At 64.9% G+C, this 56,034-nt stretch carries 50 protein-coding genes and 3 pseudogenes (1 of these 53 cut by a window edge); 33 read left to right on the plus strand and 20 right to left on the minus strand.

Annotation, left to right across the window (positions count from 1 at the left end):
• Positions 1–120: 120 nt before the first annotated feature.
• From ACSKB8_RS12345 to ACSKB8_RS12355, 3 genes and pseudogenes are all read left to right on the plus strand, one after another.
• A pseudogene (locus tag ACSKB8_RS12345) lies at positions 121–2,705 on the plus strand (ligase-associated DNA damage response DEXH box helicase).
• 53 nt (positions 2,706–2,758) lie between these two features.
• Positions 2,759–3,430: a ligase-associated DNA damage response endonuclease PdeM gene (gene pdeM / locus ACSKB8_RS12350; RefSeq protein WP_438104336.1), complete on the plus strand. Its 672-nt coding sequence runs from the start codon at positions 2,759–2,761 to the stop codon at positions 3,428–3,430.
• 10 nt (positions 3,431–3,440) lie between these two features.
• Entirely contained in the window at positions 3,441–3,854 is a 414-nt protein-coding gene (locus ACSKB8_RS12355) for a hypothetical protein (protein WP_438104337.1), read from the plus strand.
• A 4-nt stretch (positions 3,855–3,858) separates the two neighbouring features.
• Here the strand turns inward: ACSKB8_RS12355 and ACSKB8_RS12360 are convergent, their stop codons facing one another.
• Entirely contained in the window at positions 3,859–4,722 is an 864-nt protein-coding gene (locus ACSKB8_RS12360; RefSeq protein WP_438104338.1) for a LysR family transcriptional regulator, read from the minus strand.
• Between the two features lie 99 nt (positions 4,723–4,821).
• On the opposite strand from ACSKB8_RS12360, the gene ACSKB8_RS12365 reads away from it, so the two are divergent.
• Complete coding sequence (locus ACSKB8_RS12365; RefSeq protein WP_438104339.1) at positions 4,822–5,733, plus strand: DMT family transporter; 912 nt, start codon at positions 4,822–4,824, stop codon at positions 5,731–5,733.
• Between the two features lie 12 nt (positions 5,734–5,745).
• Positions 5,746–6,519 (plus strand): MBL fold metallo-hydrolase, encoded by a 774-nt coding sequence (locus ACSKB8_RS12370; RefSeq protein ID WP_438104341.1) that lies wholly within the window; start codon positions 5,746–5,748, stop codon positions 6,517–6,519.
• A 108-nt stretch (positions 6,520–6,627) separates the two neighbouring features.
• Here the strand turns inward: ACSKB8_RS12370 and ACSKB8_RS12375 are convergent, their stop codons facing one another.
• From ACSKB8_RS12375 to ACSKB8_RS12390, 4 genes are all read right to left on the minus strand, one after another.
• On the minus strand, positions 6,628–7,395 hold the full coding sequence (locus ACSKB8_RS12375; protein WP_438104342.1) for a TIGR02186 family protein: 768 nt from the start codon (positions 7,393–7,395) through the stop codon (positions 6,628–6,630).
• A complete protein-coding gene (locus tag ACSKB8_RS12380; RefSeq protein ID WP_370987800.1) occupies positions 7,395–8,312 on the minus strand; it encodes a sulfite exporter TauE/SafE family protein in 918 nt (305 codons plus the stop codon). The genes ACSKB8_RS12375 and ACSKB8_RS12380 overlap by 1 nt, the downstream gene beginning before the upstream one ends.
• 315 nt (positions 8,313–8,627) lie before the next feature.
• Positions 8,628–12,029, minus strand: a complete 3,402-nt coding sequence (locus ACSKB8_RS12385) for a hypothetical protein (RefSeq protein WP_438104344.1) — start codon at positions 12,027–12,029, stop codon at positions 8,628–8,630.
• Positions 12,030–12,386: 357 nt separating this feature from the next.
• Entirely contained in the window at positions 12,387–12,974 is a 588-nt protein-coding gene (locus ACSKB8_RS12390) for a PadR family transcriptional regulator (RefSeq protein WP_438104346.1), read from the minus strand.
• Between the two features lie 196 nt (positions 12,975–13,170).
• Here ACSKB8_RS12390 and ACSKB8_RS12395 point away from each other — a divergent pair, with 196 nt between their 5' ends.
• From ACSKB8_RS12395 to ACSKB8_RS12410, 4 genes are all read left to right on the plus strand, one after another.
• Entirely contained in the window at positions 13,171–13,554 is a 384-nt protein-coding gene (locus ACSKB8_RS12395) for a nuclear transport factor 2 family protein (RefSeq protein ID WP_438104348.1), read from the plus strand.
• A 101-nt stretch (positions 13,555–13,655) separates the two neighbouring features.
• A complete protein-coding gene (locus ACSKB8_RS12400; RefSeq protein WP_438104350.1) occupies positions 13,656–15,446 on the plus strand; it encodes an acyl-CoA dehydrogenase C-terminal domain-containing protein in 1,791 nt (596 codons plus the stop codon).
• A 57-nt stretch (positions 15,447–15,503) separates the two neighbouring features.
• A complete protein-coding gene (locus ACSKB8_RS12405) occupies positions 15,504–16,712 on the plus strand; it encodes an acetyl-CoA C-acetyltransferase (RefSeq protein WP_438104352.1) in 1,209 nt (402 codons plus the stop codon).
• A gap of 176 nt (positions 16,713–16,888) precedes the next feature.
• On the plus strand, positions 16,889–19,102 hold the full coding sequence (locus ACSKB8_RS12410; protein ID WP_438104354.1) for an FAD-dependent oxidoreductase: 2,214 nt from the start codon (positions 16,889–16,891) through the stop codon (positions 19,100–19,102).
• Positions 19,103–19,462: 360 nt separating this feature from the next.
• On the opposite strand, the gene ACSKB8_RS12415 is transcribed toward ACSKB8_RS12410, so the two are convergent.
• Both ACSKB8_RS12415 and gstA read right to left on the minus strand, forming a co-directional pair.
• Positions 19,463–19,771, minus strand: a complete 309-nt coding sequence (locus tag ACSKB8_RS12415) for a hypothetical protein (RefSeq protein ID WP_438104356.1) — start codon at positions 19,769–19,771, stop codon at positions 19,463–19,465.
• Between the two features lie 241 nt (positions 19,772–20,012).
• A complete protein-coding gene (gene gstA, locus ACSKB8_RS12420; protein ID WP_438104358.1) occupies positions 20,013–20,627 on the minus strand; it encodes a glutathione transferase GstA in 615 nt (204 codons plus the stop codon).
• Positions 20,628–20,753: 126 nt separating this feature from the next.
• Between gstA and ACSKB8_RS12425 the strand changes: the two genes are divergently transcribed.
• The 3 genes from ACSKB8_RS12425 (at position 20,754) to ACSKB8_RS12435 (ending at position 23,400) form a co-directional block, all read left to right on the plus strand.
• Positions 20,754–21,251, plus strand: coding sequence for a MarR family winged helix-turn-helix transcriptional regulator (locus ACSKB8_RS12425; protein WP_018644966.1), 498 nt, complete (start codon positions 20,754–20,756; stop codon positions 21,249–21,251).
• Between the two features lie 99 nt (positions 21,252–21,350).
• On the plus strand, positions 21,351–22,721 hold the full coding sequence (locus tag ACSKB8_RS12430; RefSeq protein ID WP_438104360.1) for a glutamate--cysteine ligase: 1,371 nt from the start codon (positions 21,351–21,353) through the stop codon (positions 22,719–22,721).
• 112 nt (positions 22,722–22,833) lie between these two features.
• A complete protein-coding gene (locus tag ACSKB8_RS12435) occupies positions 22,834–23,400 on the plus strand; it encodes a PAN domain-containing protein (RefSeq protein ID WP_128936825.1) in 567 nt (188 codons plus the stop codon).
• A 119-nt stretch (positions 23,401–23,519) separates the two neighbouring features.
• Here ACSKB8_RS12435 and ACSKB8_RS12440 read toward each other — a convergent pair whose 3' ends face one another.
• From ACSKB8_RS12440 to ACSKB8_RS12455, 4 genes and pseudogenes are all read right to left on the minus strand, one after another.
• Positions 23,520–24,086: a nucleotidyltransferase family protein gene (locus ACSKB8_RS12440; RefSeq protein ID WP_438104362.1), complete on the minus strand. Its 567-nt coding sequence runs from the start codon at positions 24,084–24,086 to the stop codon at positions 23,520–23,522.
• Between the two features lie 127 nt (positions 24,087–24,213).
• Positions 24,214–24,993 (minus strand): signal peptidase I, encoded by a 780-nt coding sequence (gene lepB / locus ACSKB8_RS12445; RefSeq protein WP_091885205.1) that lies wholly within the window; start codon positions 24,991–24,993, stop codon positions 24,214–24,216.
• Positions 24,990–26,416, minus strand: a pseudogene (gene tldD / locus ACSKB8_RS12450) (metalloprotease TldD). The gene lepB and the pseudogene tldD overlap by 4 nt, the downstream one beginning before the upstream one ends.
• Before the next feature lie 564 nt (positions 26,417–26,980).
• Positions 26,981–27,511 carry an invasion associated locus B family protein gene (locus ACSKB8_RS12455; RefSeq protein WP_438104363.1) on the minus strand — a complete coding sequence of 177 codons (531 nt, stop codon included), beginning with the start codon at positions 27,509–27,511 and terminating at the stop codon, positions 26,981–26,983.
• A 448-nt stretch (positions 27,512–27,959) separates the two neighbouring features.
• Between ACSKB8_RS12455 and coxB the strand changes: the two are divergent.
• From coxB to ACSKB8_RS12500, 9 genes and pseudogenes are all read left to right on the plus strand, one after another.
• Positions 27,960–28,800 (plus strand): annotated as a pseudogene (gene coxB, locus ACSKB8_RS12460) (cytochrome c oxidase subunit II).
• 87 nt (positions 28,801–28,887) lie between these two features.
• Positions 28,888–30,504 (plus strand): cytochrome c oxidase subunit I, encoded by a 1,617-nt coding sequence (gene ctaD / locus ACSKB8_RS12465; RefSeq protein WP_091885212.1) that lies wholly within the window; start codon positions 28,888–28,890, stop codon positions 30,502–30,504.
• A 60-nt stretch (positions 30,505–30,564) separates the two neighbouring features.
• Entirely contained in the window at positions 30,565–31,509 is a 945-nt protein-coding gene (locus ACSKB8_RS12470) for a heme o synthase (RefSeq protein WP_438104365.1), read from the plus strand.
• Between the two features lie 7 nt (positions 31,510–31,516).
• Positions 31,517–31,681: a hypothetical protein gene (locus ACSKB8_RS12475; protein WP_018644977.1), complete on the plus strand. Its 165-nt coding sequence runs from the start codon at positions 31,517–31,519 to the stop codon at positions 31,679–31,681.
• A gap of 4 nt (positions 31,682–31,685) precedes the next feature.
• Positions 31,686–32,324 (plus strand): cytochrome c oxidase assembly protein, encoded by a 639-nt coding sequence (locus tag ACSKB8_RS12480; protein ID WP_438104367.1) that lies wholly within the window; start codon positions 31,686–31,688, stop codon positions 32,322–32,324.
• Between the two features lie 79 nt (positions 32,325–32,403).
• A complete protein-coding gene (locus tag ACSKB8_RS12485; RefSeq protein ID WP_091885221.1) occupies positions 32,404–33,300 on the plus strand; it encodes a cytochrome c oxidase subunit 3 in 897 nt (298 codons plus the stop codon).
• A 99-nt stretch (positions 33,301–33,399) separates the two neighbouring features.
• Complete coding sequence (locus tag ACSKB8_RS12490) at positions 33,400–33,801, plus strand: DUF983 domain-containing protein (RefSeq protein ID WP_370987816.1); 402 nt, start codon at positions 33,400–33,402, stop codon at positions 33,799–33,801.
• The gene (locus ACSKB8_RS12495) at positions 33,798–34,550 is read left to right on the plus strand and encodes an SURF1 family protein (RefSeq protein ID WP_438104370.1); all 753 of its coding nucleotides are present in this window, start codon (positions 33,798–33,800) and stop codon (positions 34,548–34,550) included. The genes ACSKB8_RS12490 and ACSKB8_RS12495 overlap by 4 nt, the downstream gene beginning before the upstream one ends.
• Before the next feature lie 114 nt (positions 34,551–34,664).
• Positions 34,665–35,030 (plus strand): nuclear transport factor 2 family protein, encoded by a 366-nt coding sequence (locus ACSKB8_RS12500; RefSeq protein ID WP_091885231.1) that lies wholly within the window; start codon positions 34,665–34,667, stop codon positions 35,028–35,030.
• Here ACSKB8_RS12500 and ACSKB8_RS12505 read toward each other — a convergent pair.
• Positions 35,027–36,367: a histidine kinase gene (locus ACSKB8_RS12505; protein WP_438104372.1), complete on the minus strand. Its 1,341-nt coding sequence runs from the start codon at positions 36,365–36,367 to the stop codon at positions 35,027–35,029. The genes ACSKB8_RS12500 and ACSKB8_RS12505 overlap by 4 nt on opposite strands.
• Before the next feature lie 86 nt (positions 36,368–36,453).
• Between ACSKB8_RS12505 and ACSKB8_RS12510 the strand changes: the two genes are divergently transcribed.
• The 5 genes from ACSKB8_RS12510 (at position 36,454) to ACSKB8_RS12530 (ending at position 41,773) form a co-directional block, all read left to right on the plus strand.
• Positions 36,454–37,098: a response regulator transcription factor gene (locus ACSKB8_RS12510; protein ID WP_091885239.1), complete on the plus strand. Its 645-nt coding sequence runs from the start codon at positions 36,454–36,456 to the stop codon at positions 37,096–37,098.
• 606 nt (positions 37,099–37,704) lie between these two features.
• Positions 37,705–39,066 carry a threonine synthase gene (gene thrC / locus ACSKB8_RS12515; protein ID WP_438104374.1) on the plus strand — a complete coding sequence of 454 codons (1,362 nt, stop codon included), beginning with the start codon at positions 37,705–37,707 and terminating at the stop codon, positions 39,064–39,066.
• On the plus strand, positions 39,063–40,352 hold the full coding sequence (locus ACSKB8_RS12520) for a M16 family metallopeptidase (RefSeq protein WP_438104375.1): 1,290 nt from the start codon (positions 39,063–39,065) through the stop codon (positions 40,350–40,352). Before thrC ends, ACSKB8_RS12520 begins: the two co-directional genes overlap by 4 nt.
• A gap of 36 nt (positions 40,353–40,388) precedes the next feature.
• Positions 40,389–40,976, plus strand: a complete 588-nt coding sequence (locus ACSKB8_RS12525; RefSeq protein WP_438104377.1) for a GNAT family N-acetyltransferase — start codon at positions 40,389–40,391, stop codon at positions 40,974–40,976.
• Between the two features lie 146 nt (positions 40,977–41,122).
• Positions 41,123–41,773, plus strand: coding sequence for a hypothetical protein (locus ACSKB8_RS12530; protein WP_438110509.1), 651 nt, complete (start codon positions 41,123–41,125; stop codon positions 41,771–41,773).
• Positions 41,774–41,999: 226 nt separating this feature from the next.
• Here ACSKB8_RS12530 and ACSKB8_RS12535 read toward each other — a convergent pair whose 3' ends face one another.
• The 5 genes from ACSKB8_RS12535 to ACSKB8_RS12555 all read right to left on the minus strand — a co-directional run bounded on the left by ACSKB8_RS12535 (position 42,000) and on the right by ACSKB8_RS12555 (position 44,639).
• Complete coding sequence (locus tag ACSKB8_RS12535) at positions 42,000–42,485, minus strand: F0F1 ATP synthase subunit B family protein (RefSeq protein WP_091885253.1); 486 nt, start codon at positions 42,483–42,485, stop codon at positions 42,000–42,002.
• A gap of 5 nt (positions 42,486–42,490) precedes the next feature.
• A complete protein-coding gene (locus ACSKB8_RS12540; RefSeq protein WP_091885256.1) occupies positions 42,491–43,057 on the minus strand; it encodes a F0F1 ATP synthase subunit B family protein in 567 nt (188 codons plus the stop codon).
• 65 nt (positions 43,058–43,122) lie between these two features.
• Complete coding sequence (locus tag ACSKB8_RS12545; protein WP_007599451.1) at positions 43,123–43,353, minus strand: F0F1 ATP synthase subunit C; 231 nt, start codon at positions 43,351–43,353, stop codon at positions 43,123–43,125.
• 53 nt (positions 43,354–43,406) lie between these two features.
• A complete protein-coding gene (locus ACSKB8_RS12550) occupies positions 43,407–44,156 on the minus strand; it encodes a F0F1 ATP synthase subunit A (protein ID WP_091885258.1) in 750 nt (249 codons plus the stop codon).
• A gap of 108 nt (positions 44,157–44,264) precedes the next feature.
• The gene (locus tag ACSKB8_RS12555) at positions 44,265–44,639 is read right to left on the minus strand and encodes an AtpZ/AtpI family protein (RefSeq protein ID WP_370987822.1); all 375 of its coding nucleotides are present in this window, start codon (positions 44,637–44,639) and stop codon (positions 44,265–44,267) included.
• A gap of 75 nt (positions 44,640–44,714) precedes the next feature.
• Between ACSKB8_RS12555 and ACSKB8_RS12560 the strand changes: the two genes are divergently transcribed.
• From ACSKB8_RS12560 to ACSKB8_RS12570, 3 genes are all read left to right on the plus strand, one after another.
• Positions 44,715–44,957 (plus strand): hypothetical protein, encoded by a 243-nt coding sequence (locus ACSKB8_RS12560; RefSeq protein WP_438104384.1) that lies wholly within the window; start codon positions 44,715–44,717, stop codon positions 44,955–44,957.
• Positions 44,958–44,998: 41 nt separating this feature from the next.
• Entirely contained in the window at positions 44,999–45,520 is a 522-nt protein-coding gene (locus tag ACSKB8_RS12565; protein ID WP_438110510.1) for a hypothetical protein, read from the plus strand.
• A gap of 146 nt (positions 45,521–45,666) precedes the next feature.
• The gene (locus ACSKB8_RS12570) at positions 45,667–46,140 is read left to right on the plus strand and encodes a secondary thiamine-phosphate synthase enzyme YjbQ (RefSeq protein WP_438104386.1); all 474 of its coding nucleotides are present in this window, start codon (positions 45,667–45,669) and stop codon (positions 46,138–46,140) included.
• A gap of 69 nt (positions 46,141–46,209) precedes the next feature.
• Here ACSKB8_RS12570 and ACSKB8_RS12575 read toward each other — a convergent pair whose 3' ends face one another.
• Entirely contained in the window at positions 46,210–47,799 is a 1,590-nt protein-coding gene (locus ACSKB8_RS12575) for an MFS transporter (protein WP_438110512.1), read from the minus strand.
• A gap of 339 nt (positions 47,800–48,138) precedes the next feature.
• Here ACSKB8_RS12575 and ACSKB8_RS12580 point away from each other — a divergent pair, with 339 nt between their 5' ends.
• Positions 48,139–48,810 (plus strand): response regulator, encoded by a 672-nt coding sequence (locus tag ACSKB8_RS12580; protein WP_091885267.1) that lies wholly within the window; start codon positions 48,139–48,141, stop codon positions 48,808–48,810.
• A gap of 6 nt (positions 48,811–48,816) precedes the next feature.
• On the opposite strand, the gene ACSKB8_RS12585 is transcribed toward ACSKB8_RS12580, so the two are convergent.
• A complete protein-coding gene (locus ACSKB8_RS12585; protein ID WP_438104387.1) occupies positions 48,817–51,657 on the minus strand; it encodes an ATP-binding protein in 2,841 nt (946 codons plus the stop codon).
• A gap of 199 nt (positions 51,658–51,856) precedes the next feature.
• Here ACSKB8_RS12585 and ACSKB8_RS12590 point away from each other — a divergent pair, with 199 nt between their 5' ends.
• The 3 genes from ACSKB8_RS12590 to ACSKB8_RS12600 all read left to right on the plus strand — a co-directional run bounded on the left by ACSKB8_RS12590 (position 51,857) and on the right by ACSKB8_RS12600 (position 53,964).
• Entirely contained in the window at positions 51,857–52,276 is a 420-nt protein-coding gene (locus ACSKB8_RS12590) for an organic hydroperoxide resistance protein (protein WP_438104389.1), read from the plus strand.
• Positions 52,277–52,309: 33 nt separating this feature from the next.
• Positions 52,310–53,338 carry an alpha/beta fold hydrolase gene (locus tag ACSKB8_RS12595; protein ID WP_438104391.1) on the plus strand — a complete coding sequence of 343 codons (1,029 nt, stop codon included), beginning with the start codon at positions 52,310–52,312 and terminating at the stop codon, positions 53,336–53,338.
• A 71-nt stretch (positions 53,339–53,409) separates the two neighbouring features.
• The gene (locus tag ACSKB8_RS12600; RefSeq protein WP_438104393.1) at positions 53,410–53,964 is read left to right on the plus strand and encodes a cytochrome P460 family protein; all 555 of its coding nucleotides are present in this window, start codon (positions 53,410–53,412) and stop codon (positions 53,962–53,964) included.
• A gap of 36 nt (positions 53,965–54,000) precedes the next feature.
• On the opposite strand, the gene ACSKB8_RS12605 is transcribed toward ACSKB8_RS12600, so the two are convergent.
• Positions 54,001–56,034 carry the 3' portion of a PAS domain-containing hybrid sensor histidine kinase/response regulator gene (locus ACSKB8_RS12605; protein ID WP_438104394.1) on the minus strand. Its footprint extends 1,476 nt past the window's final position, so 2,034 of the gene's 3,510 nt are visible here — the last part of the coding sequence; its start codon lies off the right edge, out of view; it ends in the stop codon at positions 54,001–54,003.

Consider the following 56,034-nt stretch of genomic DNA (forward strand, 5'->3'; position numbering starts at 1 on the left):
CGCCGTGCCCACCACCTGCTCAGGCAGCTGGGCTTGGATGGTGGGCACGCTTCGCTTTGCCCACCCTACGGCCGCTTCAACCCCTCGACGAACCCACCGCCACGGCTTACCTCTTATGCCGTGCCGCCCCGCATCCTCAAATCCCCGGCCGAGACGCCTGCGCTGCTGCCCGACCGCTTCAATGCGTGGTTCGCGGCCCGCGGCTGGTCGCCGCGCGCGCATCAATTGGCGCTGCTGGAGAAGGCGCAAGAGGACCGCTCGGCGCTCTTGATCGCGCCCACCGGTGCCGGCAAGACGCTGGCGGGATTCTTGCCGACGCTGGTGGAGTTGTCTTCTGATGCAGCTCAGCGGGAGACTGGCGCGAAGAAAAGCCTCATCTCCACCGGCCGCAGCCTGCAGCGCACCGGCGGCCTCCACACGCTCTACATCTCGCCGCTGAAAGCGCTCGCCGTCGACATCGCGCGCAACCTGGAGCGGCCGGTCGCCGAGATGGCGCTGCCGATCAAGGTCGAGACCCGCACCGGCGATACGCCGGTGTCGCGCCGGCAGCGGCAGCGGCGCTATCCGCCGGACGTCCTGCTGACCACGCCCGAGCAGCTTGCGCTGCTGCTGTCCTCCGACGACGCGCCGTTCCTGTTCTCCTCGCTGAAGCGCATCGTGCTCGACGAGCTGCATGCGCTGGTGACGTCGAAGCGCGGCGATCTGCTCTCGCTCGGGCTGGCGCGGCTGTGGCGCCTCGCGCCGCAGCTGCGCGCGATCGGCCTGTCGGCGACGGTGGCCGAGCCGGACCAGCTCGCGCGCTTTCTTGTGCCGCAGCCCGAAGGCAAGCAAACTGCCGCGGACATCGTCATCGCGGGCGGCGCCGCGCCGCCTGAGGTCGAGATGCTCGACACCCGCGAAAGCCTGCCCTGGGCCGGCCACAGCGCGCGCCATGCGCTCCCTGAAATCTACGAGCTGATCAAGGCGAACAAGACCACGCTGGTTTTCGTCAACACCCGCAGCCAGGCCGAGATGCTGTTTCAGAATCTCTGGAGCATGAACGACGACGGCCTTGCCATTGCGCTACATCACGGCTCGCTCGACGTCGCGCAGCGCCGTAAGGTCGAGGACGCCATGTCTGCGGGACGCTTGCGCGGCGTGGTCTGCACCTCCTCGCTCGACCTCGGCGTCGACTGGGGCGATGTCGATCTCGTCGTCAATATCGGCGCGCCCAAGGGATCTTCGCGCCTGATGCAGCGCATCGGCCGCGCCAATCACCGTCTCGACGAGGCCTCGCGCGCGGTGCTGGTGCCGGCCAACCGTTTCGAGGTGCTGGAGTGCCGCGTCGCCATCGATGCCATCGCCGAGAATGCGCAGGACACGCCGCCGCTGCGCACGGGCGCACTCGACGTGCTGGCCCAGCACGTGCTCGGCTGCGCCTGCGGCGAGCCCTTTCTCTCGGACGAGCTCTACGAGGAGGTCCGCACCGCCGCGCCCTACGCAAACCTGTCGCGTCAGGACTTCGACGACGTCGTCGATTTCGTCGCCTCCGGCGGCTACGCGCTGAAGACCTATGAGCGCTTCGCCCGCATCAAGCAGGACAAGGAAGGGCGCTGGCGCGTCGCGAACCCGAAAGTGCGGCAGAGCTACCGCATGAATGTCGGCACCATCGTCGAGGACGACATGCTGAAGGTGCGCCTGGTGCGCTCCCGCGGCGGCCAAGGAAAAGCAGGCGGTTCGACCGGGGTGATCGCGCGCGGCGGCAGGCTGCTTGGCGAAATCGAGGAGGCCTTCATCGAGGGCTTGAGCCCCGGCGACACCTTCGTGTTCAGCGGCGAGGTGGTGCGCTACGAGACCCTGGTCGAGGATCAGGTCTATGTCTCGCGCGCCCATGACAGGGATCCGAAGGTGCCGTCTTACATGGGCGGCAAATTCCCGCTCTCGACCTATCTCGCCGAGCGCGTGCGCCGGCTGCTCGATGACGGGCACGCATGGGGCGGCTTGCCGGAGCAGGTGCGCGACTGGCTGTCGCTGCAAAAGGATGTCTCCCGCGTGCCGGCGGTGCGCGAGCTCCTGGTCGAGAGCTTTCCGCGCGCCAACAAACATTATCTCGTCTGTTATCCCTTCGAGGGCCGTCTCGCGCATCAGACGCTCGGCATGCTGCTGACGCGTCGCCTCGAGCGCGACCGCGCCCGGCCGCTCGGCTTCGTCGCCAACGAATATGCCGTGGCGATCTGGGGCTTGGCGATCTCTCCTTCATGATCCGCGACGGCCGGATCAATCTCGACGCGCTATTCGATCCCGATATGCTCGGCGACGATCTCGAAGCCTGGCTCGCCGAGTCCGCTCTCATGAAGCGCACCTTCCGCAATTGCGCGATCATCTCCGGCCTGATCGCGCGGCGGCATACCGGCGAAGAGAAAAGCCGCCGCCAGGTGCTGTTCTCGACCGATCTCGTCTACGACGTCTTGCGAAAACACCAGGCCGACCACGTGCTGCTGCGCGCCGCACGCGCCGATGCCGCCACCGGCCTGCTCGACCTGCGCCGCCTCAGCGACATGCTGATGCGCATCCAGGGCCGCATCACCCATCGGGAACTCGACCACGTCTCCCCGCTCGCCGTCCCCGTGATGCTGGAAATCGGCCGCGAGTCGGTTTATGGCGAAGCTGCAGACGAGCTGTTGGCGGAGGCCGCCAATGAGCTGGTCAAAGAGGCGATGGGATAAGAGCAGGTTTTGACGTGACGGCAGGCGCGCTGGTTTCAGGGGATGTCGAGGACATGCGCGTTTCCAGAGTCACCATCAGCGATGTGACCTTCGCAGCCGACCTCTCCGGCGCGCTGTTCTGGGAAGAGCAGCGCCTGCTCGTCGTCTCGGATCTGCATCTGGAAAAAGGGTCCAGCTTCGCCACGCGCGGCGTGCTGCTGCCGCCCTACGATACGCTGGCAACGCTGAGCCGTCTCGCTGCTGTCATCTCCCGCCATGATCCATGCATCGTCATCGCGCTCGGCGACAGTTTTCACGACCGCACCGCGCATGAGCGCCTCTCCGCAGAGGATCGCGACGCCGTCGCCGCACTCCAGGCCGGCCGCGACTGGATCTGGATCTCAGGCAATCACGATCCGATGCTGCCGCGCGATCTCGGCGGCACCGTCGCCGATGAAGTCGCGATCGGCCCGATCAACTTCCGCCACGAGCCGACCGGCGCAAGCGGCGAGATCGCCGGCCATCTGCATCCCAAGGCCCGCGTCTCCGCGCGCGGCCGCTCGATGGAGCGCCGCTGCTTCGCCAGTGACGGGATGCGCGCCGTGATGCCGGCCTTCGGCGCCTATGCCGGCGGCCTCAGCATCCGCGATGAAGCGTTCGCAAAAATCTTTCCGACCAACGGTTTTGTCGCCCATCTGCTCGGCGACCGCCGCGTCCACGCGATTGCCGCGTCGCGCTGTTGTTGAGGAAGTGACCATGCTGCCCTCGCTTCATGATGACTTCGTCGTTTCGTATGAGGTGAACTGCGAGAGCCGCCAGATCAAACTTCACACAAGGCCAGATCCCAGAGATGCCGCAAAGCGCGAACAGCGACCTCGCACCATCGTTTTCAATGGAGTTGAGGGATACCAATTCGAGGGCGACGCATTCGGAAACATCATCTACTCGCTGGCGGCCGTCTCCATTGAGCGGGTCTTTGCAGAATATGGCTCCAGAATAGCGGAGTCTTATCGAATGTCGGGTGCACCGGGGCCTTGGGCGAGTGATTTGGATGATGCGGCGCGGGTGCTCGCTGCAAAGGGAATTAAAGGTTTCGTTTTGACTTCGTCGTATGGCCTCTCCGGCTGGGTGCTTGCTAAAGAAGCTCTGGTTCAAAACACGCAGCCGTAGCTCGCTACGCCGCCTTCGCCTGCACATCATCGCAAAACTCGGCGAGCCGATCGGCCAGCCGCAGCGTCGCGGGGCTGGCGCCCGGTGCGGCCATCAATGCCACTTCGGTGCGGTTGATCGGCGCAAAGCCGTCCTTGGCGGTCAGCACGCGGTGGTCGGACTGGATGGCCATCTCCGACAGGATGCTCAGCCCCATGCCGGCGGCGACCGCGGCCTGGATGCCGGCGAGACTGGATGACGTGTAGGCGGTGTGCCAGGCGCGGCCTGCGCTTTCCAGCGCATGGATGGCGCCGGCGCGATAGATGCAGCCGAGCGGAAAGCCGATCAGCGGCACCGACGACACGGTGACGTCGACCGGATGGCTCTTGCTGGTGACCCAGTGCACCCGCTCGGGCCACACCGCGATGGCGTCCTTCGTGCCGGCCTCGCGCTTGTAGAGCGCAAGATCGAGCTCGCCGCGTTCGAGATCACGGGCCAGATGCTTGCTCTGGTCCGCGCGCACGTCGAGCCGCAGGCGCGGATGCGAGCGCGAGAACGCACCCAGCAGTTTCGCCAGTCGGTAGGCTGCAAAATCCTCGGGAATGCCGAGCCGGATCGCGCCTTCGCCGTCGGGCTGGCGCAGCACGTCGCGCGCCTCCTCGGCGAGCGAGAGCAGCCGCCGCGCATAGAACAGCAGCCGCTCGCCGGCTTCGGTCGGGCGCACGTCCTTGCCGTCGCGGTGCAGCAGCACCTGGCCGACATCCTCCTCCAGCCGCTTGATCTGCTGGCTCACGGTCGATTGCGTGCGATGGACGCGCTCGCCGGCGCGGGTGAAGCCGCCGGCCTCGACCACCGAGACGAAGCTGCGCAGCAGCTCGAGATCGAGCATGGCCGCCTCCATTCGAAAATCCACTGAAGAGAAGTTAATCATTTAATTTCCAAATGACAAGCCGTGTTCCTATATCGAGGGCTCCAGGAGAATGCTCTCATGTCGCTCGCCCCATCGATCGCCGTCCCCCGCAGCCGTTTCAATCCGCTTCCGCTCACTATCGGCCTGTTCTGCCTGCTCTGGAGCTACGCCTTCGTCGCCGGCAAGATCGGCGTCACCTATTGCCCGCCATTGATCCTGCTCGCCGCGCGCTTCTCGCTCGCCGGCATTCTGATCCTGGGCGCGACCTGGATTCGCGGCGACGGCTGGTCGCTGTCCTGGCGCGACGTTGCGATCTTCGCCGTGCTCGGCATCGCCAACAACGCACTCTATCTCGGGCTTGGCTATACCGGCCTGCAATCGGTCTCCGCCGGCCTCGGCGGGCTGATCGTGTCGGCCAATCCGGTGTTCACGGCTGCGCTCGCCGCGCTGCTGCTCGGCGAAGGCATGACCTGGCGCAAGGCGGCGGGCCTGCTGCTCGGCGTCATCGGAGTCACCTTCATCGTCTGGCACCGTTTGTCGGTGGGTACCGACAGCCTGCACGGCATCCTGTTCACGCTGGCTTCGCTGGCCTCGATCGTTGCCGGCACCATCCTGTTCAAGCTGCTCGCGCCGAAGGGCTCGTTGTGGATCGGCAACGGCATCCAGAATATCGCCGCCGGTATCGTGCTGGCGCCGGTCGCGCTCACCTTTGCCGATGTTCACGCGATCGTGCTCACCCCGAGCCTGGTCGGCGCCTTTGCCTTCCTCGTGCTCGGCGGCTCGATCCTCGCCTACCTGCTCTGGTTTCATCTCCTGAAAGTGTGCGGAGCGACGGCGGCAAGCAGCTATCATTTCCTGATGCCGCCGCTCGGCATGCTGTTCGCCTTCATCGTGCTCGGCGAACACGTCGAGGCCCGCGATTTGCTCGGGATCATTCCAGTCGCGCTCGGCATTTATCTGGTGACGCGGCCGGCAAAGCCCGCGTCGTAACAGGAGTTCATCATGCCCGTTTCCATCACCCTGATCGGCGGCCCCACGGCGCTGATCGAGATCGACGGCTTTCGCCTGCTCACCGACCCGACCTTCGATGCGCCCGGTGCCTATCAGCTGCCGCACGTGAGGCTGGAGAAGACGATCGGACCTGCAGTGAGGCCCGACGCGATCGGCCCGGTCGATGCGGTGCTGCTCAGCCACGACCAGCATTCCGACAATCTCGACAATTCCGGCCGCGAATATCTCTTCAAGGTCAAGCGCGTGCTGACGACCGAGGCGGGCGCCAAGCGCCTCGGCGGCCATGTCGAGGGCCTTGCGCCCTGGAGCGCCGCGCATGTGAGGGACGGCGACGGCAATACGCTGACGATCACCGCGACGCCCGCGCGCCACGGCCCGGCCGGTATCGAGCCGCTGTCGGGTGATGTCATCGGTTTCGTGGTGTCGTCGAGCCGGAAGGACACGCGTCCAGTCTATATCAGCGGCGACACCACCTGGTTCGACGGCGTCGCCGAAGTCGCGCACCGCTTCAAATGCGGGGTGGTGCTGCCCTTCGCGGGCGCGGCGCAAACGCGCGGGCCGTTTCATCTCACCATGGACACCAACGATACCATCGAGACCGCGCGTGCCTTTCCCGATGCGATGATCGTGCCGGTGCACACCGAAGGCTGGGCGCATTTCCGCCAGAACAGCGAGGATCTGCGCAAGACCTTCGACGTGCTTGGCTTCGGGACGCGGCTACGCCTGCTGGAGCCAGGCGTGCCGACGGTGATCGAGGCGCCGTGATTTTGCCACGTCGTCATTGCGAGGAGCCCTTGCGACGAAGCAATCCAGAATCCCTCCGTGGCGGCAGTCTGGATTGCTTCGCTTCGCTCGCAATGACGGAGTATGCCGTTAATCCTTCCGGAATACGATCGATGCCATCCATCCCGTCATCAGCGCCATCGCCGCGGTGGCGAGGCCGTAGATCAGCCCGTTCTGCCGCGCGGTGGTGGCGACGAACTGCTCGAAGCCGACCTTGACGATCTCGAAGGCGGTCTCGGTCTTGCCGATGAACGCGCCGTTCGCAAACAGCTTGATCTCCACTTCATAGGTGCCGATCGGCACCTCCGCCGGCAGCGGAATGCCGGTGCGGAACAGCGTCGGCGTCAGGAACGTCACCGCGCTCGCATCCTCGCGATAAAGGCCGTGCTGGGTGCGCAGGCGGATGAAGGCGGAGCGGAACGCGTCGTTCGGCACCACGTCGGCATAGTCGCCGCTGACCCGTTGGGTCAGCCGCACGTTGTCGAGCCCGATCTGCTGCCGGCGCGCGATCTCGGGCGAGGTGATGGCGTCGAAGGGACGGTTGGCGAACAGCGCCAGATAGCTCGGCACCTGCAGGAATTGCCGGTAGTCGGTGTTGATCCAGATGCCGAAGGTGCGTTCTTTCCGCCGTGTCACCATGTCGGCACGCGGGCCCATCACGGTGACCACGAGATCGTAAGCCGTGCGGTCGGCCGGCGTCGTGGCATCTTTCTCGACCGAGCCGAACAGCACCAGCTCCTCGCCGGAATAGTTCGGCGTCACCGTGACGCGGTGGTTGGAGACCGATACGATCAGTCGCTCGGCGCGCGCGGCCGAGCCGAGCAGCAGGACGAGAAGCAGGGCGAGAAGCGCGCGCATCAGGTGCTCACTCCCAGCTCACGGATGGTGAAGAGGTCCTCGGGCCGGATCACCAGCTCGATCGCGAAGCGGACCCCGACCGAGAGGATCAACAGGCCCAGCAGCAGCCGCAGCTGCTCGCCGCGGATCTTCTGGCCGGCGCGGGCGCCGAACTGCGCGCCGGTGACGCCGCCGACCATCAGGATCAGCGCCAGCACGGCGTCGACGAGGTGATTGGTCACTGCGTGCAGCATGGTCGCAAACAGCATCGTGACCAGGGTGAGGACCATGGAGGTCCCGATCACCGTCGAGGTCGGCACCCGCAACAGATAGATCATGATCGGCACCAGGATGAAGCCGCCGCCGATGCCCATGATGGCGCCGATGAAGCCGATCACGATGCCGACGACCACCACGGGAATCACCGACAGGTAGATCTTGGAGCGCTTGAACCGCATCTTCAGCGGCAGGCCGTGGATCCAGTTATGCGTGCGGCGCGGCGGCACCGCGCCGCGCCGCGTCCGCATCAGGGCGCGCAGGCCTTCGGAGAACATTAGGCTGCCGACGGTGGAGAGCAGCACGACGTAAGAGAGCGCGATCATCAGGTCGAGCTGGCCGAGCGCGCGGAGCTGGGTGAAGGTCCACACGCCCAGCGCCGTGCCGGTCACGCCGCCGCAGAGCAGGACGCTCGCCAGCGCCGGATCGATCGCGCGCCGCCGCCAATAGGACAGTGCGCCGGAAAAGGACGAGGCCGCGATGTGGCTCGTGACGGAGGCAACTGCGACCGCCGGCGTGATGCCGATGAAGATCAACAGCGGCGTCATCAGGAAGCCGCCGCCGATCCCGAACATGCCGGACACGAAGCCGACCGCGGCGCCCATGGCGAGCACCAGGAAGACGTTGACCGGAAGATCGGCGATCGGAAGGTAAAGCTGCATTGAACCACGCGCCGGGCGGGACGGATCGACTAACGCGGATTGCTCGCGGGAAGGTCGGAACGATTGCTGCCCCCTCAATAGCGGAATTCGCCGCAGGGTGGATCAGGAATTTTGGGCGTGGTGAATGTTCGTCGAGGCGCCTAGCTCTCAAACGTCGTCCTGGCGAAAGCCAGGACCCATTACCCCGACGGGCTGTTATCGTGGCAAGCTGTGGCTACAGCCTGCTTCAACAACGACTGCTTGTGGTAATGGGTCCTGGCTTTCGCCAGGACGACCTGGAGAGATTTGTCGTCAGAAACGCCTGAGCGACCGCTCTCAATGCGCCGCTGACGCCGACCGCTTGGTCGCGACCGGCTTCGGTGCGGGTTTGGCGCTCGCCTGCGGCGCGCTGTCCCAGCCGCCGGCGGGCGTCGCGACATTGACGGCATCGTCGGGCTGCGGCTCGGCGCTAAAAGTCTGGATCGCGAGCTTGGCGGCGGCGAGCGATTGCGCGTCGAGACGCTTGGCGACGTCGTCGCGCTTGCCGGCCGCATCCGCATCGCCCTGGGCCGCTGCCAGGCTGAACCATTTGTAGGATTCGGCGAGGTTCTGCTCGACGCCGATGCCGCGGGCATAGAGGATGCCGAGGTTGAACTGGCTGTCGGCGACGCCGCGGTCGGCGGCTTTGCGGAACCACTGCGCTGCGCTCTTGTAGTTGGCGCCGCGTCCGCCGCCATCGGCATCGAGCACCGCGAGATTGTGCATCGCCTTGGCGTTGCCGCGCTCGGCGGCCTGCGTGTAGTAGCGGCGGGCGATGTCGGCGCCCTTCTTCACGCCAAGGCCCTTCTCATAGAGCGTGCCGAGGCGGAAGGTCGCGGGCACGACGCCGGCCTGCGCCGCGCGGTCGTACCATTTGGCGGCTTCATCGTAGTTCGTAGTCACGCCCTTGCCCTCGGCAAAGCGCACGCCGATCTCGTAGGCCGCAGTTGCATCGCCCTTCATCGCGGCGGTGCGCAGGCCCGGGCCGCCGATGCCGTCAGGCAGCTTCTCGCTCGGCGGCACCTGGATGAGGCCGAGCTTGGCACGGCTCGTGCCCGACAGCGCGCCGGTGACGTCGCTGGAGGCAGGCGGCGGCGGGGACGCGGCAGGCGCGGGCGGGATTTCGACCGAGGCCGAGCTGCCCGGATTGGCGGTCGGCGTCGGCGCGGCATTGTTCTGGGATTGCCGTCCGATCGGCGTCGGCGAGGTCATCGACGGCGTGACCTGCTCGGGCGTAGCGGGCTTGGTCTCGACCGCGGGCGGCGGAGCCAGCGGGGTGGGCTGGCTCGACGTATTCTCCATGGCCTGCGGCGCCGGCGGCGGGCTGCCGCCATCGAGCAGGTTCATCGCCATCTTGAAGGTGCCGAGCACGATCACGACCACGCTCGCGCCGACCAGCAGCGAGCGGATCTTCGCGGTGATGGTCGAACCGCCGTCCTTGCCCTTGTCCTTGGAGCGATCGGCCCCGGCCTTGGCGGCGCGGCCAGTCTTTTCCGGCTGCGCGGCGGCGGCCTGGGCGGCGCGGCGCGCGGCGGCAATGAAGCTCGACGACGACACCGGCTCCTTCGGAGCAGCGGGAATTCCACTGATCGCGCTCTCGGAGGCGGCGATGCGCTCCGATGGCGTGGCGACGCGTCCACCCGGCCGTGTACCCGGCTCGAGCGGATGATCCGGCGGCAATTCCGGCGCCAGCGCAGCCCGCGCAGGCGCGGTGTGCGGCTCCAGGATTTCGCTGATCGCGCGCGGCGGCAAGGATGATGTGACTTGCGGTGCCGCCGGCACCGGCGGTGGCCCGGCAGCGGCAGCGGCATGGAATTCGCGCGGCGCGGCGACGAAGGCGGCTTGCGCGGCGGCCGGATTCGGAAGCTCCGGCTTCGGATCGTATTTCGGCTGCTGCTGTGGCGGCCGCGGCTCGCGCGCCATCGGCGCGGGCTCCATCGGAGCGGGCTCCATCGGGGCAGCCATGGGCATCCGCGGCGCAGGGGCGGGCGGCGCGGTGCGCACCGCGCGCAGATCGCCCTCGATCATGGAGAGGCGGTCGACGACATGACCGAGCGTGTTGTGAACGGCTTCGAGCGAATCCTGCGTGTGCCGGTTGGTCTCGGCCTGGCTGAAGCGGATGTCGGAGAGCTCGCGCTTGACGAGATCGACCACGCCGGAATCGGCAGGCGGCGCCGAACTGCGGCTCTCGGCCAGCGCGGAATAGGTCGCCTGCTGCCGTTCCAGGTGCCTGAGGATGTCGTGCAGCCCGTCCTCGACGCGGCTCAAATTGCCGCTGCGCGGATCGGAGGCGGTCTCGATCCGCTCCAGCAGATAGGAGACGCGCTGCTCGAGATGGGCGAAGGTCGAGGCCGAGTCGTTGCCGACCTGCATGCGGTCGAAGCGGTCCGACAGCGCGCGGATCGCAGCTTCCAGATGCTCGGTGCTCTCGGACGGCTGAGGCCGCTCCCGCGTCTCGAGCGCGGCGGTGAGCGCCGCGATGCGCTGCTCCAGCACCGCGAAGCTGTCACTGGGGCCAGAGGCGCGGGTGATCTGGTCGACCTTGGACGACAGCAGCTGCACGTCTTCGGACAGACGCGCCAGCGCTTCGTTGGAGGCGACGTTGGAGACGATGCTGCGCAGCGCCGAGATCGCGTCTTCGAGCTGGCGCACCGTCGAAGGATCGTCATTGGCGCGCAGGATCAGATCGAGCTTGGCGCCGAGATTACGGATCGCCTCGTCGTAGCCGGTGAGCTGCTCGGCCGGGGTCAGCGTGCGCAGCACCTGCTTGATGTCGGACAGCGCGCGCTCGATGCCGGAGAGAACCTGGCCGTCGGTGCCGTTGGACCGGGTCTCGTCGATGCGACGGTGCAGCGAGCGGATCTCGTTCTCGATCGATTCGATCGCGCGCCGCGGCATCGCCTCGGTGATGGCGTGGCGGATCTCGGCAAGCTCGCTGCGGAAGGCGGTGATCGCCTGCTCGGTATTGTCAGGGCGCTGGAGCGACTCGATCTGGCTCGTGATCTTGAGCAGATGGCGCTCGAGCGACGAGAAATCCGGCCCCGGCTGCGGGGGCGGCGGCGCGTAGGCGGGGGCGGGTGGCGCCGCCATCGGCGCAATCGACGGCGCGGCGCGTGGCGGCATCTGCCTGGGCGTAAAGCCGTCGAGCTCGCTCTGCCGCGCCGTGATCTCGGCGACCGCGACGTCGAAGGACGCGGGGCTCAGGGGCGGCGAATTGCGATAGACCTGGGCTGCCGCGCGCTCGACCGCATCGGCCTGGCGCTGGCGCGTCTCGACCGGTGACGGTGGCGACCGCTGGGCCTGAGGCTGCTGCGGCTGCGGCTTCGAGATCTGCGACAGCCGCGCATCGAGCCGCGAGATCGCATCGTTGAGCTGGCGCGCGACGCCCTGCTCGCGCGACATGTCCTGCCGCGAAGTATCCTGGCGCTGGACGGGCTTTGAAATCCGTTCGATCTGCTGGGTGATCGCGTCGAGCCGCTGGTGGATGTCGGCGACTTCGCGGCTTTCCTGGCTCGGTCCTTGCGGGATGTGGTGCGGACGCTGGTCGTACGGCGCGCGAAAGTTCGGTGGCGCTGTCTCGCCGAGCGTGGAGTTCAGCCAATCGTTGAGTGACATGCCGGCTCTGCGCGCAGCAGCCTCGGCCCGCTCCCGGACGGAGGGATCGATGCCGTCAACACTCCACGATACGCGCGAATTCATGACTCTGTCCGGTTCCGACTCCGGCGCCCCACCCGGCGCCTCCAGCCTCCCCACGCGTGCCCGGTTGTAAACACAACCGAATTTGGCGCAGGTCGTCTGCCTCGAAAACCGACTTTTTCCTGTTACGGTAAATAACGGGTTAAGGAACGCCGGCGCGGGTGTCTTAAAGTTGGGCGGGGGTGTTGTTGTGGTGCCCGTCCGGCCGCCAAACAACCGGTGTCATGCTCCGCGAAAGCGGGACATCCAGTACACCGCGGTTTCTCGATTCCAGCCGCGCCGCCTCTGGAATACTGGATCGCCCGCTTTCGCGGGCGATGACAGCGGAGACGGTGGTGAGAGTTCGAGGCTCGCCAGCCCTCAGCCCTTCTCGCGCTCGCCGTCTTCCAGCGGCACCACCGTTGCCTTGCCGCTCATCGCCGACAGCGCCTCCAGCGCCTCCTCGCAGAAATCGGCCACCATCTGCTCGTGCCGGGCCCCTAAGCGGAGCAGGAGCAGATTGCCGAGATCGAGCCTGCCCTCCGCCGTGCCGTCCGGAAAACGCTTCTTCAGGATGCGCTCGTAATTGGCGTGGCGGTCGCGGTGGTGCTCCAGCCGGGCCATCAGATCGGTGCGCAGCGGCTCGATGTCGATGCTGTCGAGCGCATGGAGGCGGACCAACAGGTCGTCCTTGGTCGAAGCCGGCGTACTGGGGCGCGCGGCCCAGTGCCGCAGCGCTGTTCTGCCCTCGGGGGTGAGCGTATAAACCAGCTTGTTCGGCTTGCCTGTCTGCACGACCTCGCGGCCCTGGATGTAGCCGCGGTCACGCAGCTTGGAGAGCTCGCGGTAGATCTGCTGGTGGTCGGCCTTCCAGAAGAAGCCGATCGAAGAATCGAACGTCTTGGCGAGCTCGTAGCCCGTCATCGGACGTTCCGTCAGGCATGCGAGGATTGCGTCGCCGAGCGCCATGACCGGCCTCCCTTCTTAGGTCTGACCAACCTGCTTGACTTTATGCGCATCGGCGCATATGCGTCAATGTGCATATGAGGCAGCTTGCGGACGGGGCCCAAGACCCCGACTGAAAATCCAGCGGAATCAACCTTCTCGCTACTGTGCATGGGGTTGTTTTCGCATTTATGCCCTTGCCCTAGGGAGGCACCTGAGAATGACCGGCCTCAATTCCTGGTACGCCTACATGAAGTCTCATGACCGCGCCGCGCTCTGGGACCTTCTGCACCCGGATGCCGTGTTCGAAAGCCCCGTCGTGCACACCCCGCAGCGCGGGCGCGACATCACCTTCAAATACCTCTCCAGCGCCGAGAAGGTGCTCGGCGGCCCCGGCTTCACCTATGTCGGTGAATGGCGCAGCGACAATGGCGCCGTGCTCGAATTCAAGACCATCATCGACGGCATCGAGATCAACGGTGTCGACATCATCAGCTTCGACAGCGAAGGACGCATCACCCATTTCAAGGTGATGGTGCGTCCGCTCAAGGCCATCAACATGCTGCATCGCCTGATGGCGGAGCAGCTTGCCGCCCAATCATGACACTGCCCTCAGGTTGCAGAACCCGCTAAGCTCGCGGGCAAGGCTGCGCCGCAGGAATCACGTCAACATCGCCACTTCAAGCCCCATGCCGGGAGAACGCCATGCCGATCTATAAAGCCCCTGTCGAAGACGTGAATTTCCTGCTCAACGACGTCTTCCAGATCGATCGCTACGACAATCTGCCGGGCTTCTCGGACGCGTCGAGCGACGTGCGCGAGGCGATCCTCGGCGAGGCCGCCAAGCTCGCCGAAGAGGTGCTGCAGCCGCTCAACCGTGTCGGCGATCTCGAAGGCTGCAAGCGCACTGAGGACGGCAGCGTCACCACGCCGAAGGGTTTTAAGGACGCCTTCAAGCAGGTCGTCGAGGGCGGCTGGCTCGGTCTGTCGGCGCCGACGGAATATGGTGGCCAGGGCTTGCCGGTGACGCTGAGCCAGGCAGTCAACGAATTCCAGATCTCCGCCAACATGGCGTTCTCGATGTATGGCGGCCTCACCATGGGCGCGACCGCGGCATTGCTGGTGCACGGCACGCCCGAACAGAAGCAGATCTACGTGCCGAAAATGGTCGCCGGCGAATGGACCGGCACCATGAACCTGACCGAGCCGCATTGCGGCACCGATCTCGGCATGCTGCGCACCAAGGCGGTGCGCCAGGCCGACGGCAGCTTCAAGATCACGGGCACCAAGATCTTCATCTCGGCCGGCGAGCATGACCTCGCCTCCAACATCATCCACCTCGTGCTCGCCCGCATCGAGGGCGCGCCCGCCGGCATCAAGGGCGTGTCGCTGTTCGTGGTGCCGAAATTCCTGGTCAATGCCGATGGTTCGGTCGGGCAGCGCAATGGCGTGGTTTGCGGCTCGATCGAGCACAAGATGGGCATCCACGGCAATTCCACCTGCGTGATGAACTACGACAACGCCACCGGCTGGCTGATCGGCGAAGAGAACAAGGGCATGCAGGGCATGTTCGTGATGATGAACGAGGCTCGCCTCGGCGTCGCCGTGCAGGGCCTCGCGCAGTCCGAGGTCGCCTATCAGAACGCGGTCGCCTATGCCCGCGAGCGCATCCAGGGTCGCGCACTCACCGGCGCCAAGGCGCCGGACAAGCAAGCCGATCCGATCATCGTGCATCCCGACGTGCGTCGCACGCTGCTCTCGATCCGCGCCTTCAACGAGGCCGCGCGCGCCTTCGTGATCTGGACCGCACTGAAGAGCGACGTCGCCCACCGCTCCGAGGATCCCAAGGACCGCCAGGCCGCCGACGACCACATGGGCCTGATGACGCCGGTGCTGAAGGGCTTCCTCACCGATTACGGTTTCGCCAATGCGGTGCAGGCGCAGCAGATGTATGGCGGCCACGGCTACATCGCCGAGCAGGGCATGGAGCAGTTCGTGCGCGATGCGCGTATTGCGATGATCTATGAAGGCGCCAACGGCATCCAGGCGCTCGACTTGGTCGGCCGCAAGCTGCCGCGCGACGGCGGCCGCGCCATCATGGCCTTCTTCGGCGAGGTCATGGCCTTCGCCAAGGAGAACGGCGGCGACGAGGCGCTGAAACCCTTCATCACCCCGCTCTCGACCTCGCTCGGTCATCTCCAGCAGGCCACCACCTGGTTGATGCAGAACGCGATGGCGAAGCCGGACAATGCGGGCGCTGCCGCAACCGATTACCTGCATCTCTTCGGCTTCGTTGCGCTCGGCTACATGTGGGCGAAGATGGCCAAGGTGACGCAGGCGAAGATTGCCGAGAGCGGGGCGACGCCCTATCTCTCGACCAAGCTCGTCACCGGCCGCTTCTTCATGGAGCGGATGCTGCCGGAGACAGCCGCCAATCTCGCGCGCATCCAGGCCGGCTGCGCCACCATCATGGAATTGCCGGCGGAAGCGTTCTGAGCCTGCTACCGCTGCCCGCTCCCAATCGTTCTCGAAACATCACATCAGGAGGGCGTCATGCCTGAGGCATTCATCTACGACCACGTTCGCACCCCGCGCGGCCGCGGCAAGGCGGACGGTGCGCTGCACGAAGTCACGGCGCTCGCGCTCGCCACCGTGCCGCTGAAGGCGCTGAAGGACCGCAACAACCTGCCTGAGGATTCCGTCGATGACGTCGTGCTCGGCGTGGTCGATCCCGTCGGCGAGGCGGGCTCCGACATCGCGCGCTTCGCAGCGCTCAAGGCCGGTCTCGGCGACGCCGTGCCCGGCGTGCAGATCAGCCGCTTCTGTGCCTCAGGTCTCGACGCCGTGAACTTTGCCGCCGCGCAGGTGATGAGCGGCCAGCATGAGCTGGTGATCGGCGGCGGCGCCGAATCGATGAGCCGCGTCGGCATCGGTGCCTCCGGTGGCGCCTGGCCGATGGATCCGTCGATGGCGGTGCCGGCCTATTTCATGCCGCAGGGCGTCTCGGCCGATTTGATCGCCACCAAATACGGTTTCTCGCGTGACGACGTCGATGCCTACGCGGTGCAGAGCCAGCAGCGCGCGGCCAAGGCCTGGGACGAGGGCCGCTTCAACAAGTCGGTGGTGCCGGTCAAGGACATCAACGGCCTCACCATCCTCGCCAAGGACGAGCACATGCGTCCCTCGACGACGATGCAGTCGCTGGCGCAGCTCCAGCCCGCGTTCACGATGATGGCGCAGATGGGCGGCTTCGACGGCGTCGCGCTGCAGTCGCATCCGGAGATCGAGCGCGTCAACTACGTGCACCACGCCGGCAACTCCTCGGGCATCGTCGACGGCGCCGGCGCCGTTCTGCTCGGCAGCAAGGAGGCGGGTGCGAAATACGGCATGAAGCCTCGTGCCAAGATCCGTGCCTTCGCCAATATCGGCTCCGAGCCGGCGATGATGCTGACCGGTCCGGTCGACGTCACCGAGAAGCTCTTTGCGCGCTCGGGCATGAAGAAGTCGGACATCGACCTGTTCGAGCTCAACGAGGCCTTCGCCTCCGTCGTGCTGCGCTACATCCAGGCCTTCGACATCGACAACGCCAAGATCAACGTCAATGGCGGCGCGATCGCGCTCGGCCATCCGCTCGGGGCGACCGGTGCGATGATCCTCGGCACCGTGCTCGACGAACTCGAGCGCACCAACAAGTCCACCGCCCTGGTGACGCTGTGCATCGGCGGCGGCATGGGCACCGCGACCATCATCGAGCGGGTGTAACTGCGTAGGGTGGGTTAGCCGAGCAGATGCGCGAAGCGCATCTGCTCGGTGTAACCCACCTCTTCTGTTTCCGCGGAGGAAGACAGTGGTGGGTTACGCCTCCGGCTAACCCACCCTACGAGATCCCCACCAACCGCCGCGCCTGGCATCGGCTGCGGCACCGAGGAGCAACCAACATGTCGTACAAGAACTTTAGGGTTGAGACCAATTCCGACGGCATCGCGCTCGTCACCTGGGACATCCCGGGCCGTTCGATGAACGTGCTCGACGAGACTTCGACCAGCGAGCTCGACGCCATCGTCAAGGCGACCACGGCAGACGCTGCGGTGAAGGGCGTCGTCATCACCTCGGCGAAAGAAGCATTCTGCGCCGGCGCCGACCTCTCGATGCTCGAAGGCATGAACCAGGCCTACGCAAAGCTCTTCAAGGAGCAGGGCGAGACCGCGGCGAACCAGATGCTGTTCGACCAGAGCCGCCGCTTCTCGCAGGTGCTGCGCTCGATCGAAACCTCCGGCAAGCCATGGGCGGCCGCGATCAACGGCCTCGCGCTCGGCGGCGGTTTCGAGATCACGCTGTGCTGCCACTATCGCGTGGCCGCGGAGAATCCCAAGACCCGCCTCGGCCTGCCCGAAGTCAAGGTTGGCCTGTTCCCCGGCGCCGGCGGTACGCAACGCGTGCCGCGTCTGGTGCCGCCGCAGGACGCGATGACGATCCTGCTCAAGGGCGATCCTGTCACGGTGGAGAAAGCGAAGGCGCTGAACCTGATCCACGCCATCGTTCCCGCCGCCGATCTCATCAAGGCGGCCAAGGACTGGATCAAGGGCGGTGGCAAAGCGGTCGCGCCCTGGGACGAGAAGGGTTTCAAGCTCCCCGGCGGCCCGGTGTTCTCCAAGGCCGGCATGATGATGTTCCCGGCCGGCAATGCCATCTATCGCCGCGAGACCTACGACAATTATCCGGCCGCGCGCGCGATCATGAGCTGCGTCTATGAGGGCCTGCAGCTGCCGATCGACGCCGCCTTGCGCGTCGAGTCGCGCTATTTCACCTCGGTGCTGCGCTCGAAGGAAGCGGCTGCGATGATCCGCAGCCTGTTCCTGTCGATGCAGGAATTGAACAAGGGCGCCCGCCGTCCGAAGAACGTGCCGCCCACCAAGGTGAAGAAGATCGCCGTGATCGGCGCCGGCTTCATGGGCGCGAGCGTCGGCTACGTCTCGGCCCGTGCCGGCCTCGACGTCGTTCTGATCGACCGCGACCAGGAGAGCGCCGACAAGGGCAAGGCGCATGCGCAGAAGGTGATCGAGGAGCAGATCAAGAAAGGCCGCGCCAAGCCTGGCGATGCCGAAGCGCTGCTCGCGCGCATCACGGCGACGGCGGACTATGCCGCGCTGAGGGACGTCGACCTCGTCATCGAGGCCGTGTTCGAGGACCGCAAGGTCAAGGCGGAGACCTTTGCCAAGGCGCAGGAATACCTGAAGCCCGACGTGATCTTCGCGTCCAACACCTCGACGCTGCCGATCACCTCGCTGGCCGAGAGCTTCAAGGACCAGGGCAAGTTCGTCGGCATCCACTTCTTCTCGCCGGTCGAGAAGATGATGCTGGTCGAGATCATCCTCGGCAAGAACACCGGCGATGTCGCGCTCGCGACCGCGCTCGATTACGTCCGGCAGATCGGCAAGACGCCGATCGTCGTCAACGACAGCCGCGGCTTCTTCGCCAACCGCTGCGTCGGCCGCTACGTCGCCGAAGGCAACGAGATGTTCCTCGAAGGCGTGCCGCCGGCGATGATCGAGAACTGTGCCAAGATGGCCGGCATGCCGGTCGGCCCGCTCTCGCTGTCGGACGAAGTCGCGCTCGACCTCGGCCTCAAGATCATGAAGGCGACGGAAGCCGATCTCGGCCCCAACGCCATCAACCCCGACCAGAAGAAGCTGATGGTCGAGATGGTCGAGAAGCAGGGCCGGCTCGGCCGCAAGAACAGCAAGGGCTTCTACGACTATCCCGAGAGGGGCAAGGGTCAGAAGAGTTTGTGGCCAGGCCTGTCCGCGTTGCAGCCGAAGCAGCTCGACCCTGATACGCTCGACGTCGAGGAGCTGAAGCAGCGCTTCCTGGTGGTGCAGGCGGTGGAAGCCGCGCGCACGGTCGAGGACCACGTCATCACCGATCCGCGCGAGGCCGACGTCGGCTCGATCCTCGGCTTCGGCTTCGCGCCGTTCACCGGCGGTACGCTGTCCTACATCGACTTCATGGGCACGAAGAAGTTCGTCGAGCTCTGCCACAAGTTAGAGGCCAAATACGGCTCGCGCTTCACCCCGCCGAAGTTGCTGGAAGAGATGGCGGCGAAGGGCGAGACTTTCTACGGGCGCTTCGCGCCGAAGAAGGCGGCGGCCTAAAAGAGCCTGTAGCCCGGATGGAGCGAAAGCGAAATCCGGGACAGCATCTCCGCGGATGCTGAGTTACCCGGATTGCGCTTCGCTCCATCCGGGCTACGCAGACACAAAAGGCCAGATCATCGATCCGGCCTTTTTTATTTTCCGTCAGCCACGCTCGCTCTGCACTGGCACCGATCTTGCTAATGAATCACCGGATGACCATTAGCATTGAAGGTGTCTCGCAATGATCCCGACGGTGTCCCAAGACAGCGCAGCCGGCGTTGCGATAAGACACGCGCCGCTATTCTGATGGGTCGGCTGTGGCCGCGCCGCGGGCTCCTGCGGCGGCGCAGAAAAATTCCCTCGTGGGCCGGCCTGGCCCTACTCGTTCTCTTCTTCGATATGGCGATGGCTATGCTCGCCTGGTTCGCCGTCGATCTCGTCCTGCATTGAGAGCTTCCCTCTGTGCAGGTGGAACGTCGCCGCCAGATAGGCAAGCTGGCCGGCAACAAGACAGCCGACGACGATCGGAATGCCGGTCCAAAATCCGAAGCCTGAGGTCTGAAGGACGGTTGCGGCAAGGATCGCGGTCGCCGGCGAGACCAGCGACAAAGCCCAGACTCGGAAGAATAGCCCCGTCGCTAACCCAGTGATTGCACTCGCGAGCAAGAGGAGGAGTACGGTTGTCACGAGAGCTTCCCAGTTCGGGGGCCCGCATCGCGGGCCCTAGCTGAAGTAGAGCCAACCGGATTGCTCTCACAAGGATGGTGACCTCCGCCGAGCACGCAAGGCGGAGTTATTGTTAACTCCGACAATGCTCGTAAAATTGATATCGAGATATCTCGAACCTCCGGGTTTCCCCGAGCGGTTCAAGCAAAAGAGCCGGATCATCGATCCGGCTCTTTATCATCTCGCCTGTTGTGGTCTGGACTTACGCTGCCTGGACCAATCCTTCCTTCTTCAGCGCTTCCTGCACCTGCGGCCGCGCCGCGACGCGGGCCTTGTAGGCGGTCAGGTTGGGCATCGCCGAGAGGTCGAACTTCATCCGGTCGCCCCAGGTCAGCATCGTGAAGAGATAGCCGTCGGCAACCGTGAACTGCTTGCCCATGAGGTAGTCGCGGCCGGCGAGCTGGCTGTCGATATATTTCAGCTTGCCCATGACGCGATCCCTGAAGAAGGCCTTGGCCTCGTCGTTCAGCGCCGGGGCGAACAGCGGGCCAAAGCTCTTGTGCACCTCCGAGGTGAGGAAGTTGAGCCATTCGAGCAGCTTGTAGCGCTCGGAACTGTCGCGGGCGGGGGCCAGCGCTTTGCTTGATGCCTGATCGGCGATCATCTGGACAATCACGGGGCCTTCGGTCACGATCTCACCGTTATCGAGGCCCAGCGCAGGAACCTGGCCCTTGGGGTTCAGCTTCAGATAATCCTCGCCATTTTCGAGCTTCTTGGCTCGGATATCGACCTTGACCAGCTCATAGGGCAGGCCGGCTTCCAGGAGCGCGATATGGGGGGACAGGGAGCAGGCGCCGGGCGAATAGTACAGTTTCATGGAATTTCCTTCTCGTGACGCTTGGTGGGGGCGAAAGAACGACTACATGCGCTTGCATGAAATAGTCAAGATTGATGCAGGTGCATCGAGTGAGGTAAAGAGCGGGCGACGAGCTTGAGCGCGACCATGAAACGCAAACCATCGACCGAGGCAACTTCGGCCTGGATCCGCCTGATGCGGGTGCAGAGCCGCGTGCTCGACTGTGTCGAGCAGGACCTGAAGAAAGCGGGGTTCCCGCCGCTCGCCTGGTATGACGCGCTGCTCGAATTGTCCCGCGCCCCCTCTGGCGAGCTGCGGCCGGTGGAGCTCGAACGCCAGATGCTGATCCCGCAATACTCGACCTCGCGGCTGATCGACCGTCTGGTCGACGAAGGCCTCGCCTCGCGGCGCGAATGCAAGATCGACAAGCGCGGCCAGTTCGTCGAGATCACGGAAGCCGGCCGCGAGTTGCAGAAGCGGATGTGGGGCGCTTATTCGGCCGCAATCGAGAAATATGTCGGTTCGAAACTATCGGATGCCGACGCCGTCAAGCTCAGTGGTCTGCTCGATCGCCTGGGCTGCTCGTGCGGCGAGATGAAATTGCCGCCCGTCGCCAACGTCAACGAAAGCACACCGTCGCGATGATCGCGCGGCAAACCAGCACGTCCGCGCGCCCGGCGGGTTCGCGGACCCTCCCCGTCACCCGCGCGTTCGGTCGAAGCGCTTTTTTGATTAGAGTTTGATATGGCGCGAGACCAGATCGATATGACGCCACTGCAATCGCGCGACGAGCTCGTCGCGTGGTTCGAGGCCGGCTGCAAGGACCCGTCCGAATTCCGCTTGGGGACCGAGCACGAGAAGACGCCGTTCACGCTCGAAGGCCATCGACCCGTGCCTTACGAAGGCGCGCGCGGCATTGGCGCGCTGCTCGAGGGCATGAAGCTCCTGCTCGGCTGGGAGCCGATCATGGAGAGAGGCAACATCATCGGCCTCTACGACGTCACCGGCGGCGGTGCCATCTCGCTCGAGCCCGGCGGACAGTTCGAGCTCTCCGGCGCGCCGGTCGAGAACGTGCACCAGACCCAGAGCGAGCTGATGGCGCATCTGGCGCAAGTGCGCGAGATCGCAACGCCGCTCGGCATCGGCTTCCTCGGGCTCGGCATGACGCCGTCCTGGTCGCGCGCGGACATCCCGGTGATGCCCAAGGGCCGCTACAAGATCATGACCAATTATATGCCGAAGGTCGGTCAATACGGCCTCGACATGATGTATCGGACCTGCACGGTGCAGACCAATCTCGACTTCTCCTCGGAAGCCGACATGGTCAAGAAGCTGCGGGTCTCGCTCGCGCTTCAGCCGGTCGCGACGGCGCTGTTCGCCAACTCGCCTTTCACCGAAGGCAAGCCGAACGGCTTCCTCTCCTTCCGCTCCGAGATCTGGCGCGACACCGACAATGCGCGTTCGGGCATGATGCCGTGGGCGTTCGAGGACGGCATGGGTTTCGATCGCTATGTCGACTACGCGCTCGACGTGCCCATGTATTTCGTCAAGCGCGGCGAGGACTACATCGACGTGTCGGGCTCCTCGTTCCGCGCCTTCTTCGACGGCCGCAACGACAATCTGCCCGGCGAGCGGCCGACGCTGTCGGACTGGGCCAACCATCTCTCGACGATCTTTCCCGAGGTGCGGCTCAAGCGCTATCTCGAGATGCGCGGCTCCGACGGTGGCCCGTGGGGCCGGTTGCCGGCGCTACCGGCGTTCTGGGTCGGGCTGCTCTACGACGACGTCTCGCTCGACGCCGCCTGGGAAATCGTGAAGCACTGGAGCGCGCCTGAACGTCAGGCCTTGCGCGACGATGTGCCGCGCTTCGGCTTCAAGTCGCGGATCAGGGACCGCTATCTCTTCGAGATCGCCAAGGAGTGCCTCGTCCTGGCACATGCCGGCCTGCGCCGGCGCGGCCGGATCGACCAGCTCGGCCGCGACGAGACCCGGCATCTGGAGCCGCTCGATCGCATCATCGATTCCGGCCGCACGCCGGCCGAGGAGATGCTGGACAAGTTTAATGGTCCCTGGAAGGGTTCGGTGGAACCGGCCTACGCGGAATACGCTTTCTAGACCAATAGGCTAACGATCGGGAACTGAGCGTTCATCGCACGTACAGGTTTGCGGCCATCAAATGATCGGCTGAAAAAACCTGAGCGTCGTCAATAACTCGAAAGCTGTTCCGATGGGGAAGGGTCGCCTGTCCGGGGGCGTCATCGCAAGCGTCGTGGCATGCGCCGCGCTGCTTTCGCTCGTGTTTGCGAGCGTGCCGGCGCCCGCGCAGACGGCGTTCGACCGCCCGGGCGGCGACTATTTCAACACGCCGGTCACCTCGGGTGATCCCGAGGATTGTGCGCTGCTCTGCGAGCGTGACCGCCGCTGCCGCTCCTGGAGCTTCAACTATCCCGACGTCGAAGGCGGCTCGGCGGTGTGCTGGCTCAAGAACACGGTGCCGGCGCGGGTGCCGGGCAATTGCTGCATCTCCGGCGTCCGCGGCGCCGGCGTGATCGAGCCGCGCATCGAGGGCGTGGAAACCTCGATCGATCGTCCGGGCGGGGACCTGCGCAATTTCGAGCTCAAGGTCGGCGAAGGCGAGGAGGCCTGCAAGGCCGCCTGCACTGCCGACAACAAATGCCGCGCCTTCACCTATGCCCGTCCCGGCTACACCGGGCGCGAGGCACGCTGCTTCCTGAAAAAGGAAATCAAGCCGCCGCGGCGGAAGGCGGGATTTACGTCGGGAGTGGTGCGATAAGGACTTGGTCCTTTCCGTCGTCATTGCGAGCGCAGCGAAGCAATCCAGAATCCCACCGCGGAACAAGTCTGGATTGCTTCGCTGCGCTCGCAATGACGAGGAGGGTGCATCGGGGCATCTTACTCCGCAGCGATCACCGTGATCTCCGGCCACAGCGCCTTCCATCGCGCAGCCTTCACCGCATAGTTCGTCGCAGAGAAATTCGCGCCCGGATTGGGACGCGTAATCAACGCCGCCACATCATCGAAGCCGTGCGGTGCGTAGACCTCATGGCCATCACCTGTGCGTCTCACGCCGACTTGCGTGTTCTGCGTGAGAAAGCGGTCGATGCCATCGGACGCGCGCATCAGGGGCGGATAGGGCAGGCCGTGCTTGCCGGGATACCAAAGATGCACGCGCGCCTGGTTGCGGGTCTCGACCTTGACGCCGAGATGACCGAGCCGCGCAGATACATCCCGGATCACCGCGTCCTCCGCCTCCCACGAGGTATCGGGGTCGAAATAGAACACGTCGTAATCGGCGATGCCGTGATCGATCGGGCGGCCCGTGAGCACGTTCCACACCGACTGCACCAGGCAACCTGCGACCAGCCACGCATCCGGCAGCGCGAGTCGACCGAGCTCATCGATGATCGCGGCGTTGACGGGGTTTTGAAGAGCGAGAGCGAGGAATTCGTCTTTGCTCATGGCCGACCGGAGGAATCGTAGGGTGGGCAAAGGCGCGCTCTTCGCGCGTCGTGCCACCATCTCTCCACGTTGCGACAGAAGTGGCGGGCACGCTTCCGCTTTGCCCGCCCTACGATCTACGCTTTAGTCAATGCACGGCGGTGAAGAACCGCGCGAGCCTGAAGCCGGAGAGCCAGGTCCACACCGGTTGGCCGCGGATGCCGAGATCCCAGGAGCCGAGTACGGCATCCGCGCGGCCGACCAGATTGTCGATCGGCAACAGGCCGACGCCGCCGGAGCGCAGCGGCACGCGGCTGTCGGCGGAGTTGTCGCGGTTGTCGCCGAGCACGAACAGATGCCCTGCTGGCACCGTCACTTCCGGCGTGTTGTCGAGCGGGCCGTTGTCGCGCATCTTGAAGATCAGGTGCGACACGCCGTTCGGCAGCGTCTCGATGTAGCGGTAGGCGGGCTCGCGGCCGCCATTGTCGTCCTCGGCAGCGCCAACGCCATCGGGCTTCAGCTCGGCGGGGCGGTCGTTGATGAAGAGCTGGCCCTGCCGCATCTGGATGCGGTCGCCGGGCAAGCCGACGACGCGTTTGACCCAGGCCTGCGAGCGATCACCGGGCCAGCGGAACACGACGACATCGCCGCGTTTCGGCGTCTCGGCGAAGACGCGGCCGGTCTCCGGCAGGTTGATCTGGATCGGCAACGACGAGGTGCCGTAGCCATAGGGGAATTTCGAGGCGAGCAGCGCATCGCCGATCAAGAGCGTCGGCTCCATCGAGCCCGAGGGCACGTAGAACGGTTCGGCGAGCGCGCCCTTGGCAATGAACACGGCGGCGACGATGCCGGCCAGCTGCATCAGCTGCCCGCCCCAGCCGCTGCTCTTCCGCTTGGTGGTGACAGTCACCTTTTCTTCCACGCTCATGCGCCCGTTCCACCTACTGTAATGCGCTCCATCAACAGCGATGGCTGGCCGACGCCGACAGGCACGCCCTGGCCGTTCTTGCCGCAGGTGCCGATGCCGGTGTCGAGCGCGAGATCATTGCCGACCATGCGGATGCGGTGCAGATCGGTCGGCCCGTTGCCGATCAGCATGGCGCCCTTCAGGGGCGCCCCCAGCTTGCCGTTTTCGATCTTGTAGGCCTCGGTGCACTGGAACACGTATTTGCCCGAGGTGATGTCGACCTGGCCGCCGCCGAAATTCGCGGCGAACACGCCGTTCTTCACCGAGGCGAGGATCTCGGCGGGATCGCGCTCGCCGGCGAGCATGTAGGTGTTGGTCATGCGCGGCATCGGCACATGGGCGTAGCCCTGGCGGCGGCCGTTGCCGGTCGGCTTCATGTTCATCAGGCGCGCGTTCTGGCGGTCTTGCATGTAGCCGACCAGGATGCCGTCCTCGATCAGCACGGTGCGATTGGTCGGCGTGCCCTCGTCGTCGATCGAGAGCGAGCCGCGGCGCGAGGCGATGGTGCCGTCGTCAACCACGGTGACACCCTTGGCCGCGACCTGCTGGCCCATCAGGCCGGCAAAGGCCGAGGTCTTCTTGCGGTTGAAGTCGCCCTCGAGGCCATGGCCGACCGCTTCATGCAGCATCACGCCGGGCCAGCCGGCGCCGAGCACGACGTCCATCTCGCCGGCGGGGGCGGGAATCGATTCCAGGTTGACGAGCGCTTCGCGCAGCGCGCCGTCGGCGGCCTCGCGCCAGCTCCTGCTCTCGACGAACTCGGCATAGCCGGCGCGGCCGCCATAACCCTTGCTGCCGCTCTCCTGGCGGTCGCCCTGGCCGGCGACGACGGAGATGTTGACGCGCACCAGCGGGCGGATGTCGCGATAGCTCTCGCCGTCGGGCCGCAGGATCTCGACGACCTGCCAGGTCGCCCCTAAGCTGACGCTGACCTGCCGCACCCGCGGATCCTTGTCGCGCAGATAGGCGTCGATCTCGGCGAGCAGTTTTACTTTGGTCTCGAAGCCGGGGCATCGAGCGGATTGTCGTCACTGTAAAGCCGCACGTTGGTATGCGCTGGCGGGGCGGCAAAACTGCCGGAATAGCCACCGCGCACGGCTGCGACTGCATCGGCGGCGCGAATCAGCGCCGGTAGCGAGACGTCGGAGGAATGCGCATAGCCGACCGCATCGTCCTTGACGGCGCGCAGGCCAAAGCCCTGCGAGGTGTCATAGGTCGCCTGCTTCAGCCGCCCATTGTCGAACATCAGCGCTTCGGTCTGGCTGTACTCCAGGAACAGTTCGCCGTCGTCGGCGCCGGCAAGCCCGCGCGCGACCTCGTTGCGAACCTGGTCGCGGTCGAGATTGGCACGGTCGAGCAGGGAGGTTGTGGCAGGGTTGGTCATGCGTCCGTCCATTATCGGGGGATGTGGGGCAAGATAATGGTTTCGAAACGGTTCCGCGAGGGGCGGGCCGTCACATTACGGAAACGATAGGTGCGCCTCGGGCTTAAGCCGGCTTTCAGGATTTTCGGCCTATCACCGGCGAACCTGAAGTCGGAGCCGCCGACAGAGCATGTGGAATTCCCTGACTGTGTTCTAGGATCAGTATCACGGCCTGATCATCGGCTTTGCCGCGCTGGCTTTGGTTCTGATCTTCAATCAGTTCGTCTATCGACGCCGCTGGACATCCTATCCCACGCGCGAGGCGTATGTCGCAGCTCACCCGGGCTGCGACACGGTTGACGGTATCCTCTGCGCGACATGTCAGCGAAAGGCGCTGGTGGGGCCAGTGGCCGGCAGAGGACGCATCTATCGCTGCGGCTGGTGCGACACGGAGCTTTATCGCGTCGACAAGGCGTGAGCGCCGCTAAAGCATGATCCGGAAAAGTGCGAAGCTGTTTTCCAATAAGATCATGCTTAAACAACGACCTAAGGCGCGAAGACGATTCGTCCCAATCTCATCGCGCTTTACGGCAGTTTGTCGTAGCCCTCACCCAGCCCATTCAGGCTGAGCGGGAAGCCGATGCCTTCTTCAGGGGTCTCGAAGATGATGAAGGTCGCAGTCTTGGCGCTGCGGAGCTGGCCCAGCAGCTTGTCGTCCATCACCACTTCCGCGACGCAGCCGTTGGGCAGGCATCTGACGAAACCGGCGCGGCCGACGTCCTGGTTGTCGAGCTTGAGGCCGAGGCCGGAGGGCAAGAGCACGCCGAGCGGGGCGACCACCCGCATCAGGCGGCTCTTCTGATCGGCGGTCTTGAGCACGATCACGGTCAGGCCGGCATTGGAGCGGTCTTCCGCCACCACGCTCTGGATCAGGGCGCATTGCTCGGTCTGGGCGCCGGGCGGGGTGTCACAGCGGATCTGCCAGTCGCCATGGACGGAGCGCACCGCGCCCTGCGCATGGGCAAGACCGGGCAGCGCCACGAAGGCAACCGCCAGCAGGGCGGCCAGCATCGTGAGGCCGCCAGCCTGCCTTGCCATGCATCTCGAAAGCCCCATCGGGTCGGTCCCTCTGCTCGCCTGGGTCGCTCGCACCTGGCGGACTGATACGGGAATGACGGCGTCTTGAAGGCAATTCCCAAGCAAATTCCGCGCCGTCGCGCACCACCATCGCCCGCACGAATCAGGATCCTGCGCGGCTGTCTGCCAGTGCCTACCGCGGGCAATTCCGCTGTCAAGCCGCAGCATACCGGGAAACGGTATTTTTCTCTGATCTTACTAGGAAATATCTTGCGGGTGATGCCTGGCAGATGAGGCCCAAGACTGCATTGCGATAGATCAAGAATTATGGTTTGAGAGGCTTGATTACGGCGTTCTAGCGATCTGGCCCCAATTCCTCTTAGAGGTATTCTTGCGCGGCGGTTTGTCAGACGGGCGGATCGAATAAGCGTTTCCCGGAAACAGGGGAATGCACGTGGGGTGATTTCGTAAGGGGAGCGCGAACGGCATGAGGATGTCGATGGGCCGGATGGGCCGGCAGTTGCTGGGATTGGCCGTGGCGGGTCTGACGCTGGCGACGGGCGGTGTGGCATTCGCCGAGCTCGGGCAACCGGCGCCGTGGGAGTGGGCGCTCCAGCAATCCGGCTCGCCGGTGATGGATAACATCGTCTGGTTCCACAACTTCCTGTTGGTGCTGATCACCTTGATCACGCTGTTCGTCCTGGCGCTGCTCGTGGTCGTGGTCATCAAGTTCAATGCGAGGGCCAATCCGGTGCCGTCGCGGACCACCCACAACACGCTGATCGAGGTGGTGTGGACCCTGGTTCCGGTGCTGATCCTGGTCGGCATCGCGGTGCCGTCGTTCCGCCTCCTGTTCCTCGAGCTCGACGTGCCGAAGGCGGATCTGACCGTCAAGGCGACGGGCAAGCAGTGGTACTGGTCCTATGCCTATCCTGATAACGGCAAGTTCGAGTTCGAACTCGCTGATGGCCCAGGACAAGCAGCCCCGCCTGCTCGGCGTCGACAACGAGATGGTGGTGCCGGTCAACAAGGTGATTCGGGTCCAGACCACGGGCGCGGACGTCATCCACGCCTTCGCGCTGCCGGCTTTCGGCGTCAAGATCGACGCCATTCCGGGCCGGCTGAACGAGACCTGGTTCAAGGCCACCAAGACCGGCATGTATTACGGTCAGTGCTCGGAACTGTGCGGCAAGGATCATGCCTTCATGCCGATCGCGATCCGCGTGGTCGACGACCAGGAGTTCGCCTCCTGGGTCGAGACCGCGAAGAAGAAATTTGCGAGCGGCGGCACCAGCACCTACGCCTCCGCGGCCGGCCCGACGCAGTAAGCGCCGGGCGCAGGCTCGAGGGACTGAAAGCGACATGAAGGGCGGGACCGCATAAGGTCCGAATGGGACGCAAGGCAGGATTTGAAAATGGCAACGAGCGCAGCGGCACACGGCGATCACGCGCATCATGACGAGCACGCCCATCCGACCGGATGGCGGCGCTACGTTTATTCGACCAACCACAAGGACATCGGCACGATGTACCTGATCTTCGCGGTCATCGCCGGCGTCATCGGCGCCACGATGTCGATCGCGATCCGGGCCGAGCTGATGTATCCGGGCGTGCAGATCTTCCACGAGACGCACACCTACAACGTCTTCGTGACCTCGCACGGCCTGATCATGATCTTCTTCATGGTCATGCCCGCAATGATCGGCGGGTTCGGCAACTGGTTCGTGCCGCTGATGATCGGCGCGCCCGACATGGCGTTCCCGCGCATGAACAACATCTCGTTCTGGCTGCTGCCGGCCTCCTTTGCGCTGCTCTTGATGTCGACCTTCGTCGAGGGCGAGCCGGGCGCCAACGGCGTCGGCGCCGGCTGGACCATGTATGTGCCGCTGTCGAGCTCCGGTCATCCGGGCCCGGCCGTCGACTTCGCGATCCTGTCGCTGCATCTGGCGGGCGCCTCGTCGATCCTCGGCGCCATCAACTTCATCACCACGATCTTCAACATGCGCGCGCCGGGCATGACCCTGCACAAGATGCCGCTGTTCGTGTGGTCGATCCTGGTGACGGTGTTCCTGCTGCTGTTGTCGCTGCCGGTGCTCGCCGGTGCGATCACCATGCTGCTGACCGACCGCAATTTCCACACGACGTTCTTCGCGCCCGACGGCGGCGGCGATCCCGTGCTGTTCCAGCACCTGTTCTGGTTCTTCGGCCACCCCGAGGTGTACATCCTGATCCTGCCCGGCTTCGGCATGGTCAGCCAGATCGTCTCGACCTTTTCGCGCAAGCCCGTATTCGGCTATCTCGGCATGGCCTACGCCATGGTCGCGATCGGCGGCATCGGCTTCGTAGTGTGGGCACACCACATGTACACGGTCGGCATGTCCTCGGCGACGCAGGCCTATTTCGTCGCCGCCACGATGGTCATCGCGGTTCCGACCGGCGTGAAGATCTTCTCCTGGATCGCCACGATGTGGGGCGGTTCGATCGAATTCCGCGCGCCGATGATCTGGGCCGTGGGCTTCATCTTCCTGTTCACGGTCGGCGGCGTCACCGGCGTCGTGCTGGCGAACGCGGGCGTCGACCGCGTGCTGCAGGACACCTACTACGTCGTTGCGCACTTCCACTACGTGCTGTCGCTCGGCGCCGTGTTCGCGATCTTCGCGGGCTGGTACTACTGGTTCCCGAAGATGTCGGGCTACATGTACAACGAGACGCTGGCGAAAGCCCACTTCTGGGTTACCTTCATCGGCGTCAACATGGTGTTCTTCCCGCAGCACTTCCTGGGTCTGTCGGGCATGCCGCGCCGCTACGTCGACTATCCCGATGCGTTCGCAGGCTGGAACCTGGTCTCCTCGGTCGGCTCCTATATCTCCGGCTTCGGCGTCTTGATCTTCCTCTACTGCGTGCTCGACGCCTTCATGCGCAGGGTGCCGGCGGGCAACAATCCCTGGGGTGCGGGGGCGACCACGCTGGAGTGGACGCTGTCCTCGCCGCCGCCCTTCCACCAGTTCGAAGTGCTGCCGCGCGTGCAGTAAGCCATCGTCCGCGGCGCCCGAGACGGGCGCCGCGGCTGTTCACGAAGCGAGTTGAATTAAGTGTCCGTCCTCGACCACAACGCCATCGACATCAATCCCCGCATCTCCGAAGCGGAGGTCGGCGACTACATCGCGCTGCTCAAGCCGCGGGTGATGTCGCTGGTGATCTTCACCGCGCTGGTCGGGATGGCGATGGCGCCCGGGCATTTCCACTGGGTGCTGGCGATCACCTCGCTGCTCTGCATCGCCGTCGGTGCCGGTGCCTCCGGCGCGCTCAACATGGCGCTCGAAGGCGACATCGACGCCAAGATGTCGCGCACGGCGAACCGGCCGATCCCGCGCGGCCGCATCACCCGTCCCGAGGCGATGGCGTTCGGCATGACGCTCGCTTTCTTCTCGGTGATGACGCTCGGCATCCTCGTCAACTGGATCGCGGGCGCGCTACTCGCCTTCACCATCTTCTTCTACGTCGTGATCTACACGATGTGTCTGAAGCGCTGGACCGCGCAGAACATCGTGATCGGCGGCGCCGCCGGCGCGCTGCCGCCGGTGGTGGCCTGGGCCGCCGTGACGGGCACGGTCGACGTCGAGCCGCTGCTGCTGTTTGCCATCATCTTCTTCTGGACGCCGCCGCATTTCTGGGCGCTGGCGCTGTTCCGCTCGGACGATTACGCCCGCGCCGGCATTCCGATGCTGCCCAATGTCGCCGGTCCCGACGCAACGCGCCTTCAGATCCTGCTCTACACCATCGTGCTGATCGGGGTCGCCGCCGCACCCTGGGCGCTCGGCTATTTCGACGCCGTCTACGGCATCGTTTCGCTGATCCTCGGCGCCGGCATGCTGGTGCTCGCCATCAACGTCTACATGCGCCGCGAGCGCAGCCAGTCGCTGCGCGCGACCCGCAAGCTGTTTGCCTTCTCCATCCTTTATCTGTTCGCGCTATTCGCGACCTTGCTGGCCGAGGTCGTGTTCCGGGCGCTTGCTCCGATGGCATGGGGCGCATGAGGCAGGGATGGCCGACAAACCCGAGCCAGATGGAATCGTCCTCACCGAGGCGCAGAAGAAGAGCCGTCGTCAGCGCTCGATCGCCATTGCTTTGGCGCTCGGCGTGCTCGTGGTGCTGTTCTTCGCCGTCACCATGGTCAAGGGACCGGCAGTTCTAGTGCGGCCGATGTAGGAAGATGGATCACGAGCCGACCATATCGCAGGACGTCAGCGCCAAGCCGGCCAAGCGCCGCGGGCTGGGTCGCGATGTGGTGGTCGCCTCGATCTGCGGCGGCGTGGTGGCGCTGATGGTGGGGGCATCCTACGCGGCAGTGCCGTTCTACAACTGGTTCTGCCGCGCCACCGGCTTCAACGGCACCACCCAGGTCGCGACCTCGGCGCCAGCGACCGGCCCGATCGCGCGAAAAATCTCGGTGCGTTTCGATTCCAACGTCGCGCCGGGCCTGCCCTGGAAGTTCGAGCCCGAGCAGACCGAGATCGAGGTCAATATCGGTCAGGTCACAACCATCTACTACACCGTGACCAACCAGGCCGCGCGCACCACCGCGGGCCAGGCCGCCTATAACGTCGCGCCGCTGACGGTCGGGTCATACTTCCAGAAGATCAACTGCTTCTGCTTCACCGAGCAGATCATGGCGCCCGGCGAGAAACGCGAGATGCCGGTCGTGTTCTACGTCGATCCATCGATCGCCGACGACCACGAGAGTGACGGGCTGAGCACGATCACGCTGTCCTACACGTTCTATCCGGTGAAGGATCCCGTGGTGAAGCCGCTGGCATCCGGCGAACGCGACAAACGCAAGGGAAATCTCTGATCGCTGGGCTCATGGCTCGGGGGTTGGACACAAGGGGATAAGTGCCTGATAGGCACGGGATTGAGGAGAGAGACCGCAAATGGCAACGGCGCACACCAAGCATCACGACTATCACCTGGTCGATCCCTCTCCCTGGCCGGCCGTCGGCTCGCTGTCGGCCTTCATCATGGCGGTCGGCGCGATCGCCTGGATGCACCACATGTTCTCGGCTGCCCCGATCGTGTTCGGCGTCGGCACCGTCGGCGTGCTCTACACCATGGCGAGCTGGTGGGGCGACGTGATCAAGGAAGCCCAGTACAAGGGCGACCACACCCGCGTCGTGCAGCTCCATCATCGCTACGGCATGATCCTGTTCATCGCCTCCGAGGTGATGTTCTTCGTGGCTTGGTTCTGGGCCTATTTCAACGCGGCGCTGTTCCCTGCGGACGCCGTCCATGCCACGCGCGATGCCGTGTTCGGCTGCGGCCTCGGCACCCAGGCCGGCGCCTGCTCCGTTCCCGGCACCTGGCCGCCAAAGGGCATCGAGACCTTCGATCCCTGGCATCTGCCGCTCCTGAACACGCTGATCCTGCTCACCTCCGGCACCACCGTGACCTGGGCGCACCACGCGCTGCTCGAGAACGATCGTCAGGGCCTGAAATACGGCCTGATCCTCACCGTTGTGCTGGGTGCGCTCTTCACCTGCGTGCAGGCCTATGAGTACAGCCACGCGGCGTTCTCGTTCGGCGGCAACGTCTACGGTGCGACCTTCTTCATGGCGACCGGCTTCCATGGCTTCCACGTGCTGGTCGGCACCATCTTCCTGCTGGTCTGCCTGTTCCGCGCCTATGCCGGCCACTTCACGCCGAAGCAGCATCTCGGCTTCGAGTTCGCCGCCTGGTACTGGCACTTCGTCGACGTGGTCTGGCTGTTCCTGTTCCTCTGCATCTATGTCTGGGGACACGGCGCCGAGACCATGGCCCACGGTGCGCACTGAGCCTGCGGGGCAGATGATCAGAAGGGGCGGCCGCTGGGCCGCCCTTTCGCTTTCCGGCCGCCGGAAGCTTCGGCGGAAACTGTGATAGAGTTTGCCATCATGAACGACACCACCGGCCCATCCGAGTCCGAAACCACCGTCCTGCAAAGCGCGCTGCGCGGGCTCGCCTGCAAATGTCCGCGCTGCGGCGAAGGCAAGCTCTATGCGGGCTTCCTGACGCTTGCGCCTCGCTGCGACCGCTGCGGGCTCGACTACGCTTTCATCGATAGCGGTGATGGTCCGGCGATCTTCATCATCATGCTGGCCGGAGCGATCGTGGTCGGCTGCGCGCTCGTCGTCGAGGTCAAGTATCAGCCGCCGTTCTGGCTGCATGCGGTGCTCTGGCTGCCGCTGATCCTCGCCACCACGCTATTGCCGCTGCGCGCGATGAAGTCGCTGCTGATCGCGCTGCAATTCCACCACAAGGCAGCGCCGGGCCGGCTCATCGACCGCGCGAAATGAACGGGAGTGTGCGCAAGCCTCGCGTGGCCAGCTTTGCGCTGTTCACGCTGCTCCTGACGGCCGTCTTCGTCGCACTCGGCATCTGGCAATTGCAGCGCCGGACAGCCAAACACGAGCTGATCGCCGCTCTCACCGAACGGCTTGCGGCCGCGCCGGTCGCGCTGCCTGCGCCCGCGCAATGGGCTGCGCTCAATCCCGCGCGCGACGAATTTCGCCGCGTCAGCTTCACCGCAATCTACGCCCCGCTGCCCGATGCGATGATCTATTCCTCCGGCTCGGCCGTGCGCAAGGACGCCGCCGGCCCCGGCACCTGGGCGTTCCTGCCGGCGCGGCTTCCGAGCGGCGAGATGGTCGTGATCGATGCCGGCTTCGTCGAGAACACGATGCAGGATCGCAGCGTCGAGGATCGCGCGGTGAGGAAGCTCGTCACGGGTCAGCCGGCCGTGCTCACCGGCTATCTCCGGTTCCCGGAACCAGCAGGCTGGCTGACACCGGCGGAGAACCGCGACAAGCGACTCTGGTTCGTGCGCGATCATCGGGGAATCGCGAGCGCGCTCGGCTGGGGGACGGTCGCGCCGTTTTATATCGACCTGGAGCAGCCGATGCCCGAGAACGGCATTCCACGTCCCGGTCCGCTCGACGTGCATTTGAAAGACGATCACCTGCAATACGCCATCACTTGGTTCACGCTCGCAGGCGCCCTGTTGATCGCTTTTGCGGTGTGGGTGAGGGGGCGGCGGCCGAGCTGATTTTGTCCGTAGATCCACGAGGGAACCCGGTATCGCCCGGGCTTTACCATTCAGCGCATATTCACGAGTGTAGTCCTAAGCCGCCAGTGCTTGTCCCCGGCAGAGGATTGCAGCGTGAGTGATTTTGATCAGATGGGAATTGTCGTCGATTGGGTGGACGCCTGTCGGAAGGGCGACCTCACGACGCTGCTCGATCTCTATGCCGACGACGCCCAGCTCGAATGCATGTGCAACGGCATGCACCGATATTGCGGCCGGAGCGAGCTCGAAGCCTATTGGCAGCCGCGGCTCAGCGCCTTCGCGTCGGTGGGTTTCGGACTGGAGGAGATCCATCCCGCGCCTCATGGCGTCGAACTCGAATATTCCGTCGCCGGCGCGCTGCACATTCATGCTTCGTTTCGCTTCAGCCCCGAAGGCAAGATCCGCAGCACGCTGTGCGAGCCGGCGCGGCAGAGCGCGCATGCCGGTTGCGCGTGCTAGCCTGATAATGGCGCATCCCGCGTCGTCTCGACCGGAAGACGGCAGCGTATATACGTTCGGTTATCCGCGCGCAGCAGTGACAGCGATCCACTGAGCGCGCGCACGCGCTCATGCATGCCGGTCAGACCCCGGCCGAAGACGTTGCCGGCGGGAAAGCCGCCGCCGTCGTCGGAGATCTCGACGACGAGCGTCTCGCCGGCGACGGTCGCCTGCACATGGGCATTGCTGGCTTTGGCATGGCGCAGCACGTTGGTCAGCGCCTCCTGGATCACGCGATAGACGGTCTGGGCCAGCGGTCCGTCGATCCCGTTGAGACCGGGATCGATCGTGGCCGTCAGGCCGATATGCGGTGACTGCTTGCAAAAGTTTTGCAGCAGTGTCTGCACGCTGGTCGCGAGGCCCAGCTCCTCGAGATAGAGCGGTCGCAGCCGGTCGAGAATACGGCGGTTGGTCTGCTGGAGCGCCTCGACCGATTGCAGCACCTCCTGCGCCGAATTGCCGAGATTTCCTGCAGGTGAAGATGCCTCGATCAAGGAGATCGTCCCGGCGCGGATGCTGAACAACAGCGGCCCGAGTTCGTCATGCATCTCGCGGGCGAGGTCGCGCCGCTCGTCATCCTGAAGCGACACCAGGCGGTGCAGGAGGTTGCGATTGTCCGCGCTCAATTGCGCCAGCGTTGCGGCCAGCGCGTTGGCCTCCTCGCAACTCTGCCGGATCTCCGGCGGGCCGGCGACGGGAATCGGCGTTGCGTAGTCGCCGCGCCGTATCCGCGTGAGCCCCTCGCCGAGATTTCGCAGGGGCCGCAGCGCCGATCCCGCGAAGACATAGGCGATGGTGCCCGTGAGCACCATGAGCGCCAGGACGAGGCAGATCAGCGCGAGAAAGCCGATCCATTTCTCGAACAAGTCGGCCGACAGGTCCGGGAGGAAGACGAGATCTCCTACACGCCTGCCGTCGATGATGACCGGGGACGCCGCGTCCATCTCCGGGATGACAAGCAGCTCGATGAACCATTGCGGCACGCCATGCAGGCTGCGCAGGCCGCCTTTCGGGGAGGGCGCGGGACCCTCCTCGGCGGCGCGGAATTGGATATCGGAGGAGGTACCCAATGAATGGACAAAGGCATCGAGTGTCTGCCGTGGCTTGTCCGACGCGCGCAGGGTGTTGTTGAGCGCGGTGGCGATTGCCCGGGCCGAACGCTGGCGCGGCTCATTTTCCTCAGCGAGCTGGCCCCCCGCGAAGGTCTGAAGCAGCATGCCGCCCAGGATCAGTGCCGCGAGAAGGCTCGCGCCAAGCGGAAGAAACAATTGCGTCCGGAATGAGAGCCGTTGCCACATTAGGTCAATTCTAACGTGTTTTGGTGGGATTCTCTCTTTCCATTTGTTCCCGCCGGTCTATGAGTTGAAAAACAAGAGAGCGCGCGATGCAAGATACCGCCAGACCGGCGACCAGGGTCCTGATCGTCGACGACCATCCCGTGGTGCTGTCCGGTTGTCGCACCCTGTTCGCCTCCGACCACTCGATCCGTATCGACGAGGCGACCGACGCCAAATCCGGGCATCGCGCCTATGTCAGCAAGCGGCCCGACGTCACCGTGATCGACATCAGCCTGCCTGATGTCTCCGGCTTCGAGCTGATGCGACGCATCCGCAAGGACGATCCGGGCGCCAAGATCATCATGTTCAGCATGAACGACGATCCGGCCTTCGTGGTGCGGGCGGTCGAGCTTGGGGCGCAGGGTTATGTCTCCAAGGGCGACGATCCCAGGATCCTGCTGAAAGCGGTGCGCAAGGTGGTCGCAGGCGACAATTTCATCTCGCCGCAGCTCGCGGAAGCCGTGACGTTTTCCGGTGCGGCGATCAAGGCCAATCCCGCCTCGCAGATGACGCCGCGGGAGCTCGAAATTCTCCGCCTGCTCGGACGCGGCGACAAAATCGTCGAAGTGGCCGAGGCGCTCGGCATCTCCTACAAGACCGTCGCGAACACGACGTCGCTGCTCAAGCAGAAGCTCGGGGCCAAGAACCATTCCGATCTGATCCGGATCGCAGTGGAAATCGGTATGAATTGATCTCCCGCCAACGACCGAACCGGCTGCTCCAGGATGCAGCGGTTCGGTCGACGGATCGGCGTCGCCATCGGCCGGGCAATGCATGGGCGATGGCTGGCACCCTCCGCCGACCCAATCGGTCGCCACGGCATTCGTTCCTCAGGCAGGCCATAGGTTCGGGAAAAACCAGCAATGAGGAGCAAGTCGTTGCTCCTATCCGCGACAGAATGCCCTGAGCACGCCGGGAAAAATAGGAACGTCGTTCGTCGCCTGCCGTTTTGGCTCTTGACGATTTGATTGCAGCTGACGAAAGCTTGGGCGAACAGTTTTAGCGGGTCGGGGGACCCGACGAGGCAAACCGGTCTGCACACAACGACAGACCTTCCAAGAGAAGGGCTGCGGCAATGCCGCAGCCCTTTTTCATTCAGCAACGGGGGCGACCGGAAGCGGTTTCCCGATGCCGCAAAACACTTTATGGTGGCCCAAAGCCGCTGGCTGTTAACAAGTAGTTTCGTAAAATCAAAGGCTTAACGAGCGAGTTCAGGCTCGGTCGGCCTTTGGAGGGCAGTTTGAACTCGTTATATCTCGACCCGGGGCGAGGCCCCCGAACTCGGCTTCTGTGACGTGATGCTGACCGGGCTCGCCCGCGATGGCGGCCTGTATGTGCCGGCCATTTGGCCGCAGCTTTCGGCGCAGGCCATCGCGGGCTTCTTCGGCCGTCCCTATTGGGAAGTCGCGGTCGACGTGATTCGCCCCTTCGCCGGCGGCGAGATCACGGACGCTGAGCTTGGCCGCATGGCCAACGAGGCCTATGCCACCTTCCGACATCCTGCGGTGGTGCCGCTGCGCCAGATGTCGCCGCATCAGTTCGTGCTGGAGCTGTTCCACGGCCCGACGCTCGCCTTCAAGGACGTGGCGATGCAGCTGATCTCGCGGCTGATGGACCATGTGCTCGCCAAGCGCGGCCAGCGCACCACCATCGTGGTCGCGACCTCCGGCGATACCGGCGGCGCCGCGGTCGAAGCCTTTGCTGGTCTGGAGAATGTCGACCTCATCGTGCTGTTCCCGCATGGCCGCATCTCAGAGGTCCAGCAGCGGATGATGACGACGACGGGTGCGGCCAATGTGCACGCGCTCGCCGTCGAAGGCACCTTCGACGACTGCCAGGCGCTCGTGAAGGGGATGTTCAACAACCATCGCTTCCGCGATGCGACCTCGCTGTCCGGCGTCAACTCGATCAACTGGGCGCGTATCGTTGCCCAGGTGGTCTACTATTTCACCTCGGCCGTCGCCGTCGGTGCACCGGCGCGCGCGGTGGATTTCGTCGTGCCGACCGGCAATTTCGGCGACATCTTTGCCGGCTACGTCGCCAAGCGCATGGGGCTGCCGGTGCGCACGCTGCGCATCGCCGCCAACGTCAATGACATCCTGGCCCGCACGCTCAAGACCGGGATCTACGAGGTGCGCGAGGTGCACGCCACGGCGTCGCCGTCGATGGACATCCAGATCTCCTCGAATTTCGAGCGGCTGCTGTTCGAGGCCGGCCAGCGCGATGCGGCCGGTGTGCGTCGCCTGATGGATTCTCTGAAGCAGTCCGGACGCTTCGTGCTGCCCGATGCGACGCTGGCCGCGATCCGCGGGGAGTTCGACGCAGGCCGCGCCGACGAGACCGAAACTGCGGCTGCGATCCGCGCCGCCTGGCGCGAGGCGGGCGAGCTGGTCGATCCCCATACCGCGGTGGCGCTTGCGGTCGCCGACCGCGATACCACCGACACGACTGTCCCGAGCATCGTGCTCTCCACGGCCCATCCGGCCAAATTCCCCGACGCGGTCGAGGCGGCCTGCGGCCAGCGGCCGCAACTGCCCGCCTGGCTCGACGGATTGATGACCAAATCCGAGCACATGAAGGTGATGAAGAACGATCAGGCCGAGGTCGAGCGGTTCGTGCTGTCGGTCAGCCGCGCCGCAAAGCAGGGAGTTGCCGGATGAGCGTCGAGATTTCCAAGCTTGCCTCCGGCCTGACCATCGTCACCGACAAGATGCCCTATCTCGAGACTGCGGCGCTCGGCGTCTGGGCTGGCGTCGGCGGGCGCGACGAGAAGCCGAACGAGCACGGCATCTCGCATCTTCTGGAGCACATGGCGTTCAAGGGCACGACCACGCGCTCCTCGCGCGAGATCGTCGAGGAGATCGAGGCGGTCGGCGGCGACCTCAATGCCGGCACCTCGACCGAGACCACGTCCTATTACGCGCGGGTGCTGAAAGCCGACGTGCCGCTCGCGCTCGACGTGCTCGCCGACATCCTCGCCAATCCCGTTTTCGAGTCGGACGAGCTGGAGCGCGAGAAGAACGTCATCGTGCAGGAGATCGGGGCTGCGCAGGACACCCCCGACGACGTCGTGTTCGAGCATCTGAACGAGCTCTGCTATCCCGACCAGCCGATGGGCCGTTCGCTGCTCGGCACCGCCAAGACGCTGCGCGGCTTCAACCGCGACATGCTCCGCGGCTATCTGTCGACGCATTATCGCGGGCCCGACATGGTGGTGGCCGCCGCCGGCGCGGTCGATCACAAGCAGGTCGTCGTCGAGGTCGAGAAGCGTTTCGCGAGCTTTGAAGCGACGCCGGGACCGAAGCCGCAATCCGCCCAGTTCGGCCAGGGCGGCGCCAAAGTGGTCCACCGCGAGCTCGAGCAGGCGCATCTGACGCTGGCGCTCGAGGGGGTGCCGCAGACCGACCCGTCGCTGTTTTCGCTCCAGGTCTTCACCAACATTCTCGGCGGCGGGATGTCGTCGCGGCTGTTCCAGGAGGTTCGGGAGAAGCGCGGCCTCTGCTACTCCATCTACACCTTCCACGCGCCCTATACCGACACCGGCTTCTTCGGCCTCTACACCGGCACCGATCCCGCCGACGCGCCGGAGATGATGGAGGTCGTGGTCGACATCATGAATGATTCGGTTGAAACCCTGACCGAGGCCGAGATCGCGCGGGCCAAGGCGCAGATGAAGGCGGGCCTGTTGATGGCGCTGGAGAGCTGCTCGTCCCGTGCCGAGCAGCTTGCCCGGCATGTGCTGGCCTATGGCCGGCCGCAGACCGTGCAGGAGCTGGTGGCCCGAATCGACGCCGTCAGCGTCGAATCGACCCGGGATGCCGCGCGTGCGCTGCTTTCGCGCAGCCGCCCTGCGGTTGTCGCATTGGGCAGCGGCAGGGGGCTGGACACGGCGGTGTCTTTTGCGGAAGGATTGACCCGGGCGCGCGCCAAGGCGCGGCTGCATTAGGAGCCGCGCAGGGGCGCCGCCCCCGGAAGCATCACCATGGCCCTCTTTCGCCTGCCATCCAGTGGACCCGCCGCCCTCGTGCCGCGCGGTAACGGGTTGCTGCTGCGCGCTCCGCAGATGTCGGATTTCCTGCAATGGGCTCACTTGCGCGAAACCAGCCGCGACTACCTCACGCCCTGGGAGCCGATCTGGCCCTCGGACGATCTCACCCGGTCCGGCTTCCGCCGCCGTCTGCGCCGCTATTCCGAGGACATCGCCGCGGATCGTTCCTATCCCTTTCTGATCTTTCGCGAGCTCGACGGCGCCATGGTCGGCGGCATCACGCTGGCCAATGTACGGCGCGGCATCGTGCAGGCCGGCACCATCGGCTACTGGATTGGGCAGCCCTACGCCCATCGCGGCTACATGACCGCGGCACTGCGGGTGCTGCTGCCGACGCTGTTCGGCGAGCTCAACCTGCACCGGGTCGAGGCCGCCTGCATCCCCACCAATGCGGCGTCGATCCGGGTGCTGGAGAAGTGCGGCTTCTCCCGCGAGGGGCTGGCGCGCCGCTATCTCTGCATCAACGGGATCTGGCAGGATCACCTGCTGTTCGGCCTGCTGCATGAGGATTTTCGCGGCTGAGCCGCCACCTCCTGCGGCCAAAGTCTTGGTCGCCCCGCCTTGCTTGCTGCCGTAATTTACCTGCCTTGGGTTCGCCGATTTTGGCGATATAACGGCGCGGGCCGGCCTGCGATCGGCCGGAATGCTGTCATGGAGTATGGGTGTCGATGGTGAAGGAGCTTCGGTCATCGCGGAATGCGTTGCGGCGGGGGACGGTGGTCGCGTTGACGTTGTCGATTGCGCTCGCGTCCGTCTCGCCGGTGGCGGCCCAGTCCTTGAGCGACCGCTTCAAGAGCCTGTTCGGCGGCAAGTCCGACGAGCCGGCGCAGCCCAAGCCGGCGCCCGCGCCCGGCCAGCCAGCCGATGACGACGTCGATTGCCCGCAGGTCACCGTGCGCGCCGGCGCCTCCACCTATGCGGTTGGTGCCAGCGGCAAGCCGGCCGTCGGCAATGAGATCCGCTTCCAGGCCACGATTACCAAGATGGCGCGCGAATGCGCCCGGAGCGGCGGCGATATCACCGCCCGGATCGGAATCCAGGGCCGTGTTATCGCCGGCCCGGCCGGCGCGCCTGCGACGGTCGAGGTCCCCTTGCGTATCGCCGTGGTGCAGGGCGGCGTCGGCGAGAAGGTGATTGCGTCGAAGGCCTACCGGACCACGGTCGAGATGTCGGAGGGCGGCAGCGTGCCCTTCACCTTCGTCGCCGAAGATCTGGCCTACCCGATGCCCTCGGCAGCGGTCGCCGATTCCTACATCTTCTATGTCGGCTTCGACCCGCAGGCACTCTCGCCCGAGCCGAAGGGGCGGAAGAGGAAGTAATTGGCTACGACCTCAGCTGTCATTGCCCGCCACCGGATCTCGCCTTCTGCGAGCGCTCCGGCGGGCAATCCAGTAATCCGAGACAGCAAGGTTAGAACCGAGGGGCCGCGGCGTACTGGATCACCCGCCTGCGCGGGTGATGACACCGTAGTTGTTGTCGTGGCGTCGAAAACAAAAAAGCCGGCGCTCATCGCGCCGGCTTTTTGATTGGTGAAGGCGACCCCCCTCAGTTCAGCTTCTGCCGAACCTCGTTGATGCCCTTGGCGAGCAGGTCGTCGGCGACCTGGCCCTTGACCGACTGCGACAGGATCGTCGAGGCGGCCTGGACGGCGGCTTCGGCGGCTGCGGCGCGGACATCGGCCAGCGCCTGGGCCTCGGCGAGCGCGATCTTGCTCTCCGCAGTCTTGGTTCTGCGGGCGACGAAGTCTTCCATCTTCGCCTTGGCGTCGGCCGCGATGCGCTCGGCTTCGGACTTGGCATTGGCGATGATGTCGGCAGCCTCGCGCTCGGCCGCGGCACTGCGCGCCTTGTAGTCGGCGAGCACCTTGGCTGCCTCCTGCTTGAGACGTGCGGCGTCGTCGAGCTCGGCCTTGATGCGGTCGGCACGATGATCGAGCGCGGTCATCGCCGTCTTGAAGATCCCGAGATAGCCGAACACGACCATCAGGATCACGAAGGCGACGGCGACCCAAAATTCAGGTTCGAAGAACATCTCGACTAACCCTTCAAGGACGCATCGACCGCGGCATTGACCGACGCTGCGTCGGGAACGACGCCGGTGAGCTGCTGCACGATCTGGCCTGCCGCATCCGCCGCGATGCCGCGGACGTTGCTCATGGCGGCAGCGCGGGTCGAGGCGATGGTCTTCTCCGCCCCGGCGAGCTTGGCCGCCAATTGCTCTTCCAGAACCTTGCGCGCGGCGTCCGCCTGCGCATTCGCCTTGTCGCGGGATTCGTTGCCGATCGCCTGTGCCCGCGTGCGCGCCGAAGCGAGCTCGCTTTCATAGGCCTTCAGCGCCGCGTCGGACTGGTCCTTCAGCTTCTGCGCTTCGGCGAGGTCGCCCTCGATTTTGTTCTGCCGCGCCTCGATCGCACCGCCGATGCGCGGCAGAGCGAGCTTGGACACGATCACGTAAAGCAGGACGAAGAAGATCGCGAGCGACACCAGCTGTGAAGCAAAGCTGCTGCTCTCGAACGGCGGAAAACCGCCACCGTGGTGACCACCGTCAGCCTCGGTGTGAGCGCCCGCCGCCGGACCTTTTGCGTCGCCATGACTCTCAGCCATGGAGTTCTCCTGTTGCTGTCACGCGCGCCGTCCCATGGACTGGAACGGCGCGAAAAACGTCGTCCTCAGAGCGGAACGAACAGCAGCAGCAGCGCGATCAGCAGCGAGAAGATGCCGAGCGCTTCGGTCACGGCGAAGCCGAAGATCAGGTTGCCGAACTGGCCCTGAGCGGCCGACGGATTGCGAACGGCCGCGGCGAGGTAGTTGCCGAAGATCACGCCCACGCCGACGCCCGCACCGCCCATGCCGATGCACGCGATGCCCGCGCCGATAAGTTTTGCTGCTGCCGGATCCATTTTAAACTCCTTGGAAGAAAGATTGCGTTGTGGGTGGAAATTCCCCGGACCGCTCAGTGTCCCGGATGAATGGCGTCGTTGAGGTAGATGCAGGTCAGGATCGCGAACACGTAAGCCTGGAGGAACGCGACCAGGATCTCGAGCGAGGTCAGCGCGACCGTGAGCGCCAGCGGCAGCACGCCGCCGACCCAGCCGATGGCGCCGAGCGAGAAGCCGAGCATGGCGACGAATCCCGCGAATACCTTCAGCGCGATGTGGCCGGCCAGCATGTTGGCGAAGAGACGGACGCTGTGGGAGACCGGCCGCAGGAAGAACGACAGGACCTCGATGAACATGACCAGCGGCAGGATGTAGATGGGGACGCCGTGGGGAACGAAAATCTTGAAGAATTTCAGGCCGTTCTTGTAGACGCCGTAGATCAGGACGGTGAAGAACACCAGGAGCGCAAGCGCCGCGGTGACGATCAGGTGGCTCGACACCGTGAAGGTGTAGGGGATGATACCCACCAGATTCGAGACGCAGATGAACATGAACAGCGAGAAGATCAGCGGGAAGAACTTCATGCCTTCCGCGCCGGCCGTCGAACGGATGGTCGAGGCGACGAATTCGTAGGAGATTTCTGCGACGGACTGCAGACGCCCGGGAATCAGCTGCGTGCCGCTGGCGAGCATCAGGATCGAGATGATCGCCACGGCCACCAGCATGTAGAGCGACGAATTGGTGAAGGCGATCGTATGATTGCCGATATGGCCCAGAGTGAAGAGAGGCTCGATGTTGAACTGGTGGATCGGGTCGATTTTCATCAGCGCGGCATCTCTTGGTCTGCCGGGCGATGCCGGCGGGTCTCGGTCTGCCGGCCAGGCCGGCCCGTACCGGCGAGCCGGCACGATCATTCCTCTCCTGGGGATCGCTTAAGAACCACCGCGCCTGTTTTGACCCGCGCCCGCCGTTCTCACCACATTCACCACGCCGGCGACGAAGCCCAGCAGCAGGAACACGATAAATCCGAAAGGCGACGTCGACAGCAAGCGGTCGAACCCCCAGCCAATCCCCGCTCCGACAACGACGCCGGCGACCAACTCCGAGGATAACCGGAAACCAAGCGCCATCGCCGAGGCTCTGGCCGCTCCGTCTTCACCGTTACCTGCGGGTTGCTCGGTCTTGCTCCGCCGGTCCCGAAGTTCGGACAACCGCTGATCAAGACTTCCGAGCCGTTCGGAAAGCGCAGCTTCCTCGGACGATCTATCGCGATCTCCATTCTCACCGTGTCCCGTGCCCTGTGTCATGCAACGAAGACCCGAAACGCCGCGGCTGAATGGAAATTACGCCCGCCACCCTCAAAAGCCGCGCGGACCATACTGATGGCCTATAATCAAGTCAAGCCAAGTCACGATTGCGTCGCTTTCTGTTATGTATCTGATTTGATTAATGATATTGGCGCACACAGCAGCGCTGCACACAGCGTGACGCCGCACCGCAGCAGCTCTCCGCATGATCGGCGGATGCAGCCGCCATTTCGCCGCGCTGCCGGGATCAAAGGGACCGTCGCTGTTGTTGATATCGGTGATGCGTTTTGGGCGGCGGATGGCCTCGGCGGAGTATAGAATTGCGAAAGTGCCACCTGCACGTCGTGGCGGAGCGCAAGATGGGACCTGTGACGTCATCCACAACATCATGGTTTGGGGTAGCGACGTTCGCCGTGGTGATGGTCGTCAGCGGCGGCTTCGTCGCCGCGCAATCCGCTCCCGACAGTGAAAACGGCCGCTACAGCATGACGCCGATCCCCGAGGGCGTGTTGCGGCTCGACACCCGCACCGGCACCATGTCGACCTGCACCAAGAACGGCGCCGGCTGGGCTTGCTACGCGGTGCCTGACGAGCGGTCCGCACTCGATGCCGAGATCGGCCGGCTTCAGGCCGAAGTCGAGAAGCTGAAGGGCCAGCTCGCGGCCGGGCCGACGGTATCGGGCAAGATCGACGAGCCGCTGCCGAAATCCGATCCGCTCAAGAAGGTGGAGCCGAAAGGCGCCGAGGGCGAGCGTAAGATCGAGATCCCCCTGCCGAGCGACCAGGATGTCGACCGCGTGATGTCGTTCCTGGAAAGAGCCTGGCGCCGGCTTATCGACATGGCCAACCGCGTGCAGAAGGACGTGTCGGGGAAGATTTGAGGACCCCTTCGCGCGGCCAAAGCATTGAGCTCTTGTAGGGTGGGCAAAGGCGCCTTGCGCCGTGCCCACCATGTTTCCACGACAAGACGTGGGCACGGCGCTTTGCGCCTTTTGCCCACCCTACGGCGCTTCCGGAGGGATTTTTGATGACATCAGGCAAATCGGTAACGCGTTCGGCGCCCTCGTCGGTGCAGGCCGCCACCGTCACATCGTCGCTGCTCACCGTGCAGACGCCGGGTCACGGCTTCACCGATCTGACCAGCGAGGCAGCCAAGTTCATCGCTGAAGCGCACGCGCGCGAGGGCGCGTTGACGCTGTTCATTCGCCACACCTCGGCCTCGCTGACGATTCAGGAGAATGCCGACCCTTCCGTGCTCGCCGATCTCAGCACGGCGCTGTCCCGGCTCGCGCCCGAGAACGCCGGATGGATGCATGACACCGAGGGGCCTGACGACATGCCCGCGCATATCAAGACGATGCTGACGGGTGCCTCGCTTCAGGTCCCGGTCCTGAACGGCAAGCTCGCGCTCGGCACCTGGCAGGCAATCTATCTGATCGAACATCGCAGCCGACCGCATCGGCGCGAGGTCGTGCTGCAGTTCGTCGGCGCGACGTCATAAGCAAAACGGCCGCGGAATCCGCGGCCGTTCGTGTCAGATCGCCGGAGCCTTGGTTCCGGCTGATCTCAACTAGATCTGCTTGATGTCGACATCCTTGGTTTCCGGCAGGAACAGGAAACCGATCACCAGGCTCATCGCGGCAATGGCGACTGGGTACCACAGGCCGGAATAGATGTTCCCGGTAGCAGCCACAATCGCAAACACCGTCGCCGGCAGGAAGCCGCCGAACCAGCCGTTGCCGATGTGGTAGGGCAGCGACATGCCGCTGTAGCGGATTCGGCTCGGGAACAGCTCAACCAGCCAGGCGGCGATCGGCGCGTAGACCAGCGTCACGTAAATCACGAGAATCCAGAGCAGGACCGTCGTCATGACATAGTTCATGTCGTTCGGATCGGCGGAAGCCGGATAGCCATGAGCCTTGATCGCTGCGGGCAAAGCCTTGGCGAAATCGGGCGAGGTGGCCGTGAGCGTCTGCTCGCCGATCTTGACCGTCGCCGCCGTGCCCTTCGGCGCATCTTGGTTCTGGTAGTTCACCGACAAGTTCACCAGTGCGGCCTTGGCGATGTCGCAGCCGGTGGTGAACTTCTCAGTGCCGGTTGCCTTGAACTGGAACGAGCACTCGCTGGGGTCGGCGATCACCGTCACTGGCGAGGCTGCCAGCGCGGCTTCGAGCTTCGGATTGGCGAAGTGGGTGATGCCCTTGAAGATCGGGAAGTAGGTCACCATCGCAAGCAGGAAGCCGGCGAGGATGATCGGCTTGCGGCCGATCTTGTCGGACAAAATTCCGAAGATGATGAAGAAGGGCGTGCCCAGGGCGAGCGCAACCACGATCATGATCTGCGCCGGCACGGCCGGTACCTTCAGGGTCTGGGTGAGGAAGAACAGGGCATAGAACTGTCCGCCGTACCACACCACCGCTTCACCGGCCGTGGCGCCAAACAGCGCCAAGATAGCGATCTTGGCATTGCTCCATTCGCCGAAGGCTTCGGTGAGCGGGCGCTTCGAGGTCTTGCCCTCTTCCTTCATGCGCTGGAACACCGGCGACTCGTTCAGGCTCAAGCGGATCCAGATCGAAACCGCCAGCAGGACGCCGGAGAGCAGGAACGGAATGCGCCAACCCCAATCGCCGAATGCTTCTTCGCCCATCGCGGTGCGGATGCCGAGGATCAGCAGCAGCGCCAGAAACAGACCGAGCGTCGCGGTGGTCTGAATCCACGACGTGTAATAGCCGCGCCGGTTCTGCGGGGCATGTTCGGCAACGTAAGTCGCCGCACCGCCATATTCACCGCCGAGCGCCAGGCCCTGGATCAGGCGCAGACCAATCAGCACGATCGGCGCGGCGAGGCCCCAGCTCGCATAGCCCGGCAGCAGACCGATGAAGAAGGTGCCGACGCCCATCAGCGTCATGGTGACGAGGAACGTGTATTTGCGGCCGATCATGTCGCCGAGCCGGCCGAAGATCAGTGCGCCGAAGGGGCGGACTGCAAAGCCGGCTGCGAAGGCGAGCAGTGCGAAGATGAAGCCGACATTCGGTGGCACGTTTGAGAAGAAGTATTTTGCCAGGAAGGCGCCGAGCGTGCCGTAGATGTAGAAATCGTACCACTCGAAGACGGTGCCAAGTGAAGAGGCGAAAATGACCTTTCGCTCTTCGCCAGTCATGCCTCGGGTGCGGACGGTCCCGTCCGCGGTCGCAGCCATGGTCATCAGTTTTCGCTCCCCAAACGGTTGTTTCGCAACCCGGCTGCTGTCGGAAAGCCGGGCGACCTGATCGTTAAGGTAACATCGCCGTGAAACCCTCCCCAATACGACTTTTGGCCTTGCGCACTGACGCGCAGCTGACGGTGCTGGTATCGGGTGCGGCGCGGCCGGACGAGGTTGTGGATTAACCCCTTTGCAGCAAAGGGATAATGTGCACTTGCATGCCACGGCCGGGCAGGGAAGAATTGACCCGCCGCCGCATCGACTCGCCGGCCGGTCGCGAACGACAGCAAGAGAACGATGAACGCTCCCACGACCCATCTCGTCATTGCCGATGATCATCCCCTGTTCCGCGATGCGCTGCGACAGGCGGTGGCGGGCGTCCTGACTTCGGCCAGGATCGACGAGGCCGGATCGTTCGAGGATCTGACCAAGCTGCTGGAACAGACCTCCGACGTGGATCTGGTCCTGCTCGACCTCTCGATGCCCGGGATCTCCGGCTTTTCCGGCCTGATCTATCTGCGGGCGCAATATCCGGCGATTCCGGTCGTGATCGTCTCGGCCTCTGACGACAGCGCCACGATCCGCCGCTCGCTCGATTTCGGCGCCTCCGGCTTCATCCCGAAGCGGTTCGGCGTCGAGACGCTGCGCGACGCCATTCTCAAGGTGATGGAAGGCGACGTCTGGGTTCCCGCCGACACCGATCTGTCGGCCGCGTCCGACCCCGACATGACCCGCCTGCGCGACCGCCTGGTGACGCTGACGCCGCAACAGGTCCGGGTCCTGATGATGCTGTCGGAGGGTCTCCTCAACAAGCAGATCGCCTACGAGCTCGGCGTCTCCGAGGCCACCATCAAGGCGCACGTCTCGGCCATCCTGCAAAAGCTCGGCGTCGAGAGCCGCACCCAGGCCGTCATTGCCGCCGCGAAGATCGCCGGCGGCCAATGGAAGCAGGGCACTCCGACGGGGTGAGAGCCGCTACAGCGTCGTCAGAAGCGCGCTGGCCGCGCTAATATCCGCCGTTTCGGAGCCCTCGGCAAAGCCCTCGAGGGTCGATTGGAGCAATCGTTTCGCTTCCTCGCGCTGCCCGCGTTCGGCAAATAGCCCGGCAAGATCGATCGCTCCCCGCAGCTCCCAGGCTTTTCCGCCTTGGCGACGGCTCAATTCCAGGGACTGCACAAAATGAGCTTCGGCTTGCTCAGCCCTGGGCTGCGGCAGCGACAAGAGCACGCTGCCCTTCATCCGCAGCAGCTCCGGCATGTAGAGGTGATCGCCGCTTTGCTCGACAAGGCGGATCGCATCGTCGACCAGGCGTGCACTCTGCTCGATCTGTCCGAGTGCCAACAAGCCCTGAACCATCGCGATGTTGAAGGTCGTGGTGAGCAGCTCGTAGCCGGCATCGTGGAGCTCGCGCAGACAAGCCCTGATCGTCTCGACGCCGGCGGCGGCGTTTCCCCGCCGGATTGCCAGCTCGCCTTTGATACCTCGGCCGACCGCGAGGTACGGGCCCATCGAGCGCGATTCAGCGTGTGCGATGAAGCGGTCGATGTTCGCTTCCGCGCCGTCGAGATCTCCGTTCCAGAGGTCGATCGAGACCGCCCAGATCAGCGCGATGCAGAGCGTGATCGGATGATCCATCTGCGCGGCTTCGGTGACCGTCTGCCGCGCCAGCCGCTGCGCCTGCGCGGGCCGGCCCTGCAGCCAAAGCTCTCGTGCGAGCGAAATGCCGGCCCGGTTGCGATGATCGAAGCCGTAGACCGTGCTGATCCGTTCCGTGCCCGGCCCCTGCCAGGCGGCCTCCAGCATCGTCAGCGCATCGCGATGCTCGCCGGCCAGATGCAGCGAGACGCCCAGAAGCGAATGGGCGAGTGCGATCGAAGCCGCATCGCCAAGTGCCTCGGCGACGGCAAGGCTCTGCCGGGCGTAACCGAGCGCGGCGTCGAACTCTCCCATCCGCTCGTGGAAGATATGCATGCGGCCGAGCAGCTGGAGCCGGTTGATCTCGTCGCCGCGCGCCTCCGCGATCGCAAGGCCCCGGCTTAAGGCGGCGCGCGCCGCTTCGCTGCCGCCCCGCGTGAACATCAAGGTGAGGCCGAGGGCAGCCTGGATGTGCATTTCCTCAGTGCTGCCGCGCGAGGAGGGATCGATCGCAAGCAGCGCCCGTTCCGACCAACGCCGGCATTCGATCAGGAGCGACATTGCGAGGAAGATCGGTGCCGCCGCAGCGACGAGCGCAATGCCGATACTGGCGTTGCCGTCCGTGCCGAAGCACCAGTCCAAGGCGGCGCGCACGTTGTGAAGTGCGGAGAAATGGATCGCCCGTTCGTCGGCGCTCGGCACCATGGCCCATGTCGAGCCCGCCTGCTCCAGCCATTGCCGGTAGTAGGTGGCATGACGTGCGGCGAGTTCCGCGTTGTTCGGTTCGATCTCGAGCAAATAGGCGCGCGTGGTGTCGAGCAGGCGGTAGCGCATCATTGCGCCGATCGGTCGCGGCGCGACCATGGACTTGGCGACGAGGCTGTCGATGGCGTCGAACAGGTGGGAGCGATCGACGCGTTCGTCCGGGACGACCTCGAGCGCGGCGTCGATGGTGAAGTGCCCGGCGAACACCGCAAGCCGGCGCAGCACCAGGCGCTCGGTGTCGGACAGGAGCCCGTAGCTCCAGTCCAGGGTCGCCCGCAACGTCTTCTGTCGCGGCGGCGCGGTGCGCTGGCCCTGCCAGAGCAGATTGAGGCGCTCGTCGAGCAGCGTTGCCGTCTGCTCCAGGCCATAGGCTTCGACCCGTCCGGCGGCGAGCTCGATCGCCAGGGCCATGCCGTCGAGCTTGCGGCAGATCCTTGCGATGATCGCGGCATTGGCATCGTCGAGCGCGATCTGCGCGCCGCTGGCGGTGGCGCGTTCGAGGAAGAGTTGAAGTGCGGAATAGGTCCGCGCTGCAGCGACCGTTAGCCCGGAGCCGTCCGGCGGAACGGCGAGCGGCGCCAATCGATAGACCTGCTCGCCCTCGACGCGCAGGGCTTCGCGGCTCGTGGCCAGGATGTGGACATGCGGCGCGGCGTGGAAGATCTCCGCAGCCAGCGGCGCCACAGCGGCGATGACGTGCTCGCAATTATCGAGGATCAGCAGCATCCTCTTGTCGTGGAGATGCGCGAGCAGCGCGGGCAAGGGATCGTCGGTCTGCGCCGGCAAGCCCAGCATCAGCAGGATCGAGGTGATCACGAGATCGGGATCGCTGAGCGCGGCAAGATCGACGAAGTGGGCGGCATCGGCGAAGGTCTCGAGCAGGTCGTGCGCGATCGCGATCGCCACGGCAGTCTTGCCGACGCCGCCGGGGCCGGCGATCGTGACGAAGCGCGAGGCGATGAGTTTGTCCGAGACGGCGGCGATCGCATCGTCGCGTCCGACCATCCGTTGCAGCCGGTTCGGCAGCTTCACCGGCGACAGGCCACCCTGCGGCGCCGGGCGCCGCTCTGCCGGGATAGCGGCCTGCGAGATCGGCGCCACGAAGCAATAACCGCGGCCGGACAGCGTGGTGATGTAGCGTGCGCCGTCCTTGCCGTCGCCGAGCGCCTTACGAAGAGCTGCGATGTGAAAACGCAAACTGGCTTCTTCAACGGTCAGGCCGGGCCACACCAGCGCCATCAAATCCCACTTGCTGACGACCTCGTTCGGCCGCGACATCAGCGCGATCAGCATGTCGAACGCTTTCGCGCCGAGCGGCAGCGCGACGCCGTCGCGCGTCACCAGCCGTTCATGCGGCGTCACGCTGAATGGCCCGAACGATAGGGCTCCCACCGCAGACCCGGCCGGTTCAGTCATGGCGAAATCCTGATCCTTTCCGGGGGACCCGATAGCAGATGGTTGCGATCGGGCAAGGCGTCTCCCTGCATCGGCATCAGACCATGGATGCAGGCCTTTGTGAGGCGCGCGAACTGAGGCCTCACAACTTCTCACAACTCCAAACGGGTGTCATGCGGCAGCCGCTGCTAGTCAGTTGCGCGACGGCAAGGAGAGCTTCATGACGCAAGCGGCAAAATTGCTTTACACGGCCAAGACACACACCAGCGGCGGTCGACACGACGGCATGTCGCGCAGTTCCGACGGTCGCCTCGACGTCAAGCTGTCGCCGCCGGGCAGTGCAGGCATCGGCACCAATCCCGAGCAATTGTTCGCGGCCGGCTGGTCGGCCTGTTTCGAAGGCGCGATGGAGATCGCCGCGCGCAAGCGCAAGATGGATCTTCCCAGGAAATGCGCGATCGATGCGGAGATCGATCTCGTGCTCGACGAGGGCGCGTACTCGCTGAGGGCGCGCCTCAATGTCAGTCTGCCGGGTCTCGATCGCGAGATTGCGCGCGGCATCATCGATGAAGCGCATCAAACCTGCCCCTATTCCAAGGCCGTCCGCGGCAACGTCGACGTCACGGTCGCGCTGATCTGACGCACCATCATCTACCCCAAAGGGAGCACCACCATGAAGCAGATCATCGACCAGCATCGCCGCAAGTTCTTTGGCGTCGCCGCGGGAACCGTCGCCGTCGGACTCGGCGTGATCGATCTCGCTCGCGCCGAGACGGAGGCGCCGCGATCCTCCGCATCGAATGCGTCCTTCGGCAAGATCAAGCAGATCGATGCCGGCGTTCTCAACGTCGGCTATGCGGAGGCGGGTCCCTCCAACGGTCCCGTGGCGATCCTGCTGCACGGCTGGCCCTACGACATTCACGCCTTCGTCGATGTCGCGCCGATCCTGGCAAAGGCTGGCTATCGCGTGATCATCCCGTATCTGCGCGGCTATGGCACGACGCATTTCCTCTCCAGCGAGACGCCGCGCAACGGCGAGCCGGCGGCGATGGCCGCGGACATCATCGCGCTGATGGACAAGCTCGATATCAAGAAGGCCGTTGTCGCCGGCTTCGACTGGGGCGCGCGCACCGCGGACATCATCGCCGCGCTGTGGCCGGACCGCTGCCGCGCGCTGGTGTCGGTCAGCGGCTATCTGATCTCCAGCCAGGCCGCGGGCAACGCACCGTTGCCGCCGCAGGCCGAGCTGCAATGGTGGTATCAGTTCTATTTCGCGACGGAGCGCGGCCGCGCCGGATACGAAAAATACACACATGATTTCGCCAAGCTGATCTGGAAGCTCGCCTCACCGCAGTGGAAGTTCGACGATGCCACCTTCGATCGAAGTGCGGCGGCGCTCGACAACAAGGATCATGTCGCGATCACGATCCACAACTACCGCTGGCGGCTCGGGCTCGCCCAAGGCGAGGCGAAATACGAGCATCTCGAAAAGAAGCTCGCTGCAGCTCCCATCATCGACGTGCCGACGATCACGATGGAAGGCGACGCCAACGGCGCGCCGCATCCCGACCCGAGCGCCTATGCCAAGAAGTTCTCAGGCCGATACGAGTTTCGCCTGATCACCGGCGGCATCGGCCACAATTTGCCGCAGGAAGCACCGCAAGCCTTTGCCAAGGCCGTCATCGAGGCGGACGGCGTCTGAGCATCTGTCAGCATCTCGGTCCAGCCAGGCTGGACCGAGGATCCCCGTCGAACCCAGCTTGATGAAACCTCATGACGCCAACCGAACCTGAAAAGAAGAAGTCTCCCTACGCCACGATGATCGTGCTGGCGATGGTTCTCCTCGTCATTCTCCTGACCTGCGTGCCGTATCTCGTCACGATCGCTTCCGCCGAGGGGCCCGCGACGGCCGACTCCTCGCCGATCTTCGGCGTCACGATTCCACCGGGCTACAAGCAGTGGGAGCTGATCGCGCCGGCCGAAGAGGCGGCGCCGCTCGACGAACTTCGCGCCGTGGTCGGCAACCAGACCGCAATCGACGCCTATCAGGCGGGAACGCTTCCGTTCCCGGACGGCACCATTCTGGTCAAGCGCGCCTGGAAGCGGAAACAGTCCCCCGAGTTTGCGTCCGCGACGATTCCCGGCGCTGCCACGACGGTCCAGGTGATGGTCAAGGACTCCAAAAAATACGCCGCCACCGGCGGCTGGGGGTTTGGCCGTTTCATCGACGGCAAGCCGGTCGACGAGGCCCAGCATCGCACCTGCTTCGCGTGCCATGAAGCGCGCGCCAAAGGACGCGATTACGTCTTCACGCGGCTGGCACCCTAACCGGAAGACCTGCTGGCCCTCGCCAGCAAGGCTGCTTCACTCCGCCGCCACCATCTGCTGCGTGCGCCACTGGCCGAGCAGGGCGCGGAGCGAGGCTGGCTTCACCGGCTTGTTGAGCACGGCGATCCTCTCGTCGCGCGCAGCTATTTGCACGGCGGGACTGCGATCGGCGGTGATCAGGATGGCGGGAATGCCGTCGCCGAAGCGGCGGCGGATGTCGCGGATGGCGGCGATGCCGTTGCCGCGGTCAAGATGATAGTCGACGAGCAGGCCGGTGACGCGCCGTCCGGCGGCTTCGATCGCGGTGATCGCGCCCTCGGGGTCGGCGACCGCGATCACCTCGGCGTCCCAGGCCTTCAATAGCGTGCGCATGCCGTCGAGTATCGCTGCATCGTTCTCGATGCACACGATCAGCGCGCCCGAGATCGGCGTGTGTGCCAGCGGCGTCGCGCTGGTCACGGCCGCGGTGTGGGTGATCGCCTTCGCCGTCGGCACCGTCACCGAAAATACCGAGCCGCCGCTTGCATTGCCGTCGATGGCAATGCCGTGCTTGAGCACGCGCGCCAGCCGCTCGACGATCGAGAGCCCCAGCCCGAGGCCACGCGCGATTCGAGCGCCCTGCTCCAGGCGGTGGAATTCCTTGAAGATCTCGGCGCGCTTGACCGACGGGATGCCGACGCCGGTGTCGTAGACGCAGATCTTGAGCGAGGCGCCGCGGCGGCGGCAGCCGACCAGCACGCGGCCCCGCGGGGTATACTTGATCGCGTTGGAGATCAGGTTCTGGAGCAGGCGCCGCAGCAGGAGCCGGTCCGACTCGACAGGCAGCGAGCAGGGCACGAAGGCGAGCTCAAGGCCCTTGGCGCGCGCGATCGGCGCGAACTCGATCTCCAGCGAGCGCATCAAATCGGCCATCTTGAAGCTCGAGATCGAGGTCGTCATCGCACCGGCATCGAGCCTGGAGATGTCGAGCAGCGCACCGAGGATTTCCTCGATGGCCTGCAGTGACTCGTCGATGTTCTCGACCAGCCGGGTCTCCTCGCCATTGTGCTGGCGCTCGACAAGGCTGGTGATGTAGAGCCGCGCCGCGTTCAACGGCTGGAGAATGTCGTGGCTGGCGGCGGCGAGGAAGCGCGTCTTGGAGATGCTGGCATCCTCCGCCGCGCTCTTGGCCAGCGCCAGCTCCGAGTTCAGCCGCGTCAATTCCTCGGTGCGGTCGCGGACGCGCTTTTCCAGCGTCGCATTGGCACGCTCCAGCGCTTCCGCCGCCTCGAAGGTGGGCGTGACGTCGGTGAAGGTGATGACGAAGCCGCCGCCGGGCATGCGGTTGGTGAGCACCTCGATCACCATGTGGCGTTCCGGCAGGCGTTCGAGATACGGCTCGCTGTCGGTGGTATAGGCGACCAGCCGCTGTTCGATCATCGCCTCGCGGTCGCCCGGCTCGGGCGGATCGCTCACGCCCATGAATTCCAGGATTTCACGCAAGGGCGTACCGAACTGGATGAAATGCGGGGGGACGTTGAGCAGATCGCCGAACTGCCGGTTGGAGCAGATCAGTTGCAGATCGGCATCGAACACCGCGATGCCCTGGCGCACATGGTTGAGCGCGGTCTGGAGGATCTCGCGGTTGAAATGCAGCGCCGCATGAGAATCGTCGAGCAGCTTTAGCGCCGCCTTGGCCGACACGGTTCGTTTGCGCAGGAGCAGCGACATCACGAGCCGCGAGGACGCGGCTCCGATCGAGGACGCGATCAGGTGCTCGGCGTGCTGCAACAGTTCGAAATCGGCGGGCGCCCCGGACTCCAGCCGGACATTGCGCCGCGCCGAGAAGGCCTCGAACGAATGGCGGGCGCGGTCGGGCCCGAGATATTGCGCCACCGTGGTCTGGATATCCTGCACGGTGACGGTGGTGCGCCAGCGGCGGAAGCTCGGGGAGATTGGCGCGAGCGTGTTGGGGACAAACAGGTCGGCTTGCACCAGCTCGATCGAAGACGGCCGGCGCGCCAGCGACAGCAGCACATAGGTGAGGATGTTGAGCGACAGCGACCAGATGACGCCGTGCATCAGCGGCGG

The organism is Bradyrhizobium sp. BR 1432, assembly GCF_051547705.1.
Classification (GTDB): Bacteria; Pseudomonadota; Alphaproteobacteria; order Rhizobiales; family Xanthobacteraceae; genus Bradyrhizobium; species Bradyrhizobium zhanjiangense.

What these genes read in the sequence shown, in the direction of transcription:
- ACSKB8_RS12595 (WP_438104391.1), top strand. Translation starts at nt 52,310, where the DNA reads ATGAAGCAGATCATCGACCAGCATCGCCGCAAGTTCTTTGGCGTCGCC.
- ACSKB8_RS12380 (WP_370987800.1), bottom strand. Translation starts at nt 8,312, where the DNA reads ATGCAGCTTTACCTTCCGATCGCCGATCTTCCGGTCAACGTCTTCCTG.
- ACSKB8_RS12490 (WP_370987816.1), top strand. Translation starts at nt 33,400, where the DNA reads ATGAACGACACCACCGGCCCATCCGAGTCCGAAACCACCGTCCTGCAA.
- ACSKB8_RS12365 (WP_438104339.1), top strand. Translation starts at nt 4,822, where the DNA reads ATGTCGCTCGCCCCATCGATCGCCGTCCCCCGCAGCCGTTTCAATCCG.
- ACSKB8_RS12485 (WP_091885221.1), top strand. Translation starts at nt 32,404, where the DNA reads ATGGCAACGGCGCACACCAAGCATCACGACTATCACCTGGTCGATCCC.
- ACSKB8_RS12430 (WP_438104360.1), top strand. Translation starts at nt 21,351, where the DNA reads ATGGCGCGAGACCAGATCGATATGACGCCACTGCAATCGCGCGACGAG.
- ACSKB8_RS12560 (WP_438104384.1), top strand. Translation starts at nt 44,715, where the DNA reads ATGGCCTATAATCAAGTCAAGCCAAGTCACGATTGCGTCGCTTTCTGT.
- ACSKB8_RS12520 (WP_438104375.1), top strand. Translation starts at nt 39,063, where the DNA reads ATGAGCGTCGAGATTTCCAAGCTTGCCTCCGGCCTGACCATCGTCACC.
- ACSKB8_RS12580 (WP_091885267.1), top strand. Translation starts at nt 48,139, where the DNA reads ATGAACGCTCCCACGACCCATCTCGTCATTGCCGATGATCATCCCCTG.
- ACSKB8_RS12410 (WP_438104354.1), top strand. Translation starts at nt 16,889, where the DNA reads ATGTCGTACAAGAACTTTAGGGTTGAGACCAATTCCGACGGCATCGCG.
- ACSKB8_RS12375 (WP_438104342.1), bottom strand. Translation starts at nt 7,395, where the DNA reads ATGCGCGCGCTTCTCGCCCTGCTTCTCGTCCTGCTGCTCGGCTCGGCC.
- ACSKB8_RS12570 (WP_438104386.1), top strand. Translation starts at nt 45,667, where the DNA reads ATGACATCAGGCAAATCGGTAACGCGTTCGGCGCCCTCGTCGGTGCAG.
- ACSKB8_RS12440 (WP_438104362.1), bottom strand. Translation starts at nt 24,086, where the DNA reads ATGAGCAAAGACGAATTCCTCGCTCTCGCTCTTCAAAACCCCGTCAAC.
- ctaD (WP_091885212.1), top strand. Translation starts at nt 28,888, where the DNA reads ATGGCAACGAGCGCAGCGGCACACGGCGATCACGCGCATCATGACGAG.
- ACSKB8_RS12600 (WP_438104393.1), top strand. Translation starts at nt 53,410, where the DNA reads ATGACGCCAACCGAACCTGAAAAGAAGAAGTCTCCCTACGCCACGATG.
- ACSKB8_RS12360 (WP_438104338.1), bottom strand. Translation starts at nt 4,722, where the DNA reads ATGCTCGATCTCGAGCTGCTGCGCAGCTTCGTCTCGGTGGTCGAGGCC.
- ACSKB8_RS12555 (WP_370987822.1), bottom strand. Translation starts at nt 44,639, where the DNA reads ATGACACAGGGCACGGGACACGGTGAGAATGGAGATCGCGATAGATCG.
- ACSKB8_RS12385 (WP_438104344.1), bottom strand. Translation starts at nt 12,029, where the DNA reads ATGAATTCGCGCGTATCGTGGAGTGTTGACGGCATCGATCCCTCCGTC.
- ACSKB8_RS12530 (WP_438110509.1), top strand. Translation starts at nt 41,123, where the DNA reads ATGGTGAAGGAGCTTCGGTCATCGCGGAATGCGTTGCGGCGGGGGACG.
- ACSKB8_RS12590 (WP_438104389.1), top strand. Translation starts at nt 51,857, where the DNA reads ATGACGCAAGCGGCAAAATTGCTTTACACGGCCAAGACACACACCAGC.
- ACSKB8_RS12480 (WP_438104367.1), top strand. Translation starts at nt 31,686, where the DNA reads ATGGATCACGAGCCGACCATATCGCAGGACGTCAGCGCCAAGCCGGCC.
- ACSKB8_RS12535 (WP_091885253.1), bottom strand. Translation starts at nt 42,485, where the DNA reads ATGTTCTTCGAACCTGAATTTTGGGTCGCCGTCGCCTTCGTGATCCTG.
- ACSKB8_RS12455 (WP_438104363.1), bottom strand. Translation starts at nt 27,511, where the DNA reads ATGGGGCTTTCGAGATGCATGGCAAGGCAGGCTGGCGGCCTCACGATG.
- ACSKB8_RS12475 (WP_018644977.1), top strand. Translation starts at nt 31,517, where the DNA reads ATGGCCGACAAACCCGAGCCAGATGGAATCGTCCTCACCGAGGCGCAG.
- ACSKB8_RS12425 (WP_018644966.1), top strand. Translation starts at nt 20,754, where the DNA reads ATGAAACGCAAACCATCGACCGAGGCAACTTCGGCCTGGATCCGCCTG.
- ACSKB8_RS12545 (WP_007599451.1), bottom strand. Translation starts at nt 43,353, where the DNA reads ATGGATCCGGCAGCAGCAAAACTTATCGGCGCGGGCATCGCGTGCATC.
- ACSKB8_RS12395 (WP_438104348.1), top strand. Translation starts at nt 13,171, where the DNA reads ATGACCGGCCTCAATTCCTGGTACGCCTACATGAAGTCTCATGACCGC.
- thrC (WP_438104374.1), top strand. Translation starts at nt 37,705, where the DNA reads ATGCTGACCGGGCTCGCCCGCGATGGCGGCCTGTATGTGCCGGCCATT.
- gstA (WP_438104358.1), bottom strand. Translation starts at nt 20,627, where the DNA reads ATGAAACTGTACTATTCGCCCGGCGCCTGCTCCCTGTCCCCCCATATC.
- ACSKB8_RS12575 (WP_438110512.1), bottom strand. Translation starts at nt 47,799, where the DNA reads ATGACTGGCGAAGAGCGAAAGGTCATTTTCGCCTCTTCACTTGGCACC.
- ACSKB8_RS12495 (WP_438104370.1), top strand. Translation starts at nt 33,798, where the DNA reads ATGAACGGGAGTGTGCGCAAGCCTCGCGTGGCCAGCTTTGCGCTGTTC.
- ACSKB8_RS12505 (WP_438104372.1), bottom strand. Translation starts at nt 36,367, where the DNA reads ATGTGGCAACGGCTCTCATTCCGGACGCAATTGTTTCTTCCGCTTGGC.
- ACSKB8_RS12355 (WP_438104337.1), top strand. Translation starts at nt 3,441, where the DNA reads ATGCTGCCCTCGCTTCATGATGACTTCGTCGTTTCGTATGAGGTGAAC.
- ACSKB8_RS12405 (WP_438104352.1), top strand. Translation starts at nt 15,504, where the DNA reads ATGCCTGAGGCATTCATCTACGACCACGTTCGCACCCCGCGCGGCCGC.
- ACSKB8_RS12540 (WP_091885256.1), bottom strand. Translation starts at nt 43,057, where the DNA reads ATGGCTGAGAGTCATGGCGACGCAAAAGGTCCGGCGGCGGGCGCTCAC.
- ACSKB8_RS12400 (WP_438104350.1), top strand. Translation starts at nt 13,656, where the DNA reads ATGCCGATCTATAAAGCCCCTGTCGAAGACGTGAATTTCCTGCTCAAC.
- ACSKB8_RS12565 (WP_438110510.1), top strand. Translation starts at nt 44,999, where the DNA reads ATGGGACCTGTGACGTCATCCACAACATCATGGTTTGGGGTAGCGACG.
- ACSKB8_RS12390 (WP_438104346.1), bottom strand. Translation starts at nt 12,974, where the DNA reads ATGGCGCTCGGCGACGCAATCCTCGCATGCCTGACGGAACGTCCGATG.
- ACSKB8_RS12370 (WP_438104341.1), top strand. Translation starts at nt 5,746, where the DNA reads ATGCCCGTTTCCATCACCCTGATCGGCGGCCCCACGGCGCTGATCGAG.
- pdeM (WP_438104336.1), top strand. Translation starts at nt 2,759, where the DNA reads ATGCGCGTTTCCAGAGTCACCATCAGCGATGTGACCTTCGCAGCCGAC.
- lepB (WP_091885205.1), bottom strand. Translation starts at nt 24,993, where the DNA reads ATGAGCGTGGAAGAAAAGGTGACTGTCACCACCAAGCGGAAGAGCAGC.
- ACSKB8_RS12585 (WP_438104387.1), bottom strand. Translation starts at nt 51,657, where the DNA reads ATGACTGAACCGGCCGGGTCTGCGGTGGGAGCCCTATCGTTCGGGCCA.
- ACSKB8_RS12550 (WP_091885258.1), bottom strand. Translation starts at nt 44,156, where the DNA reads ATGAAAATCGACCCGATCCACCAGTTCAACATCGAGCCTCTCTTCACT.
- ACSKB8_RS12435 (WP_128936825.1), top strand. Translation starts at nt 22,834, where the DNA reads ATGGGGAAGGGTCGCCTGTCCGGGGGCGTCATCGCAAGCGTCGTGGCA.
- ACSKB8_RS12510 (WP_091885239.1), top strand. Translation starts at nt 36,454, where the DNA reads ATGCAAGATACCGCCAGACCGGCGACCAGGGTCCTGATCGTCGACGAC.
- ACSKB8_RS12525 (WP_438104377.1), top strand. Translation starts at nt 40,389, where the DNA reads ATGGCCCTCTTTCGCCTGCCATCCAGTGGACCCGCCGCCCTCGTGCCG.